Source organism: Enterobacter cloacae complex sp. IR5450, from assembly GCF_049238665.1.
GTDB classification, from domain to species: Bacteria; Pseudomonadota; Gammaproteobacteria; order Enterobacterales; family Enterobacteriaceae; genus Enterobacter; species Enterobacter hormaechei_C.
The window spans coordinates 1-56,286 of the sequence record NZ_JBMKIC010000024.1 but is presented as its reverse complement, the minus strand read 5'-3'; the positions used below and the strand labels follow the sequence as shown (position 1 = coordinate 56,286).

General features: G+C 50.8%; 55 protein-coding genes, 2 tRNA genes and 2 pseudogenes (1 of these 59 only partly in view). 20 read left to right on the top strand and 39 right to left on the bottom strand.

Annotation, left to right across the window (positions count from 1 at the left end; genetic code table 11):
• The 3 genes and pseudogenes from ACOTYB_RS17265 to ACOTYB_RS17255 all read left to right on the top strand — a co-directional run.
• A protein-coding gene (locus ACOTYB_RS17265) for a transposase (protein WP_071601456.1) crosses the window boundary here: on the top strand, nucleotides 1-120 show its 3' end. The gene continues 144 nt to the left of window position 1, outside the view; only the last 120 of its 264 coding nucleotides appear in the window; the start codon falls outside the window, past its left edge; it ends in the stop codon at nucleotides 118-120.
• Nucleotides 65-229 (top strand): annotated as a pseudogene (locus ACOTYB_RS17260) (transposase domain-containing protein); the annotation flags it as partial. The gene ACOTYB_RS17265 and the pseudogene ACOTYB_RS17260, both read left to right, overlap by 56 nt.
• A 217-nt stretch (nucleotides 230-446) precedes the next feature.
• Nucleotides 447-1,184: pseudogene (locus ACOTYB_RS17255) on the top strand (IS256 family transposase); the annotation flags it as partial.
• On the opposite strand, the gene ACOTYB_RS17250 reads toward ACOTYB_RS17255, so the two are convergent.
• Together ACOTYB_RS17250 and ACOTYB_RS17245 are read right to left on the bottom strand one after the other, a co-directional pair.
• Complete coding sequence (locus tag ACOTYB_RS17250) at nucleotides 1,168-1,413, bottom strand: hypothetical protein (protein ID WP_220153598.1); 246 nt, start codon at nucleotides 1,411-1,413, stop codon at nucleotides 1,168-1,170. The pseudogene ACOTYB_RS17255 and the gene ACOTYB_RS17250 sit on opposite strands and share 17 nt — an antisense overlap.
• Nucleotides 1,406-3,793, bottom strand: a complete 2,388-nt coding sequence (locus ACOTYB_RS17245; RefSeq protein ID WP_409248961.1) for an ABC-three component system protein — start codon at nucleotides 3,791-3,793, stop codon at nucleotides 1,406-1,408. Before ACOTYB_RS17245 ends, ACOTYB_RS17250 begins: the two co-directional genes overlap by 8 nt.
• An 888-nt stretch (nucleotides 3,794-4,681) precedes the next feature.
• On the opposite strand from ACOTYB_RS17245, the gene ACOTYB_RS17240 reads away from it, so the two are divergent.
• Nucleotides 4,682-4,909, top strand: coding sequence for a hypothetical protein (locus ACOTYB_RS17240; protein ID WP_032977009.1), 228 nt, complete (start codon nucleotides 4,682-4,684; stop codon nucleotides 4,907-4,909).
• A gap of 315 nt (nucleotides 4,910-5,224) precedes the next feature.
• Here the strand turns inward: ACOTYB_RS17240 and ACOTYB_RS17235 are convergent, their stop codons facing one another.
• Both ACOTYB_RS17235 and ACOTYB_RS17230 read right to left on the bottom strand, forming a co-directional pair.
• Complete coding sequence (locus ACOTYB_RS17235) at nucleotides 5,225-7,042, bottom strand: ATP-dependent helicase (protein ID WP_007791095.1); 1,818 nt, start codon at nucleotides 7,040-7,042, stop codon at nucleotides 5,225-5,227.
• Nucleotides 7,029-8,813, bottom strand: coding sequence for an ATP-dependent nuclease (locus ACOTYB_RS17230; protein WP_007791092.1), 1,785 nt, complete (start codon nucleotides 8,811-8,813; stop codon nucleotides 7,029-7,031). The genes ACOTYB_RS17235 and ACOTYB_RS17230 overlap by 14 nt, the downstream gene beginning before the upstream one ends.
• A 553-nt stretch (nucleotides 8,814-9,366) precedes the next feature.
• On the opposite strand from ACOTYB_RS17230, the gene ACOTYB_RS17225 reads away from it, so the two are divergent.
• The 7 genes from ACOTYB_RS17225 to ACOTYB_RS17195 all read left to right on the top strand — a co-directional run bounded on the left by ACOTYB_RS17225 (nucleotide 9,367) and on the right by ACOTYB_RS17195 (nucleotide 13,645).
• Nucleotides 9,367-10,260 carry a GTPase family protein gene (locus ACOTYB_RS17225; protein ID WP_032977003.1) on the top strand — a complete coding sequence of 298 codons (894 nt, stop codon included), beginning with the start codon at nucleotides 9,367-9,369 and terminating at the stop codon, nucleotides 10,258-10,260.
• A gap of 286 nt (nucleotides 10,261-10,546) precedes the next feature.
• On the top strand, nucleotides 10,547-11,224 hold the full coding sequence (locus ACOTYB_RS17220; protein WP_058690953.1) for a hypothetical protein: 678 nt from the start codon (nucleotides 10,547-10,549) through the stop codon (nucleotides 11,222-11,224).
• Nucleotides 11,225-11,323: 99 nt separating this feature from the next.
• Nucleotides 11,324-12,142: a DUF932 domain-containing protein gene (locus ACOTYB_RS17215; protein WP_058690954.1), complete on the top strand. Its 819-nt coding sequence runs from the start codon at nucleotides 11,324-11,326 to the stop codon at nucleotides 12,140-12,142.
• 29 nt (nucleotides 12,143-12,171) lie between these two features.
• On the top strand, nucleotides 12,172-12,672 hold the full coding sequence (gene radC, locus ACOTYB_RS17210) for a RadC family protein (RefSeq protein WP_050555520.1): 501 nt from the start codon (nucleotides 12,172-12,174) through the stop codon (nucleotides 12,670-12,672).
• On the top strand, nucleotides 12,669-12,890 hold the full coding sequence (locus ACOTYB_RS17205) for a DUF987 family protein (protein ID WP_007791078.1): 222 nt from the start codon (nucleotides 12,669-12,671) through the stop codon (nucleotides 12,888-12,890). The genes radC and ACOTYB_RS17205 overlap by 4 nt, the downstream gene beginning before the upstream one ends.
• Before the next feature lie 15 nt (nucleotides 12,891-12,905).
• The gene (locus ACOTYB_RS17200; RefSeq protein WP_409248962.1) at nucleotides 12,906-13,244 is read left to right on the top strand and encodes a type IV toxin-antitoxin system YeeU family antitoxin; all 339 of its coding nucleotides are present in this window, start codon (nucleotides 12,906-12,908) and stop codon (nucleotides 13,242-13,244) included.
• Between the two features lie 35 nt (nucleotides 13,245-13,279).
• Nucleotides 13,280-13,645, top strand: coding sequence for a TA system toxin CbtA family protein (locus tag ACOTYB_RS17195; RefSeq protein WP_007791075.1), 366 nt, complete (start codon nucleotides 13,280-13,282; stop codon nucleotides 13,643-13,645).
• 686 nt (nucleotides 13,646-14,331) lie between these two features.
• On the opposite strand, the gene kwaB is transcribed toward ACOTYB_RS17195, so the two are convergent.
• The 15 genes from kwaB to proB all read right to left on the bottom strand — a co-directional run bounded on the left by kwaB (nucleotide 14,332) and on the right by proB (nucleotide 27,973).
• Nucleotides 14,332-15,288 (bottom strand): anti-phage protein KwaB, encoded by a 957-nt coding sequence (gene kwaB, locus ACOTYB_RS17190; protein WP_050597351.1) that lies wholly within the window; start codon nucleotides 15,286-15,288, stop codon nucleotides 14,332-14,334.
• 9 nt (nucleotides 15,289-15,297) lie between these two features.
• Complete coding sequence (gene kwaA, locus ACOTYB_RS17185; RefSeq protein ID WP_032634077.1) at nucleotides 15,298-15,900, bottom strand: anti-phage protein KwaA; 603 nt, start codon at nucleotides 15,898-15,900, stop codon at nucleotides 15,298-15,300.
• A 609-nt stretch (nucleotides 15,901-16,509) separates the two neighbouring features.
• Entirely contained in the window at nucleotides 16,510-16,782 is a 273-nt protein-coding gene (locus ACOTYB_RS17180) for an ogr/Delta-like zinc finger family protein (protein WP_023325787.1), read from the bottom strand.
• A 277-nt stretch (nucleotides 16,783-17,059) separates the two neighbouring features.
• Complete coding sequence (locus ACOTYB_RS17175; protein WP_032634078.1) at nucleotides 17,060-19,747, bottom strand: DUF927 domain-containing protein; 2,688 nt, start codon at nucleotides 19,745-19,747, stop codon at nucleotides 17,060-17,062.
• Nucleotides 19,744-20,154, bottom strand: coding sequence for a hypothetical protein (locus ACOTYB_RS17170; RefSeq protein ID WP_032634079.1), 411 nt, complete (start codon nucleotides 20,152-20,154; stop codon nucleotides 19,744-19,746). Before ACOTYB_RS17170 ends, ACOTYB_RS17175 begins: the two co-directional genes overlap by 4 nt.
• Complete coding sequence (locus ACOTYB_RS17165) at nucleotides 20,144-20,383, bottom strand: hypothetical protein (protein ID WP_421765850.1); 240 nt, start codon at nucleotides 20,381-20,383, stop codon at nucleotides 20,144-20,146. The genes ACOTYB_RS17170 and ACOTYB_RS17165 overlap by 11 nt, the downstream gene beginning before the upstream one ends.
• Nucleotides 20,380-20,952 (bottom strand): host cell division inhibitor Icd-like protein, encoded by a 573-nt coding sequence (locus tag ACOTYB_RS17160; RefSeq protein ID WP_122146087.1) that lies wholly within the window; start codon nucleotides 20,950-20,952, stop codon nucleotides 20,380-20,382. Before ACOTYB_RS17160 ends, ACOTYB_RS17165 begins: the two co-directional genes overlap by 4 nt.
• A gap of 89 nt (nucleotides 20,953-21,041) precedes the next feature.
• Nucleotides 21,042-22,046, bottom strand: coding sequence for a P2 family phage major capsid protein (locus ACOTYB_RS17155; protein WP_047642330.1), 1,005 nt, complete (start codon nucleotides 22,044-22,046; stop codon nucleotides 21,042-21,044).
• 14 nt (nucleotides 22,047-22,060) lie between these two features.
• Nucleotides 22,061-22,945, bottom strand: coding sequence for a hypothetical protein (locus tag ACOTYB_RS17150; protein WP_226874308.1), 885 nt, complete (start codon nucleotides 22,943-22,945; stop codon nucleotides 22,061-22,063).
• Nucleotides 22,946-22,967: 22 nt separating this feature from the next.
• Complete coding sequence (locus tag ACOTYB_RS17145) at nucleotides 22,968-23,168, bottom strand: helix-turn-helix transcriptional regulator (protein ID WP_045324665.1); 201 nt, start codon at nucleotides 23,166-23,168, stop codon at nucleotides 22,968-22,970.
• A gap of 107 nt (nucleotides 23,169-23,275) precedes the next feature.
• Nucleotides 23,276-24,073 carry a hypothetical protein gene (locus ACOTYB_RS17140; RefSeq protein WP_047642329.1) on the bottom strand — a complete coding sequence of 266 codons (798 nt, stop codon included), beginning with the start codon at nucleotides 24,071-24,073 and terminating at the stop codon, nucleotides 23,276-23,278.
• Nucleotides 24,063-25,253, bottom strand: coding sequence for a tyrosine-type recombinase/integrase (locus ACOTYB_RS17135; protein WP_421765849.1), 1,191 nt, complete (start codon nucleotides 25,251-25,253; stop codon nucleotides 24,063-24,065). Before ACOTYB_RS17135 ends, ACOTYB_RS17140 begins: the two co-directional genes overlap by 11 nt.
• A 164-nt stretch (nucleotides 25,254-25,417) precedes the next feature.
• Nucleotides 25,418-25,493, bottom strand: a tRNA-Thr gene (locus tag ACOTYB_RS17130).
• 111 nt (nucleotides 25,494-25,604) lie between these two features.
• Nucleotides 25,605-26,858, bottom strand: a complete 1,254-nt coding sequence (gene proA, locus ACOTYB_RS17125) for a glutamate-5-semialdehyde dehydrogenase (protein WP_023315480.1) — start codon at nucleotides 26,856-26,858, stop codon at nucleotides 25,605-25,607.
• 11 nt (nucleotides 26,859-26,869) lie between these two features.
• The gene (gene proB / locus ACOTYB_RS17120) at nucleotides 26,870-27,973 is read right to left on the bottom strand and encodes a glutamate 5-kinase (protein ID WP_015571369.1); all 1,104 of its coding nucleotides are present in this window, start codon (nucleotides 27,971-27,973) and stop codon (nucleotides 26,870-26,872) included.
• A 305-nt stretch (nucleotides 27,974-28,278) separates the two neighbouring features.
• Between proB and phoE the strand changes: the two genes are divergently transcribed.
• Nucleotides 28,279-29,331 (top strand): phosphoporin PhoE, encoded by a 1,053-nt coding sequence (gene phoE, locus ACOTYB_RS17115; protein WP_003863199.1) that lies wholly within the window; start codon nucleotides 28,279-28,281, stop codon nucleotides 29,329-29,331.
• A 132-nt stretch (nucleotides 29,332-29,463) separates the two neighbouring features.
• Here the strand turns inward: phoE and crl are convergent, their stop codons facing one another.
• The 3 genes from crl to gpt form a co-directional block, all read right to left on the bottom strand.
• A complete protein-coding gene (gene crl, locus ACOTYB_RS17110) occupies nucleotides 29,464-29,865 on the bottom strand; it encodes a sigma factor-binding protein Crl (protein WP_220153595.1) in 402 nt (133 codons plus the stop codon).
• A gap of 56 nt (nucleotides 29,866-29,921) precedes the next feature.
• Nucleotides 29,922-31,166, bottom strand: a complete 1,245-nt coding sequence (frsA, locus tag ACOTYB_RS17105) for an esterase FrsA (protein WP_023295967.1) — start codon at nucleotides 31,164-31,166, stop codon at nucleotides 29,922-29,924.
• 104 nt (nucleotides 31,167-31,270) lie between these two features.
• Nucleotides 31,271-31,729: a xanthine phosphoribosyltransferase gene (gene gpt / locus ACOTYB_RS17100; RefSeq protein ID WP_003863205.1), complete on the bottom strand. Its 459-nt coding sequence runs from the start codon at nucleotides 31,727-31,729 to the stop codon at nucleotides 31,271-31,273.
• 260 nt (nucleotides 31,730-31,989) lie between these two features.
• Between gpt and pepD the strand changes: the two genes are divergently transcribed.
• Complete coding sequence (gene pepD, locus ACOTYB_RS17095) at nucleotides 31,990-33,447, top strand: cytosol nonspecific dipeptidase (protein WP_045343875.1); 1,458 nt, start codon at nucleotides 31,990-31,992, stop codon at nucleotides 33,445-33,447.
• Between the two features lie 55 nt (nucleotides 33,448-33,502).
• Here the strand turns inward: pepD and dinB are convergent, their stop codons facing one another.
• The 8 genes from dinB to ACOTYB_RS17055 all read right to left on the bottom strand — a co-directional run bounded on the left by dinB (nucleotide 33,503) and on the right by ACOTYB_RS17055 (nucleotide 40,708).
• Nucleotides 33,503-34,561 carry a DNA polymerase IV gene (gene dinB / locus ACOTYB_RS17090; protein WP_003863209.1) on the bottom strand — a complete coding sequence of 353 codons (1,059 nt, stop codon included), beginning with the start codon at nucleotides 34,559-34,561 and terminating at the stop codon, nucleotides 33,503-33,505.
• A gap of 107 nt (nucleotides 34,562-34,668) precedes the next feature.
• Nucleotides 34,669-34,869, bottom strand: coding sequence for a (Na+)-NQR maturation NqrM (gene nqrM / locus ACOTYB_RS17085; RefSeq protein WP_045343877.1), 201 nt, complete (start codon nucleotides 34,867-34,869; stop codon nucleotides 34,669-34,671).
• 2 nt (nucleotides 34,870-34,871) lie between these two features.
• Nucleotides 34,872-36,095: an NADH:ubiquinone reductase (Na(+)-transporting) subunit F gene (gene nqrF, locus ACOTYB_RS17080; protein WP_023315477.1), complete on the bottom strand. Its 1,224-nt coding sequence runs from the start codon at nucleotides 36,093-36,095 to the stop codon at nucleotides 34,872-34,874.
• Between the two features lie 10 nt (nucleotides 36,096-36,105).
• On the bottom strand, nucleotides 36,106-36,702 hold the full coding sequence (gene nqrE / locus ACOTYB_RS17075; protein ID WP_003863217.1) for an NADH:ubiquinone reductase (Na(+)-transporting) subunit E: 597 nt from the start codon (nucleotides 36,700-36,702) through the stop codon (nucleotides 36,106-36,108).
• A gap of 6 nt (nucleotides 36,703-36,708) precedes the next feature.
• Nucleotides 36,709-37,347: an NADH:ubiquinone reductase (Na(+)-transporting) subunit D gene (locus ACOTYB_RS17070; RefSeq protein ID WP_003863219.1), complete on the bottom strand. Its 639-nt coding sequence runs from the start codon at nucleotides 37,345-37,347 to the stop codon at nucleotides 36,709-36,711.
• Nucleotides 37,340-38,134: a Na(+)-translocating NADH-quinone reductase subunit C gene (locus ACOTYB_RS17065; RefSeq protein ID WP_003863221.1), complete on the bottom strand. Its 795-nt coding sequence runs from the start codon at nucleotides 38,132-38,134 to the stop codon at nucleotides 37,340-37,342. Before ACOTYB_RS17065 ends, ACOTYB_RS17070 begins: the two co-directional genes overlap by 8 nt.
• Entirely contained in the window at nucleotides 38,127-39,362 is a 1,236-nt protein-coding gene (locus ACOTYB_RS17060; protein WP_022647143.1) for an NADH:ubiquinone reductase (Na(+)-transporting) subunit B, read from the bottom strand. Before ACOTYB_RS17060 ends, ACOTYB_RS17065 begins: the two co-directional genes overlap by 8 nt.
• Before the next feature lie 2 nt (nucleotides 39,363-39,364).
• The gene (locus ACOTYB_RS17055; protein WP_032608602.1) at nucleotides 39,365-40,708 is read right to left on the bottom strand and encodes a Na(+)-translocating NADH-quinone reductase subunit A; all 1,344 of its coding nucleotides are present in this window, start codon (nucleotides 40,706-40,708) and stop codon (nucleotides 39,365-39,367) included.
• 300 nt (nucleotides 40,709-41,008) lie between these two features.
• Between ACOTYB_RS17055 and dpaA the strand changes: the two genes are divergently transcribed.
• The gene (gene dpaA / locus ACOTYB_RS17050) at nucleotides 41,009-41,749 is read left to right on the top strand and encodes a peptidoglycan meso-diaminopimelic acid protein amidase (RefSeq protein WP_023315473.1); all 741 of its coding nucleotides are present in this window, start codon (nucleotides 41,009-41,011) and stop codon (nucleotides 41,747-41,749) included.
• Here the strand turns inward: dpaA and ACOTYB_RS17045 are convergent.
• Together ACOTYB_RS17045 and lpcA are read right to left on the bottom strand one after the other, a co-directional pair.
• Nucleotides 41,720-42,487, bottom strand: coding sequence for a class II glutamine amidotransferase (locus ACOTYB_RS17045; protein ID WP_003863229.1), 768 nt, complete (start codon nucleotides 42,485-42,487; stop codon nucleotides 41,720-41,722). The genes dpaA and ACOTYB_RS17045 overlap by 30 nt on opposite strands.
• Nucleotides 42,488-42,535: 48 nt before the next feature.
• A complete protein-coding gene (lpcA, locus tag ACOTYB_RS17040; protein WP_003863232.1) occupies nucleotides 42,536-43,114 on the bottom strand; it encodes a D-sedoheptulose 7-phosphate isomerase in 579 nt (192 codons plus the stop codon).
• 239 nt (nucleotides 43,115-43,353) lie between these two features.
• On the opposite strand from lpcA, the gene fadE reads away from it, so the two are divergent.
• Both fadE and ACOTYB_RS17030 read left to right on the top strand, forming a co-directional pair.
• A complete protein-coding gene (gene fadE, locus ACOTYB_RS17035; protein ID WP_220153592.1) occupies nucleotides 43,354-45,798 on the top strand; it encodes an acyl-CoA dehydrogenase FadE in 2,445 nt (814 codons plus the stop codon).
• Between the two features lie 108 nt (nucleotides 45,799-45,906).
• Nucleotides 45,907-46,677: an amidohydrolase gene (locus ACOTYB_RS17030; protein ID WP_045337373.1), complete on the top strand. Its 771-nt coding sequence runs from the start codon at nucleotides 45,907-45,909 to the stop codon at nucleotides 46,675-46,677.
• 100 nt (nucleotides 46,678-46,777) lie between these two features.
• Here ACOTYB_RS17030 and ACOTYB_RS17025 read toward each other — a convergent pair.
• Nucleotides 46,778-46,854, bottom strand: a tRNA-Asp gene (locus tag ACOTYB_RS17025).
• Between the two features lie 132 nt (nucleotides 46,855-46,986).
• Nucleotides 46,987-47,718 carry a DNA polymerase III subunit epsilon gene (gene dnaQ, locus ACOTYB_RS17020; RefSeq protein ID WP_003863237.1) on the bottom strand — a complete coding sequence of 244 codons (732 nt, stop codon included), beginning with the start codon at nucleotides 47,716-47,718 and terminating at the stop codon, nucleotides 46,987-46,989.
• On the opposite strand from dnaQ, the gene rnhA reads away from it, so the two are divergent.
• Nucleotides 47,672-48,250 carry a ribonuclease HI gene (rnhA, locus tag ACOTYB_RS17015; RefSeq protein ID WP_160840538.1) on the top strand — a complete coding sequence of 193 codons (579 nt, stop codon included), beginning with the start codon at nucleotides 47,672-47,674 and terminating at the stop codon, nucleotides 48,248-48,250. The two genes, dnaQ and rnhA, sit on opposite strands and share 47 nt — an antisense overlap.
• On the opposite strand, the gene ACOTYB_RS17010 is transcribed toward rnhA, so the two are convergent.
• On the bottom strand, nucleotides 48,251-48,967 hold the full coding sequence (locus tag ACOTYB_RS17010; protein WP_017383714.1) for a class I SAM-dependent methyltransferase: 717 nt from the start codon (nucleotides 48,965-48,967) through the stop codon (nucleotides 48,251-48,253). It lies immediately after the preceding gene.
• Nucleotides 48,968-48,999: 32 nt separating this feature from the next.
• On the opposite strand from ACOTYB_RS17010, the gene gloB reads away from it, so the two are divergent.
• Nucleotides 49,000-49,758 carry a hydroxyacylglutathione hydrolase gene (gloB, locus tag ACOTYB_RS17005; protein WP_022650425.1) on the top strand — a complete coding sequence of 253 codons (759 nt, stop codon included), beginning with the start codon at nucleotides 49,000-49,002 and terminating at the stop codon, nucleotides 49,756-49,758.
• Nucleotides 49,759-49,826: 68 nt separating this feature from the next.
• Nucleotides 49,827-51,191, top strand: a complete 1,365-nt coding sequence (gene mltD, locus ACOTYB_RS17000; RefSeq protein ID WP_022650424.1) for a murein transglycosylase D — start codon at nucleotides 49,827-49,829, stop codon at nucleotides 51,189-51,191.
• A 52-nt stretch (nucleotides 51,192-51,243) separates the two neighbouring features.
• On the opposite strand, the gene ACOTYB_RS16995 is transcribed toward mltD, so the two are convergent.
• The 3 genes from ACOTYB_RS16995 to ACOTYB_RS16985 all read right to left on the bottom strand — a co-directional run bounded on the left by ACOTYB_RS16995 (nucleotide 51,244) and on the right by ACOTYB_RS16985 (nucleotide 54,208).
• Nucleotides 51,244-52,017, bottom strand: coding sequence for a class I SAM-dependent methyltransferase (locus tag ACOTYB_RS16995; protein ID WP_003863245.1), 774 nt, complete (start codon nucleotides 52,015-52,017; stop codon nucleotides 51,244-51,246).
• Between the two features lie 77 nt (nucleotides 52,018-52,094).
• Nucleotides 52,095-52,895, bottom strand: coding sequence for an endonuclease/exonuclease/phosphatase family protein (locus ACOTYB_RS16990; protein ID WP_421765848.1), 801 nt, complete (start codon nucleotides 52,893-52,895; stop codon nucleotides 52,095-52,097).
• A 137-nt stretch (nucleotides 52,896-53,032) separates the two neighbouring features.
• Nucleotides 53,033-54,208 (bottom strand): MFS transporter, encoded by a 1,176-nt coding sequence (locus ACOTYB_RS16985; protein WP_126525269.1) that lies wholly within the window; start codon nucleotides 54,206-54,208, stop codon nucleotides 53,033-53,035.
• A gap of 103 nt (nucleotides 54,209-54,311) precedes the next feature.
• On the opposite strand from ACOTYB_RS16985, the gene yafC reads away from it, so the two are divergent.
• Complete coding sequence (yafC, locus tag ACOTYB_RS16980) at nucleotides 54,312-55,217, top strand: DNA-binding transcriptional regulator YafC (protein WP_421765847.1); 906 nt, start codon at nucleotides 54,312-54,314, stop codon at nucleotides 55,215-55,217.
• Between the two features lie 30 nt (nucleotides 55,218-55,247).
• Here yafC and dkgB read toward each other — a convergent pair whose 3' ends face one another.
• The gene (dkgB, locus tag ACOTYB_RS16975; RefSeq protein ID WP_023315437.1) at nucleotides 55,248-56,051 is read right to left on the bottom strand and encodes a 2,5-didehydrogluconate reductase DkgB; all 804 of its coding nucleotides are present in this window, start codon (nucleotides 56,049-56,051) and stop codon (nucleotides 55,248-55,250) included.
• Nucleotides 56,052-56,286: the final 235 nt, after the last annotated feature.

The window sequence follows — 56,286 nt, the reverse complement described above, 5'->3', positions numbered from 1 at the left end:
ACCCAGAAAACCACGGCTATCCAGCCAGCGTTCATCCCGTTGCCTTCTCAAATGCTCGGCGCGGGTTCGCATGCTCAAGCGCGCTGTTCCGATCATGAGTTTGATCCAGTCGGCCCGTAATAATGGGCACGATCCGTATGCCTATCTCAAGGATGTGCTGAGACGGTTGCCGACGCAGCGAGCTAGTGAGATTGCAGAGCTGCTGCCGCATAGGTGGCATCCGGCATAGTCGCGCAAGACGGTTTGCCCGCATGCTTACGTTCAACAGCTCAAGCACCGTCCGCCCTTCGCGGGATCGTTGCCGCCAGAGCCACACGCCGAACTTTTCCACCTTGTCGTCGCCGGCCTGCGGTCAGTCAGGCAAGCCCAGGTGCGAGCCTGTACATAGATTTGTGTAATTGCCTGATTTTGATATGTTCAATTCAACATCAAATGAAGGTTAAATTATGGACGACAAACAATTGCAGGCTCTGGCTAACGAACTGGCCAAAAATCTCAAAACCCCTGAAGATCTCAGTCAGTTCGATCGCCTGCTCAAGAAAATCAGTGTTGAGGCTGCTCTCAACGCTGAACTGACTCACCATCTGGGACATGAAAAAAATCAGCCCAAATCGGGAACCAACTCCCGTAATGGCTATTCCACGAAAACCGTCACCACTACCGACGGGCCGATGGAATTACGTACTCCACGTGATCGTGATGGTTCCTTCGAACCACAACTGGTGAAGAAAAATCAGACCCGCATTACCGGCATGGACAACCAGATCCTGGCGCTGTATGCCAGAGGGATGACTACCCGCGAAATTACCTCAGTCTTCAAAGAAATGTACGATGCAGACGTCTCTCCGGCGCTGATATCGAAAGTCACCGATGCCGCAATCGACCAGGTTGTAGAATGGCAAAACCGTCCTCTGGATGCGATTTATCCCATTGTTTATCTTGACTGTATTGTCCTGAAAGTACGGCAGGACAGCCGGGTTATCAACAGAGCGGTGTTCCTGGCTCTGGGTATTAACCTTGATGGTCAGAAAGAGCTGCCAGGTATGTGGCTGGCCGAAAATGAAGGTGCAAAGTTCTGGCTGAATGTACTGACGGAACTGAAAAATCGCGGGCTGAACGATATCCTTATCGCCTGTGTGGACGGCCTGAAAGGCTTCCCGGAAGCGATTAATGCCGTCTACCCGTGCCTTCACGAGCCCGGGCCATAGCGTCCGCAATCCTTTCGCTGACGATCAATTCTCTTTCCATCTGGTCAGGCTTCGTGTTTAAAGGCCACAGCAGCATGCATGCATATTCGGATTCCCAGTAAAGACTGCCTTCAGAAAAACTCTCAAGGTATTCCTCTGGCAGTGTTTTCCTGAAGAATCCGGCGAAGGCAGCTTTTGTTTCAAATTCAGCAATCAGACTATCCATTTTTTACCGTCCATAAATTGCTCAGATAGCGCTCAAGCTCAGCCGGATCGTCATTTCGCGTCCGGCTGAGCAGAGGATTAAGGGGGAAAAGCCAGGCTCTACGCGTAGAACGTGGCACTGCGAAAGAGTCCGCCTCCGCCGCGGGTTCAGCAATATTGGCACGGGTCAGGTCCTGTCGGATTGAACGACCGTGTGAAGGCAGGTCATCTTCCACATCAGCAAACACGCTCAGGTCGCAATGCTGGCCCCCATCCTGTATCCACCGGGTCAGTATGGCGTCAACCTGCGTGTCACTCATTTCATCAGGCAACCATCCCATCACTGACTCAGGTATCCCCTCACCGTTCCATAAAAGATGACCAGTCACGGCATGATTACCATTCCAACTGACGCTGGGGTGCATGGAAAGGTAGCTGAGCGCTCTGATCACTTTACGCATACCCCGGCGCTGCTGAAGGAATGTGTTCACCTGCGGATAGACATAGGACCTGGGCCCACTCAATGCATAATGAACAAAATAGCTGGCATAAGGGGGGTTACAGGTAACCAGCGCGTGGCGAAATGCATTCACCCCCTCTTGCACAAGCCATTGAGGGGGATCGGTAAACGGATCCAGTAGCACCCGCTGAAGCTCAAGCTGTATACCATCCTCTACCTCGTAAAAACACCCATTGTGCCATTGCCACAGGTAACAAAATGTCGCGACAAATTCATCGTCCGCCGAATTAAGCCGAAGGCAGAACATCGCACAGGTGACGCCCTTGTCCCGGATTAACAGGGCCGGTATCGGCCCGTTATCGGCATGCAAAAGATCACAACTTGCACTGGCAGGATAAATGCCGGAGGCATGACGTATGCCATCCGTAATCTCCACCAAGGACTGATGGCAGAAAATGACCCCCAGAAAACGCTTCTGACGCAGGCTCTCAAAACGACGGATTTGTGCATTAAAACGCTCCTGCGTCAGCGCACAGGATGATGAGACCAGAAGAACATTGGGCCGCCGGTGACCGTCATCAGCAATGCTCAGAGATAGACGGTCATCCAGTACCGTGCCGGAAGAACCGGCCGGGGTGTAATAATCTGTGTTCAGAACGGGCCAGAGATTGACATCATTAAACGCTAGGCGAAGCGCGCGCCCTGCATATCTCAGCGTGTCATCGCAGTCGCAGGTTTCCAGTAAAATAAAGCGATGAATATCGCCCGCACCAGACCTTATCCAGCACCAACCAGCCTGATACTGAGCCCTTTCCGGGAAAAGCTCCACGCTGTCAGCACAAAGCCAGCCGTCGTTTTTCCAGGTGTTTAGCACGGTACCGGGCACGATGCCGCAGCCTGCCTGTAAGATAACAGTGCCCTGACAGTCACTGATAAGCGCATCAATGGAGCCCTGGTCAGCAGGGTCAAAAGCATTCGCGGGACAGAGCAGCATAATCGGGTAGTTTCCAGCCACCTCGGGCATTTTCTCTTTTAGGAAATCCCCCAGCATACGCACAGGAAGTTTTTCGCCCGCCGGAAAAATAAATGCGTTCAGCCGCCCTGCGGATAACAGGTTTTCATTTCCGTAATGGGTATAAACGTTTTCCGCATGTATTGCTCGTACATCCGACGCGATAGCTCCCCCTGGATACACCTCCCGGAAAAAATCCAGAACGCTCTTTTGAGAAAAATACACTTCACGGCGAAAATAGATGCCCATGAGGTTGTCGGACGCACGCACAAGTGGCGAGAGCGATTCACGGGTGTAAAGCTCAATTTTCAGTCGCTCAAACTGCGGATGCACCATGTCATATAATTCCTCTCCGGTTTTTTTCTTAAGCTGCGAGGAGTTTTTGAGCAACGCATATTTGTTCCGGACGGCAACTAGTGCTTTAACGTAATCCGTTTTCCGGTTGATAAAATCGGCCAGCGCAGTACTATTTCGCTTGAAATACTGTTGTGTTTCGCCGTTGACGTTATCAGAAACCACCAAAATATAGCGAAATGGGAGACCGTCAGGAGGAAGCAAATCACTTAAGATCAGGCTGCGCAGGCAGATTTTTATCCACTCATCGCGAACTTCTGGCATGGTAAACGCTTTCGAACTGTATCGTTTACATTGCACGATGCCCGCAATCACTTGGTCTTTCATCAGTTGAACGTCGATACCGTTATCGGATCCATCGTTTATCCGAAAGGCCGTGTCATACCAGTCCCAGTTCGCCTCAACCTTTTTCTCATCAAATAAATCTCGGACAATTAATTCGAATGCTCTGGGGTCAAGCGTACCAAAAGGCAACTGTCCGCAGTCATGAGCATAAATATCCCGGGCATTGTTGTGAGCCAGCGCTCTTTCCCGATCATCGTCTTCATCGCTGTAAATACGAATACTGGCGTCCATTTACCATCCCTCAGACAACGTAGTCACTATTTTTTGTGTCATTTTAAGATACTTTACTCCCAATTAAGCCGGGTACAAAGCCTGAAATGCTCAGAATTTCATCGCCTTCAGTAACGGGGTATTTACCGCACGCCATGTTTTAATGCCTGGCAGGTCCTTGCGAGATTAGAAGTTGCCAATGCTAAATCAATACGTTGGAGCGCATTCGGGTTAAAACCTGTGACGGCCCGGGCAGCGCGACTAACCTTTCAGCTTCTCCCTACAGTCAAATAAAGCTGGCGAGAACGACTCACTAATCCATCTCAATGCGTAATAAGTCATGAGGAATCGTTAATTTACTATTGCACCCTCTTTTATCAGCAAAGACGTTCGTTTAAATTTAGAGCCTGAAAACGTATTTAGTCAGCATGCATTGAATCGCCATTATGATTACCAATCAATTATTAATTGCAAATAGCAATACTTAAGCAAAAAAATGATGACAGGAGAGTGCGCAATGACGGATTAAAAACATCAAAGAATTAGCTTTAGATAATATTAATTTCTTTGAATTTCTAAACATTGATTGTCACTTACAAAAAACCCACATTGCGATAGAATAACACCACTCTTTTTTCTTAATCAGTCACAAAAAATACTTTTTATTTTCCCTGCTTAACCAGATTACCTCTAAACAGGGCATAATCAGTATAGTCTGGAACGATAATTATCCGCGTATCCGCGACAATAATCACCACTAACTGGTATATAAACTACGGGCGATGCTAGAACGTCACAATTTGTCCGCCAGACACATCTTTACGATCCCGAATCATAGGCTCAAACTCAATGAACCCCTGTTGCACTCCCTTGCAGGGGTCGAAACCGTTATCACGACGACGCGAATAAATGACGCCGGAAGACCCGCGATTACCCGATGCACAGATCAGTGCCCTGTTTTTCAGCGTCAAAGGGATCCTATATGAGAGTCAGAACACAAAACGTCTGACCATCCTTGCATCCCGCGCCGCGCAGTTTATCGTTGCCGAAGGCGATGGACTTCTGTACAACGAGGAGAATGTCATCCGTATTTTCTCTGACCTCGTGATCATTATAAGCAGGGGCGTTACAAATTGACCTGCTCCCTGTTAATCAACGCTAAGTGCCTGTTAGCTACTTCCGCTTTTGGTATATAGCGGATCTTCAACCCAGTGAGCTCGCCCATTCTGTTCAAGTAGTGGACAATGAAAGAAAAGATAGCGGGTCAGACTAACCTTACGAAGGCTATCTAAATCTTTGTACGAACATCTCTTCAAGCATCTGAGGCCCTCAGCTCGCACCTTGAATTAATTTTGATGCATTTTTCCTTAGCTGGAGCATTGGAAAGTGGCGCGATTACCGGCGTTTTGTTTTACTGGCTGTACACAGATTCGATAACGCATTTATTCTCGACTATCGTAAACCTGCCCCTCGCATTCGCGCCTCCAGTTCATCCAGAAATGGGGAACGCCCCAGACGCATAGGGCCATAGCGACCGTCAACAAAACCGGAATACAGCATATGCACTTCGTCCCGTGCGCGGGTCAGCCCCACATAGAAAAGACGACGGCTTTCACGCAGCTTCTCTGGCGTCTCATTACGCCACGGCAAATTCCCCAGATCTAAGCCGACCATGATGACCACGTCATATTCGCAACCTTTGGCTGAGTGAAGTGTCAGCAAATTGAGGTGCTCGGGTGAACCGTCACGACCACCTAGGCTCGTGATATCCAGCATCGCTAACGCACCGCCTTCGGCAAGTGCAGCAGTCATGCGATCTATTTGCTCACCCTGATCAGAAAGCGTCGGTTCAGTTGCCAGCAGGGAATCAACGAGACCATTGCGCAACGACGCGACAAAATCGCACGCAGGATATTGGTCGGCACGAAGTACCCAAAGCAGCCTGGTTAACTCCTGCCCTTTACGCCGGGCGCACGCATCATCCAGCCTTGCCCGATGAAATGCCAGATAACGGTCTATCAATCCGCGCAGTTGAGGGCGCCCGATACGCCAACCGCCAGCACACCATGCCGCGCAATCCTCTACCCAGTTCGTCAAGGCAACCTTGCGATAAGGTGCTGCGGTGTCCACACGAATGTAATCAAAACCGCCAGCGGTCACAGCATCGGCTACCACATCGCCTGCACGGTAGTCCTTGTACAGAATGGCGATGTCACCCAGCGTTCGACCCGGCTTAGCAGCCAACGCAGCAGGAATAATTTGCGCGACAGCATGGACAGCCTGATCCACCAAACCATCCGGGCACAGCTGGAACGCAATGGTTGTCTGGCGGTTCGGGTCGTTTGCTCGATAACCACGAACCTCACCCAACACCATCTCCGATGCATTGACGATGCCCGCCCCTGATCTATAGTTCAACTGGAGCCGAACTGTTTCAACGTCTCCCCTGCCTGCCAGTTCTAGGAGTAACGCACCATCGGCACCAGTGAAACCGTAAATCGATTGGTCTGCATCACCCACAGCAAATAAGCGTACGCCTCCCTCGAAAGCCAGGCGTTTAACCATACGGTGAAGCGCCACGCCCAAATCCTGATATTCATCCACCGCAAGGATCGGAAATTTCGCCTGTACTAGGGGCAGAACCCAATCATGCTCAATGATCAGACGCTGGCCGAATATCACCATATCGTCGTAGTCTATTAGTCCTTGCTGCCGCAATGCCGCTTCGTAGGCCTCGGCCCATGCAGCGAGTTCCTCCTCTGCACGCCAAGCAACGCTGTTGCGATTCAACACCGAACGGCGATGCCGTCCGAGATCCATAGCCTTATAGGGATGGTTTGCACCAAAGAGACGGTCACCAGATTGTCTAAGTAACCGTTCGCTCTCGCGCTGAGACGCTACTGACAGCGGAAATGGGATTGGCAGATCGGCCAGTCGTCCATAGGGCATCAACAGATGGCGCAAGCAGAACCCATGAACGGTTCCAATAAAGAGATTCGGTGCCTCTCTGAGCCCCAGCGCTTCGAGACGACGGGTTAGCTCGCGTGCGCATTCTTGGCTATATGTGATACATGCCGCACCACGTGGAGCTTGAACATCCTCAGCCAGGATTCGGGCCAGCTTCAGCACAAGCGTCTTTGTCTTACCACTCCCAGGCCCCGCGAGCACCACGCAGTGTCCCTGGGAGTGATACGCGGCTAACTGGCCCGGATTCCCAACCAGCTCGGCAGCCTGAGCTAAGTAGGCTGCACTGACACTACGTGACGGCATCGCAGATATACTCCAGTGCTTCACGAATGTAATCCGGGCATACATCCTCCGACACCAAAGGTGCCAGCGCCTGGGCGAACCGCCCTTTGCCAATTCGCTCAATTAGTTCCAACAACCGGACATTATCAAGCTGGTTCGAGTCATCCACCCAAGTCTGTATCCTGTTCAGAGTAGCTCGTCTAGGAGACAATTCCTGCTCGATCACCGACTTCATGGCTTCGCCCAGTCCACCGGTAAACAGCTCTGGCTCCAGAGTGGTCTCATTGACGAAGCATCCATACTCCCCGGCAAGCTCAATCACCTCATCATCATCCATACCATCATGCTCAACATCCTCCTCAAGCACCTCGAGAATATTGATGAACCGCCTACGAACTAGTGGAGGGCCGTTCTCCATAGGATCGCGGTCTGTCAGAATCACGTGCGGAATATTAAGCCCCCGTGGCCCCAAGAGCTTCACATACGGAGTGAAATTTGTTCCACCGATCGAACACACTGTGATCCCAAGCATATCGAGGGGAATATTAAGAGCATCGGCGAATGCCGGGACAAGAAAGCGTTCGGCATCTCCTTCCACCAGGATCACACCACGTGAAAAAAATATTTCGCCGCGGGTGACGTCGATATAGCGCTGCAGATCATTTTCGTCCCGCGGAGTAAACGGTGCGTTTGCCGTTGAAACCGCAATCGTCTTCCCTTCCTCCGGATCATGGCGCAGCAAGACGATGGATCTGATTGGTGTGACGCTGGCAATATGTGGGGAATGGGTGGTCAGGATCGTTGTCAGCGGCGTCCCTTCATCACCATTCTCCCCGTCAGTACCCAGGAAATAACGGTAGACCAGACGCTGTACGTGCGGATGCAAGTGTGCTTCCGGCTCCTCGACGACGAAAAACGTATGGTCTCGTTCTCCATTATCAACAAGACGATCAAGTTCGAGGCTTTTCAGGGCCAGAAAAATCAGATTCGCCGTCCCCAGACTGGCATCGCCAATGCCACGAATGCCACTATCAAGCAGCAAACGCAGGCTACGTAGCAGCACATCAACGCGAGTCGGTGCAAGTCCGAGCGATACCGGAACGGCATGTTGCTCACCTGCGATAGCAATCAACCTTTGGCTAATTCGTTCGGCTGTCGCTGCCACCTCATCATGATCAGCCAGTTCCCGTTGAGCCTCATCAACCTGAGTTTGAATCTCCTCACGAGTCTCGTCGTCCAGAGATGCGGACAGTTCTTCAATAAGCGGTCTTAAGGGTGAATTACGCCAGCTTGAAAGATCCTTCTCGGCATCACGCAACGCGCCTTGAACATCGATGGGCAACATACGGCGAAACGCACCACCAATATGCATGTCAGGATCAGCACCACCAAAGATCACATACTCATAATCTTTTAACGATTCAGGAGCTCGATTTAACTCGGCTTTGGGCTGAAAGCGGTAGGTAAGACGGGCCACCATCGGAGGTCCCGGATTTAGGACACAGTCATTCAGATGAGCCATCAATCGGGGATCGTCAGTGAAATCAGTAAGATCCAATGAAATTTCGATGGTCTCCCCCAATTTGTCTTCGCCCAATCCATCCCAAAAATGTTCAAAACCCAGTTGACGGTCACGCTCAGACAACCCTGGGTCAAGAATCAGCTGCAGGCCGCGAATAAAATTGCTCTTGCCAACCTTGTTTTCACCAACAATAACAATACTCTCACCCGTTTCAACATCAACATCGGAGAAGTTGGCGAAATTAATTAACCGGATTCGGGAAATCCGCATTACTGCCTTCCTATCTTTTTGATTATCTTCCAAAAATAAGAGTAGCACTCAAACCGCAAGAGCCTGCCTGGCACGACCAAATCTGCTGAGGGATACGGTAGCGATCAAAACGGTTATTGGTCATGGCACATTTTTGCTGTTCAAATCTATGCGTCCAACGAAGGTAACGGCTCATCGTAACAGAGAGCTAAACCATGCCTATGATCCATCTCACAAAGTGGCTGTTTGTCGTCACTGTCTTGCTCAGAGACTGCGCGACCTGATGTTGCAGGTAATCGACGTGGCATTGCCGGAAGATTCCCACGCACCAGCGATACGGCACGATTTCAACAGACATTGACCGGCCTACTACTAAAAGTAATACAGTACAGACTTAACACCGTCTCTGACCAAGGTCTCATGAGGAGGAGTATGAACAAGCACTATCATGGTCAGTCCGTAATCTAAACACTTGTTGCTTTTTTAAAAGATTCCAGAAAATTTCATGCCCTCATTACCCCTGTGAATAGTCGGAATATCTGATCCCGGCGCTATCATTTCACAGGAGTAAACTATGTCCGATTCCCCCGACACGCAGTCCGCCAGCGATGCCCTACGATCCTCGCTTTCATTCTTATCCCAACACGCTTGCGATCGAATTCTTTCCAGACTCCAGCACGCAATTCATTACGAACCCGTAATCGGCATCATGGGTAAAACTGGTGCCGGTAAATCTTCACTCTGTAATGCTCTATTCCAGCAACCGGTATGTCTTACCAGTGATCTCATGGCCTGCACCCACGAACCTCAGCGGCTGGTGCTGACTGTTGGTGCACGCAGCATGACGCTGGTTGATTTGCCTGGAGTGGGAGAGACTCCAGAAAAGGATGAAGCCTATCTCTCAATGTATCAGCAACTACTCGCTGAACTGGATTTGATTATCTGGGTCATCAGAGCCGACGACCGTGCACGGGCAACGGATATCGCCACACATCGGGCTCTGCTGAACGCCAGTGCCGACCCATCGAGATTTCTATTTGTGCTGTCCCAAGCTGACCGTGTACCACCAGTACCCGATGGAAAAGAATGGCAGGTGCTCCCCGATGCAGAGCAGTGCCTGTCTCTGGCCGCTATCAGCTCACTGGTTGCCGTACAGCTCCCCTCCTCTTTTCCTGTAATGCCTGTATCCGCACATACCGGCTACAACCTGTCAGCTCTGGTGGAGCTGATGGTACATGCCTTGCCTACGCGGGCCAGTAGCGCAGTCTATCGGCAGCTGAAATCTGACCATAAAAGCGCTGAAAGCGACTCTGCCGTGCGGCAGCGATTTGGTGAATTAGCTGGTAGCGCTTTTGATTCCGTGATGGACCAAAACTCGCTGCCGTCATGCTGGCGGGCTTTGCTATGCCGGTTACGTGAAAAATTGGTGCAGTTAGCTACTGGCCTCTGGGACAAACTCTTCGGCTGAATGCGGTATTCAGGGCCAAAAATTGACTGTTAAAAACTAGTTTATTGATCTGTAAAAACGTTCGATAATTAAATATCGATCGTTTTTATCTATTAAAAAATCGATAAATCATCCCTCTATTGATCGCTTTTACCTATCAAAAACAAGGGTATTTTCCTCACAGAAGTCTTCAGGAGTCTGGCAGGTAGGGAGACAGGAATAACGACATGGACATTAATCACACATCAGCGTTTTATCCGCTTGTTATCCCCTCGTGACTACTCCTGATCAACCCACAAGGTGATATATGAAAATTCAGACAGCCATTGCAATTGTGTTATCTGCCGCTTCCGTATCGGCTCAGGCTGGTAATTGGGCTGTGAAAAACGGCTGGTGTCAGACCATGACTGATAATGGTCAAGCGCTGGTGATGCTGAAAAATGACACTATTGGCATATTCGGACAGCTTCAAGGTTGCCCTAATGGTCCTCAGGAATTAATGGGGAGCCGCATTAGTGTCAACGGCAATATGGTTCCCACTTCCCAGATGTGCAACCAGCAAACAGGATTTAAAGCAGTTGAAGTCGAAGGGGGGCAGGCTACTACGGCAGCTAAAAAGGCAATTGTCTCCATTGCCAGCCAGGAGGTTTCAACCCTGCAAGTTTTTGGCGGACAGATGACTTTCACCCGTGGCGACATGATGAGCGTCTGCCCGAAATACGTCTCTGCTCTTCCCACCAGCGCCGGGAGCAGTTCACCAGAGATAAATAAAGGTTCAGTCATGAAAGCAGCCAAACAGGCGTATACAAAAGAGTATGACAGCGAAACCGCTGAGGCCGCTGATTTTGGCAGCTATGAAGTGAAGGGAAATACAGTGGTATTTGAAGTCTACAATGCTGGATATCGAACCTACGACAAGGTAGTGGTCACTGTAGGCAATGATGGCAAGGCCACCAGTGCAAAAGTAGAATATATGGGTCGTTAACATATTCGAATAACGCCGTTAGCAGTATCAGAGGTCATGTTCTTTCGGGAGCATGGCCTTTTTCATTTTATGCCGATGAATTCAGAAAAGGAGTTATCTATGCGCTTAGCTTCCCGCTTTGGCAGGGTCAATCTTATCCGTCGCGACCGTCCATTAACGCACGATGAAATGATGAACCACGTTCCCAGTGTATTCAGCGCTGAAAAGCATGAATCCCGTAGTGAACGATATACCTGCATTCCAACTATTACTCTACTTGAAAGCCTGCAACGGGAAGGTTTTCAGCCGTTCTTCGCCTGTCAGGCCCGTGTTCGCGATCCCGGTAAACGTGAGCACACTAAACACATGCTTCGTCTGCGTCGGGAAGGCCAAATCACGGGTAAGCAGGTGCCAGAAATCATCCTACTGAACAGCCACGATGGTTCAAGTTCTTACCAGATGCTGCCGGGATTATTTCGCGCGGTTTGCCAGAACGGGCTGATATGCGGTGAGAGTTTTGGCGAGGTGCGAGTACCGCATAAAGGAAACGTGGTAGAGAAAGTGATTGAAGGAGCTTATGAAGTGCTTGGGGTTTTTGACCGAATTGAAGAAAAGCGTGACTCAATGCAAAGCCTCATGCTTCCCCCTCCGGCTCAACAAGCATTTGCGAAAGCGGCGTTGACCTATCGTTTTGGAGAGGAGCATCAGCCAGTAACCGAAGAACAAATCCTTGCGCCACGTCGCTGGCAGGACGAATCCAGCGATCTGTGGACCGTGTTCAATCGGCTACAGGAAAACCTGATAAAAGGTGGTTTGAGCGCTCGTACTGCCCAAGGCAAGCGTAGCCATACCCGCGCAGTGAAAGGGATCGATGGCGATCTGAAGCTTAACCGTGCTTTGTGGGTGATGGCTGAGCAAATGCAGCAGGCGCTGGGCTGAAGAGACTGCCGACTGAAAAAGGAGGATAAATGAGCACTGTAATATCACTGATACCCGCATCCGCTCCCGCCGTACCACTAGCCTTAACGCCATATGCACAGCGAACAATTCAAAGGGCCTTGAACCTGCTGGATAAACACCTGCGACAGCCCGGCGTGTCATTCCTCTCCGCAACCGAAACCCGTGACTGGTTGCGGTTAAAGATGGCTGTGCTGGAGCGGGAAGAGTTTGTCGCTCTGTTTTTGGATAACCAGCATCAGTTGCTGGCCTGCGAAACTCTGTTCACCGGCACCATCAACCATACTGAGGTCCATCCTCGCGAAATCGTAAAGGCAGCTCTGCGGCATAACGCAGCAGCGGTGATCCTCGCGCATAACCATCCCTCCGGCATGGCAGAGCCCAGCAGGGCAGACCGACTGCTCACCAGCAACCTGCAAAACACGCTGTTACTGGTTGATGTGCGGGTTCTCGACCATCTCATCATCGGCCACCGAGAGATCGTCTCGTTTGCCGAGCGGGGATGGCTATGAAAATCATCAGCAAGCGCCAGGCGATGATGCTTTACCGCCAAACGCCCGGTTCACGTCTGGCAACGTACTGTAAAGGTCGTTACCGCTGGACCGGTAGCGTCTGCCATTACACCGGTCGCCACGTCCAGGATATCAGCGGCGTACTAGCCGTTTTTGCTGAACGTCGTCAGGACCGCGACGGCCCGTATGCCATCCTGCGTAGCGTGACGCTACGATAAGTCTGGAATATCACGATGACTAAAGAACCTGTTCAGGAACACGTTTGGGGTTTACACAGTCAAACCGTTCCATCATTCAGCGTCCGGTTAGTTCAGGAAGGTCGACGGCTGCATTTTCTGGCCGACCGTGCCACGCTTCTCGGCACATTCAGCCCGGAACAATCCACAGCGCTGGATGCGATCTTCCCGGCATTAACCCAGGATATGGAAACCGCTCTGCTTAGCGGCAAACTCGACCCACGTGAGGCTAAACAATACATCCATACCCGCAACGGTTTCGCCTGCGAGTCAGATACGTTGGGGAGTTGCGGTTACGTTTACATCGTAATTTATCCTCAATCAGAAACTAGCTAGAACCTCCTCAATACTCGTTTATCAGGACTCAACGCATGCAAATTTCAACTGCACCGACCACGGTGCCTGTTTCGTCACGCCTGTCGCCTATCGAGGTCTGGCAGATACTACTCAAACATCTTCTGGCACAACACTATGGTCTAACCCTTAATGACACTCCGTTCAGCGATGAAAGCACTATTCGTGAACATATCAATGCTGGTATCTCACTCAGCAACGCAGTGAATTTTATCGTCGAAAAATATGAGCTGGTACGTACTGACCGTAGTGGATTTACGATTATGGAGCAGTCTCCCTTCATCAGCAGTATCGACATTCTTCGTGCCCGCCGGGCCACTGGATTGATGAAACGTCAGGGTTATAAATCCATCAGCAATATCACTACTGGTCACCTTCTCTAGGAGAGACATTTACGATGATTATTCCAGCCCCACCCGAGAAATATGCATCTGTAGCCGATGTATAACACTTCATTCTCCTAATCCCACCACCCGCGCCAGCCTTTCTAACGCTGGCGTTTTTTTGTTTGCACATAAACACAGCTATAGCTATTCCCGCTACTAATAGCGGGAATAGCTATAACATGAATTTTATTCGTAAAAATCAGGGAGAAAATAGCCCAACGTTTGGCTGGCTACCTGAGGAAAACTAGATCGCTGAGAAGAATTTTGCGTTGATTAACGTAGATTAAATTCACTTACACCCGCCGTTACATTGATTAAGGCTGGTTTGTGAAAAGAAGGAGGATATTTACCTAACCACTTGATTTAAATGGTGCGATAATAGGAGCAAAACACAGCCTCAGTGCATTGTTTTATATAACAAAAAAAAATTAACAACGAAATAATGCCCCCTAAAATGCCCCCCCCACCTTGTTTGTGGCTACACCTTCATTGAGATTCATAGAGCATGTGTCAAAACAAAAAATACAAAGCTGTTATAGCTTATATAAAAAGATAGTTTATATTTTTCATGATTCACTATGATTAATGAAAATCCGCACATTATTCGTCAATACATGAGAATATTCAATTGTGGTGAAAATATCACCACAATATTTATCAGCTATTTTTTGCATTGTCTGCAGCTACTTTACCGCATCCTTTGCAAGGCTTTCATAATAGAACTGAGTCAGTTGCGAAGTTAAAAAGTCATCCATCAATATTTTAATAAACAGATCTTTTGAAACTTTAGTATCAAGGGCGATTTTTGTACCATCTTCGTTAAATCTTATTCTGTTGATTAATACAGGATAGGTCTTACAAAACTCAATAATTTTTTCATTTTCAATCTTGGCTAATATAACTGGAGAAGATTTTGCTATTCTAGTTAACTTTCGCGCATATTTTATATCATCTATTAACTCTTTTATCACCTCTATATCAGTGATAATATTCATCCCTTCAATGGCAGTCATGCCAAGAGTGGCTTCTTTTTTAATAACCTCATGAAAACCAAACATTTTTTCGATTAATTTAAGATCCACTACATATAAATCATTTTCTACTTTAATAATTTGGAAGTTATCACTTACCCTGAAGAAGTCATCCTTAATTTCTTCAAGTCTTGTAGCTGATTTTTTTAGAAAAAAACCAGTACGAGAGAAAATATTAACTGGAGCCATGGTTTTGTAGAGTACAATTTGCTGATCTGCATTACCAATGCAAACTAGCAATACTCTGATATCTTCTATTTGTTGTGTTTTGAAATCAAAAACGGCTTCACCTGGTTGTCCAAGCATATTTTGCATAGAGGTTAACTCATCAGGCCATCCTATATCATATTGATAAATAACATTATTTCTTTCATCCGCTGACGATAGAGGCAAAACACTAAGATCGCCATCATCAATGATATTATTCTTAATACTATCTAAAAATAACTCTTTTAAGCTATCCTGAGCGCTCGCTTCGATATCCATACGATATGCGTCAGGGCTGCTTTTAAGAATAGCGTAAATAATTACAGAAACATCATCTTTATTATTTATATAATAACTCAGATTGTCATCTAAGTCTTTCTTATCCATTTGCTGTGGTGACATACTTAATCCTTAATCTCCAGAATAGTAAACTCTTTCATCAAGCACAATATAACTTACCATGTCATTTTCTTTCAATTGTCGCCTAGTAATTAATATCAACCCTGTTTTATTAATACCTCCAGTTATACTAACGTCCAACTTATAAATATTAAACCCCAATAAAGCCAAGGAAGGATTGGCATAAAACAAATCCGTTTTAATATAAATCACCCCCATGATTATTAAGAGAACTGCCAGAACGATAACATATCTCTCTTTTTCAAAATCAAAGGTAATTAACGGAATAATATATGTAGCTAAGAAAGTTAGATGCTCGTAATTTATTTTCTCTATCTTTATTATTTTTAATGGGAGCTCTACAGTTTTATTAGTATCATATTTAAATCTACGGTAGGCAATCCAACAATAAATGAGCAACCCAAGACATACCAAGGGAACAACATTATTTTTCAATAACAAAGACCAGCCGATAAACTCACATTTAGCACCAAAACATACAGGGAATCTTAATGTAATAAAAATGAAAAAACAGAATAAAATAGCCAGCGATAGAATATATAAATCAATTTTACGCCTAACATACTCCTTTGTTTCTTTTGAATCATTTTTCATATTAACACCTTTATAACTAATACTTTTGTAAAAATATAAATACTAATAATATCTCCCAAAAAATAAAAATATAGAATACCAGTTCTATAGGCACATCAACACTATTCAATTGGAACACAAAAACAGTAATATTTCTCTAAATCGAGCATATACTCTTTCATATCACAATTCAAACATGTCTATCACATAATAGATGAAAAAATTAATAGTTGAAATTATGAATCATTGTTGACCAAAAAAACTTCATATGACCAAAATCGCACTACACCGCACCCGCCTGCGGTTTTCAGATCGCAAAAATTTTTCAGTTGGGATTTTTTACAAATGATAGCGCCAGACCGCGCCACAACTGGGGATTTACAGCGAGCAGAGAACTGAAAAGAATGAAAAGAATTTCAGCTTTTTTCAGTTTAGCTTTACTCCAAAATCGTAAGCACTTGAATTAAGCTATTGATAGTAAAGGGATATAAATTTTTAGGTGAGATTTTTCATGATAACTGACGGCACACTTAAAAGTTAACAAACTGATTCTTATAGACATTTTTTCTTAAGCTGCTGAAATTTAATGAACCGAAGCCGGGAAAATTTTAGTTACTCCCGGCGAACCGTTCAGTGACTCTCTTTGGCTGCCATCAGGAGTTCTAATGCTTTTTGTCGCTCGTCCGGTGGCAGGGCATCCATTAGCTCTTTAATCCGTCCCTGACCGCGCAAAGCGCTGGGACTAATCGTGTGTGAGAAGGAAACGTTCATCACAAACGTGTGCCCACACTCTACATTTGAGCAATAACAGTACACATCTGATAATTTGGGGTGCTTTCGGTTTGTTTTCCTCACCGTTGCCGCAGACATACACTCCGGGCAGTAAATTTTCATCACTCGCATAGCTAAACCTCTGTTGCCTGCCAGAAGAAGGGATTTTGGTTCCCTCCCTCTTGTTCTGAACGTGTAACACTGGTAACACGTGTAACATCGTTGATTTAATTGAAATTAATCTGTTACCAGTGAGCCAAATAAAGAGGTAACGCGTGGTAACACACTGATTTTTGTTACCACTGTTACCAGTGGCTATTTCTGACTGGTAACAGTGGCAAGCCTCGTCATTACTGCCTGTTACCTCTGTTACCAGTGTTACCTCATAAAAATAAGACTCACGCGATAACTATTCGGGATCGGCGCTACCCAGTACTTGCGTATTAAACTGGTAAACCCGCTTAAGCCCTATTTCTGGCAGGCGAACGCTGTTTTGCGTTCTCCCGTCTTCCCCGGCTTTCAGCCAGCCCGCCTCAACACACAATCTGGCTACCTTTCGCGAATCGAACCCTTTACAAATTTCTTTCCAGCCAGATGGCAATACGTAGAAGGTCACAGTGGATTCTGTCACGTTGTCGCCCTTGTCCACTTTCCTGAACCCCATCATCGACAGTGGACGGTTCTTGTCGTCGTGCCAGTCAGCAAAGCGGCTGAACTGGTTACGTGTCATATAATCCCTGACCTGCTCCAGTGCGGTTTTATCCTCCTGGTTCGCGGTATGCCCTCGATCAGCCATCCATGAGGCCAGGCAACACTCAGCAGCCCTGAACGCCTCACCTTCAGGCCATCCGGTTATCCCGGCTTGTGTGGCAAGTTCTCCAGCCATAGCAACCAGCGCAAAACGGGTAACGGCACGCCCAACTTGGTTTCCTGCATCCGCTGGGGTCAGCCTGCGGGTGTAGTCCTTCAGCAACGCTTTCGCCTGGCTGGTCAGTTCCTGGAGATCGGCTGTCAGACAATGCAGCCAGTCGCGGAAGGGTGAGCCATGATAATGAATAACGGCGTGTTCCAGATGCTCCGCCAGCGCTTTACCACCACTAAAGCCGTGCAGCTCCTCAAATACCCCATGCTTGCCCGAATCACTCGGGATCTGGATCATGCGTACTTCAACCCCGGCGTAGGTTCGCTCTCCGGCACTGGCGGCATGCTCGACCAGTGACAGCTCCCCCGTGGAAAGAAACAACAAATTCCAGCGGTTTGTTTCCCGTACCGAACCATCAGTTCGGGCGCGGGCTTTGCCCTGCCCGTTCGCCAGCATGTAGGCAATATTCCCCGCCTCTCTGCCATCCACCTCGCGGATTTCATCAAGCATCAGTGTGGCATCATTGCGGCGGCTGGCCGTTCCTTCCAGCGCGTTCCCGGTAGCACGCCATGTATGCCAGAAATCCGTACCACCACACACCGAAGCAGCCACTTTCATGGTCGTGGTTTTACCGTCTGTAGATTCACCTTTCAGGTGATAACCGCCGCCACCTATACCAACCAGCTTCAGAAGCGGCGCGGCGAATGCCAGGCTTACGGCAAAGGCCAGTCGGGCATTATTGACGCAATAGCGGCCTATATTTTCCCGCCATTCTTCCGTGGTGCCCGTAACACGAAAATCACGCCCCTGAACGCTGGAAGTCTGGAGGATGACAGACTGTGACTCTCTGCCGATCACTTCATCCTGAAGAACATAAACGCCGCCATGCCAGCCTGTTTTATTCACGCAGGTCACTTTTCTGTCGGGCTTGCACAGGGAGATGTATTCCATCAGGTGCGCTCTGGCCATCCCGTTGATATTGATATAAGAAAGCCCATTGACCAGCAGTACGCGCCGCAGTTCCTCTCCGCTACCACCCAGCATTTCCATCGGCATTGCCCATTTTCGGCTAATGCCGTTGGTGTCCTCCCATTCCAGCAGACGGCCATAATTACTGCCGTCAGCATCGCTGGTGATAGCAGTCACACGCAGCGGACTGCAAATCTTGATATTACGGATCTCAGTATCACCATCTGATTTATTCACCAGCTTGTCATACCACAAATATTCTTTCGTGAGCCTGAACCCCTGCGGTAATCTGGTTTGCCCTTTTCCGTGCAACGTCATTTCCTCCCGGAAGGCTTCACGCGCCCTTTCCTTCCCGGTTTCCTGACGATAATCATCCCAGTCGGCTTTATGACGTACCGGAGGAAGCGTTACCCAACCATCTACGGCTTTCGCGGCTTTTTCAGCCCATACCCGGCCAGTGTTCTCTTTCCCGTCAACAAGATCGTTATCTCCAGCCAGGATAATCCGGGTGTCCGGCCATCGAATCCGGATTTGCTCCGCAACCTTCACCAAATTTGTGGCCGCAATGGCAGCAACGATCCAACCGTCAGCCAGGAGGCTGACCGTCAACGCAGTGGCATATCCTTCAGTGATAATGACCTGTTCTGGAGCATCAGACGGAACATCAGCCACGGCAATAAACGCGCCTGACAGCTGACTGCCGGGTAAAAGACTTTTATCACCATCAGAGTTAATAAGCTGACCGCCTGTAACATTCCCGGTGATGTCAGTTAAAGGCAGCAGCAGCGACCCGGCTGGAAAAGTCATCCCCGCCAGATTTATGGCAGCAGTAAGAAGCGGTAAAGAGTAACCCTGCAATCCCTTTCCGGTCAGATAGGCTGATTCACCGTTTTGAGACAACTTTTTAAGTTTCTGATAGCGGTCTGCTCCGGTCTCTTTTCCCGCCACCTTTTTCCTGGCTGGCATAGCGGGTTTATCCTGTACTTCAGGTAATGCCAGAACCTCAGAGACCATTCCCGCGACCTCCTTCACTGAGCGCCCTGTCACCAGACGGACTAAATCAAGGCCATCGCCATTGCCGCACTGATTACAGAACCATGTTCCGCGCCCCTCTTTGTCATCAAGACGGAAGCGATCTTTTCCGCCGCAGGCCGGACAGGCACCGTGGCGTCGGGCGGAAGGAACATTAATCCCTAATGCGGAAAGGATGTGTGGCCATCGCCCGTTTGCTGCCCCCGAAACCGCAGATACAGACTGAACTTTCATAACAGTACCTCCCCGACTCCCGCAGTGGTAATGCTGAAACCAGGAGGTACTTCTCCATCGGGCGCACCGAAAACGATGTCCCGGTACACTTCGCGTAGCTCAGAAACACCAAATGCGGAAAGGCGAATATTTTCAGCCATGTAACCGGGTGACAGCATTCGCTCCAGAACGTCACACGCCAGGCGATGCCCCTCTTCCTGGCCGAATTCGTTAATCCAGGGTGCTTCAATGTGATAAAGAATATTCATGGCCACACTCTCAGGTGTCAGCTCGATACGCTCGCCATCCTCGATATACACAGCTTCCCCATTAATCCGCAGCATCAGGGAGATATAGGCGTCAGCAATGCAGGAACGCAGAAATGCCGCCCGAAATTCTGTTGAGTTGATCGCGATATTAGCGTGCATCGCTTTCTCCTTTCATGGTGCTGGTTTCCTTCACTACACCTTCCAGCTGTTCTGCAATACATGCCATTAGCGCTGCGGCACCTTCAGCTGAAATCGTTTTCGTTCCGCTCATTACAGGCATTGAAAGAATTTCGGCAAGAAAATCGCTGGCCTGAGCAACTCGTAAAAGACGGCTTTCGCCCGCTTCAGTCAAGGTGCAACCATGTTTAGTGATAGATAAATGGCTCATGCGTTCACCTCTCCGAAATTGTTCATCGGAATACGTGCGGCGAAGCTCAGTACAAAATCGGCAACGAGTTTCAGACGTGCATCACGCTCGCAGGTTGCAACAGTACGCACAGCGAATGGACGTGCGGCACAGTCAGAACGGCGAACAGCGAGAAATACAAAGGTAAATTGAGGGTGAGGCAAAGCAGGGATCGTAGCCATGGTGGCAGTCTCCGTTAGATAGCGGGTAACGCTACCACCGGAGTTTCCACGCTCACTGGTGGTAGCCCAGACGGGGGTGGAAATACCGGCTCTAACGGATACCGGCCTGACCGAAGTCAGCCCCACCTGGGCCACCATTACACTAAAGCTACAGCGGCATAGACACCACTGTACAAATAGCAGGTGCGCAAAGGCACGGACACAAAAAAAGACGCAAGGCGCGTCTGGTGTCGCCGTTAGATTACTCGGGTTTCCACGCCCGGTTGCCGATTTTGCGGCAACGGAGAGAATATAGCCCGAGCAATTAGCAAGGCGCAAGGAATTTATAACCGAATTTAGTTTATTGAAGATTCTTCTAAATCCTGACATGCTTAAACCTCAGTTTGAAGTTAAGTTTTTCGTTTTCCTTTGCTGTGAATCAGACCCGCTTGTTAGCGGGTCTTTTTATTTCATCAGCATCAGTCGGAAAAAGTTACAGCGCTCTCATCCACAGCGGCATAAAGCTCAGGCTCCCCCAGCGCATAGCCTTCATTGCGAAGATAAGAATTAACGTATTCACTTTTCTCATCATCAAACTCAGCCCGGAATGATCGGGTTCGGGACTGGGTATAAATGTGCAGATTATCCAGCGTAGTGACCGCAAGACGTTTTCCCGGCATGAACGGCGGGATAAAAGCAAACCGTCCGGCAACCGAACTGACTGCCATTTGCGCAGCATTCACATCAGCCGGGCGATCAGCCGCGTTGAAGAGCTTAAGTCGCTGTTTAGCAGCAAGCTCGGCACCCACAAGAACCACCAAGCGTGGATCTTCACGATAAGGTTCGGCAATCAGCTTTGTAATGAGGTGATTAGCAAGCAGGTCGAGATTCTTCCATTCCCCGGTATCTCCAAGGGTTACAGGAGTAGTTAAGACTTGTTGACCACCCTGATAATTTTTTGCCAGCGCATGCCACCCGATATTTACGTCTTCACCTTTTTTATTCATCTCTGGATCAGTCGTATCGGCAATTGACTCTCCATTAAAACCAACCCGCAACATATCAAGTGCATAAGCCTGACTAAAAAACGCACTGACCGATTTATCAAATTCGCCCTGAGCACCTGTATGATAAATATGTGACATATCTAAATAGCTGATTCGTGCACACGTGTCAGTTTCGGACAGAAAAAATTCAGTGCCATTTATCGCTAACATCTTACGGAATCTGCCACCGTGAACTCGTCCTGTATGTAACTCGCTGGCTCCAATATTAATGGCATTACCTGAAACAGCATTAACATCACGCAAAGTGATATTATTGATTAACCAACCAGACTCAAGAATTGAGCTTCGCAAAATATTTTCTGTTGGTTTGCTTAATGCAAATCTTCTGTTTGAAGATTCCTGGTAATTTGTGCCAGATACGAATTTACTGTGATAACGGCGTGCAGCGTCCGGCCTTTCGGCTTTGAATGCGTACATGATTTATCCTTTTATTATTTACGAAATATTTTTTTCTTGTATTCAGAGAGCTGATTATATTTAACAGCATGCTCTGCATATTCACGATCGCTTACTACGGAGCGAAGAATGGCATTTTCAGCGCGGTAGTACTCCCGATAGGCCATAGTTCGACTTATCCCACCTCTTTCCAGTTCGTAACGGTCATTTGGGTATGCACAACATTTAAGAATGTGCTCAACTGCATTATCCAGTGCACATAGAGCATCCAAGATAAATCTCACATCCCGAACTAAAGTCGCATCGTTTAAAACGTTAATAAACTCAGCGGGAGAAGTTAACGGTCTGGAAAACGAGTTAAGATATTTTTTACTAACGTTCTTCCCGATATGTTCAGCCTCTTCAAGTAACAAACTTCCGAATCCTCTGAAGAGACTTACCCGGGTTTGCTGCTCTTTCTGTCGTAAAAATGCAGAATTGTACTGTCGTTCATAGGCATCACGCGCCCCTTTCACGGCATTTTTGTTTTTTACTTCAGAAACTGTTCTGGAGTTAACATTCAACCCTGCATTTTTTAATGCGTACTCGGCAGAGCTAACATCCTTTTGTCGGAAGGATAACTCTTCTTCTTCACGCTGACATAGCACCTCAAGTCGACTCATTAAGAGATTGATTTCATCGGCAGTCGCTTCCGTATCGGGGATTGTTAGCCCTGTTAAAGAACGTAATTCCTCTCCTTTATGACGCAGTTTATTTAACATAAAGATCTCGATGATTCTTATTATACATGCAGAATCACCATATCCTTCATTGAAGATACTGACCTTATAAGTATCTAATACCGTAACTTGTTCGCATTTAAGAGAAGGATAAAAGGATTTACCCTCCATTGGGAGTTTAATAGATGTCATATTAGTCATATTGGTCCTATTCTTAACAATTTTAATTAGATGTGTGACTATCTCTCCAGGCATAATAATCACCAGCACGCCACCTTGACATTCGTCCTAACTTAATCGGCTTCGGGAATTTACCAAGAGAGATCAGCTTATAAATCCACTTATCAGTAAACAAGCAATCAGAGGTGATATACTTCATATCAATTAGTGAGTCTGCACTAGGGCGAGTATCAGTGAGCGCCATGATTCGTTCCTCTCAATTCATCTATTCGTGTCAACGGAGAGGATTAAAGCACTTGGTTTGGATGTAAAAAAGGCGAGTAAGTAAAAAAAACTTACTCGCCAATAATGTTAATTATTTGTAAAAACAGGTTTTTTGAAAATACTTGAAATCAACTTACTAATTACTGCGAAAGACAACGGAGGTTCTTTCTTATCAGGCCAAAATTCATCGGCTCGGGTGAAGATAAGCTCTGTTAATGCTGTAGCGTTTTCTTTTTTAACATTCGAATTTTCTTTATAAAGATAAATGGCCACACTCAAAACTTGATTTCTTTTTGCTGCATGTCGCTCTTGTTGAGCAATTGATAGCGTTTTATATACATCAGTAGACGATGACTCATTATTAATGATGTTATGAAGCTTTCGAACGTCCTCGCTTTCAAGATACCCATCATGCTCCAAAAAAAAGCCATCCGAATTTTTCCAGTCCATCTGGATAAATTTAACATTATTTGAAAACACTTTCCCAGCTGGAACGAGAAGTGAAGGGTAATCTGGAAATTGACCACTAAAAAAGATAAAGTCCTTTTGGACTTTTGGCGGATATTTAAAATAACCTTTGATACGTGCAATAACTAAATTTTTATCATTTTTTACTTCATATATTTTTATGAGACTATATTGGCTAATATAACTATAACCCTCATCGTCCTTATCCAATGAATCAATATGATTAATAAATTCATTTATATTTCTTACTCGATGCTTTGAGAAGTTACCCTCCCTGCCGACATAGGCTGAGAACAAAAAATCGTTCTCCCCGGCCAGATACAAAATATCTTCTTCTTCACAACTTAGTATCTTAGCAACTTCAGCCACTTTATAATGCGTGCGAAATAATTTTAAAGGAGTAAATTTATTTGCCATTAAGATTAATTCCCTCAATAAAATCTGCATACCATTGCATCATTTTCCTGCGCCCTTCTAAATATTGAGCATGGTTGTAAATCCCACGAATAGAATTTTTATCCAAATGTGCAAGCTGGGTCTCAATCCAAGCACTGTTAAAACCTTTCTCGTGTAGAATCGTACTCATCGTATGCCTGAATCCATGCCCCGTCACAAGACCAGCATATCCAATACGTTTAAAAACTTGGTTGATGCTGGCTTCACTCATGCACTTACTGGGATCGTTGCGTCCAGGAAACATGAGCGGATAGTTGCCTGTCAGTTCTTTCAATCGCCCGAGATGAGCTAATGCTTGTCTTGATAGCGGTACAATATGAGCCCTACGCATTTTCATGCGTTCTTTAGGGATTTCCCACAGTGCGTTCTCAAAATCCACCTCACGCCATTCCGCTGCTCGTAACTCTCCAGTTCTGAGACCTGTTAAGATGAGCAAATATGCACCCAGTAATACAATCGGACTTCCTGAATAAGCATTAAGAGCAGTAAAGAACTCCGGCAGCTCGTTAGCTTTCAGGAATGGATAGTGAACTGCTTCGTGCCCTTGCATTGCACTGGCAAGATCCGGTGCCGGGTTGTAGATCGCTCGACCTGTTACGATGGCATAGCGGAATACTTCACCGCATCGTTGACGGACTTTCTTCGCTTTTTCCATTGCTCCTCTGGCTTCTATTAATCTCAGAACTTCAAGCAGCTCTAGGGGCTTAATATCAGCAATGGGTCGATGGCCAATCTGCGGGAAGATGTCTTTCTCAAATGCCTCAATGATGTCTGAAGCGTAGCCTTCAGACCATTTAGGTGACTTCATTTTGTGCCACTCTAACGCCACTTCTTTGAATGGATTGAGTATCTCTGTAGCAGCGGTTAAAGCATGTTTTTTGGCTTTCTTCACTTCGCCAGGGTCTTCACCGGCTGCGAGCAATTTCTTTGCGTCTTCACGCTTTTGCCTGGCATCAGCCAAAGAAACCGTTGGATAGACACCAAAAGATAAACGCTTCTCTTTGCCAGCAAAACGGTACTTCATACGCCAGTAACGCGAGCCATTGGGTTCTACTTGAAGATACAGACCACCTCCATCAGACAGCTTGTAGCTCTTCTCTTTTCCTTTCGCGGCTTCAACCTTTCGGGCATTCAGCATCATTGGGGGCACATTTCCTAGACCGAACAGAATATGCCCCTGATTGTGCCCCCAAAGGCATGTTGATTTCAATAGATAGAGGTTGACGTCAAATGACTGAAAACAACGTAAAACCTATGTTTTAAAAGGAATTTGTTGATGTGAGTTGACTTGAAAAAACTAGGGGATGGTGCCGATAATAGGAGTCGAACCTACGACCTTCGCATTACGAATGCGCTGCTCTACCAACTGAGCTATATCGGCCCTGAAAGGCCGGTTACGAGCGTAACCACGGGGCAAAAGAGTAGATCTAACCGGGTGATGCGTCAATGCCCTTTTGAATCAAACGGCTATTTTTGCATCACCCGCGATTATTTACGCACGAATGGTATCATCACCAAAGCCGATCCACTTGTAGGTGGTCAGCGCTTCCAGCCCCATCGGACCGCGGGCGTGCAGCTTCTGTGTGCTCACCGCCACCTCCGCGCCCAGACCAAACTGGCCGCCATCGGTAAAGCGCGTCGAGGCATTGACGTAAACCGCAGACGAATCCACTTCATTCACAAACCGATCGGCATTGCGCAGGGTGCGCGTCAGGATCGCGTCAGAATGCTGGGTTCCGTGTTCACGAATGTGCGCAATAGCGTCATCGAGATCCGCAACTACCTTCACGTTCAGATCCAGCGACAAATACTCATCGTCGTACTGCTCCGCGTTAACCGGAACGACCTTCGCCGGACCGTCTTTCAGCAGGGCGAAAGCCTTCTCGTCCGCATGCAGCGTGACGCCACTTTCCGCCATCTGCTTGCTCAGCGCTGGCAGGAAGGTACTGGCGATGCCCTGATGCACCAACAGCGTTTCTACCGTATTACAGGTGCTTGGACGCTGGGTTTTAGCGTTGACGATAATCTTCAGCGCAGGTTCTACCTCCGCGGTGTCATCCACCACGATATGGCATACGCCAATACCACCGGTGATCACCGGAATGGTAGATTGCTCGCGGCACAGCTTGTGCAGGCCCGCACCGCCGCGTGGGATGAGCATGTCGATGTATTTGTCCATGCGCAGCATCTCGTTAACCAGAGCACGGTCGGGGCTTTCAATCGCCTGCACGGCACCCGCCGGTAAACCACACTCCTCCAGCGCCTGCTGAATGACATTTACCGTCGCGGCGTTGGTGCGCCAGGTCTCTTTCCCGCCACGCAGGATCGCGGCGTTACCGGTCTTCAGGCACAGGGAGGCGACATCCACCGTCACGTTTGGACGCGCTTCGTAAATCACCCCAATGACGCCAAGCGGCACGCGACGACGTTCAAGGCGTAACCCGCTGTCGAGCACCCCACCGTCAATCACCTGCCCTACCGGGTCGGCGAGGTTGCACACCTGACGGACGTCGTCGGCAATACCTTTCAAACGCGCCGGGGTCAGCGCCAGACGGTCGAGCATCGCTTCGCTCAAGCCGTTGCGACGCGCTTCCAGCAGATCCTGCTCGTTGGCGAGCAAAATTTCCTGCGACTGAGATTCCAGATAATCAGCGATTTTTTCCAGCACGCGGTTTTTCTCGCGGCTGGAAAGGAGCGCCAGTTTATACGAGGCGGCTTTCGCGGCTGCGCCCATTTGTTCCAGCATGTTCTGGCTCCTTAACGAATAATCATGTCGTCACGATGCACGGCAACCGGGCCATATTCATAGCCCAGGATGGCGTCGATCTGCTGGGAATGGTGACCAGCAATCCGACGCAGCGCGTCGCTGTTATAACGACTTACGCCATGAGCGATGTCGCGACCTTCAAGGTTACGGATTCGGATCACTTCACCACGCGAGAAGTTGCCTGTCACGCTTTTAATTCCTTTTGGAAGTAACGAGCTTCCTCTTTCCAGAATAGCGGCGGTCGCGCCTTCATCCACGGTCAGTTCGCCAGCCGGGGGCGCGCCAAAGATCCAGCGTTTGCGGTTTTCCAGCGGGGACGCCTGGGCGTGGAAGCGAGTGCCTACAGAGATGCCTTCCATCACATCACCTATCACGCCCGGACGGCTGCCCGCGGCGATGATGGTGTCGATGCCGGCCCGGCACGCCACGTCCGCGGCCTGGAGCTTGGTGCCCATACCGCCGGTCCCCAGACCAGAAACGCTGTCACCCGCGATGGCGCGCAGCGCATCGTCAATGCCGTGAACGTCTTTGATCAGTTCAGCCTGTGGATTAGAGCGCGGATCAGCGGTAAACAGCCCCTGCTGATCGGTCAGAAGCAGCAGCTTATCGGCCCCTGCCAGGATCGCCGCCAGCGCAGAGAGGTTATCGTTGTCGCCCACTTTGATTTCAGCGGTGGCAACAGCGTCGTTTTCGTTAATGACCGGAACGATATGGTTATCCAGCAGCGCGCGCAGCGTATCGCGGGCATTCAGGAAACGTTCTCTGTCTTCCATATCCGCACGCGTCAGCAGCATCTGCCCGACGTGAATGCCGTAGATGGAGAACAGTTGTTCCCAGAGCTGTATGAGTCGGCTTTGTCCCACGGCGGCCAGCAGCTGTTTGGAAGCGATCGTCGCGGGGAGTTCGGGGTAGCCCAGGTGTTCACGCCCGGCGGCAATCGCCCCGGATGTCACAATTACAATACGATGCCCTGCGGCATGCAACTGAGCGCACTGACGTACAAGCTCAACGATATGGGCACGATTCAGGCGGCGCGATCCGCCTGTTAACACACTGGTACCGAGTTTTACCACCAGCGTCTGGCTGTCACTCATGATTCTCTGCCGTTCAACAATAAGGGAAAATGATGTCAGTCAGACGTTTTAACAGGTGTCAGCCCCGTTGCCAACTGCCTTAGCGCATGACCCGTCACTTTGTTGCGCGGGATCAGGAAGCGTAGCGGCAGATTTTGACAATTTTATTACCGAAAAATTAAAACATACTTTTTTAGACATATTCTTACTTTGTCATAAAACTTTCACCCACGAACGATAAAACCCTTCCTGTTTTTCACGGGGTAATAAGCCGAATCTTATTACTCAGCGAATATTAGCGCGTTTTTATAAAATCAGGATTGAAAATGAAAAAGAGCACTCTGGCATTAGTGGTAATGGGCGTAGTTGCTTCCGCATCTGTTCAGGCAGCAGAAGTTTATAATAAAAACGGGAATAAACTGGACGTGTACGGCAAAGTAAAAGCAATGCACTACATCAGTGATGATGACGCTAAGGATGGTGACCAGACTTATGTTCGTTTCGGCTTTAAGGGTGAAACGCAGATTAACGATCAGCTGACGGGCTACGGACGTTGGGAAGCTGAGTTCGCGGGTAACAAAGCTGAAAGCGACTCTTCTCAAAAAACACGTCTGGCATTTGCCGGGCTGAAACTGAAAGACTTCGGCTCACTGGATTATGGCCGTAACCTGGGCGCGCTGTATGACGTCGCCGCATACACCGATATGTTCCCGGAGTTCGGCGGTGACGGCCTGGCACAGACCGATAACTTCATGACGAAACGCGCCTCCGGTCTGGCCACATACCGTAATACCGATTTCTTTGGCCTGGTTGACGGCCTGAATATGACCCTGCAATACCAGGGCAAAAATGAAAACCGCGACGTGAAGAAGCAAAACGGTGACGGCTTCGGTACCTCCCTGAGCTATGACTTCGGCGGCAGCGATTTTTCTGTGATTGGTGCGTATGCCAGCTCCGACCGCACCAACGAGCAAAACCTTCAGGCACGCGGCGAAGGTAAAAAAGCAGAAGGCTGGGCAACCGGTTTGAAATATGATGCCAATGATATTTATCTGGCCACTATCTATTCCGAAACCCGCAATATGGCCCCTATTTCCGGTGGCTTTGCAAATAAAGCGCAAAACTTCGAAGTGGTCGCGCAATATCAGTTTGACTTTGGTCTGCGTCCATCTCTGGGTTACGTGCAGTCTAAAGGCAAAGATATCGAAGGTATCGGCGATGAAGATATCGTGAAATACATCGACGTAGGTGCGACATATTATTTCAACAAAAATATGTCTGCGTTTGTTGATTATAAAATCAACCAGATCGATGACGATAATAAACTGGGCGTAAGCAGCGATGATATCGTTGCGCTGGGCATGACCTACCAGTTCTGATGTTGTGGTAATAAAAAAACCGGCGCTGAGCCGGTTTTTTTGTGCCCGGTGACGCTGTGCTTACCGGGCGTACGGGATAGTACATTTTTCAGACCGGGTAAGGCGTAGCCGCCACCCGGCGCTGGGACATCATCAGGCTCTCAGTTTCACCGCTTCGCTGGAAAAATCGTCCGCAGGCTCCAGCTTCAGATCCAATGTTGCCAGCAGGTCGCGAGCTCTGCCGTGAAATTCTTTTAGCGTATGCTCCAGGCGATCGATCACTTCCTGATCTTTGATGCTCGTCGCCTGCCAGTGCCCGTCTTTATTAAACAGGCCAAACTGATAGGTATAGGTAAAACGGTTTTCCTGCGCTTCCATTTCTATCCACCAGCCCCAGAACTCACGTTTTTCGGGTGCAGGCTTCACGTTGACGCAAACAGCCAGGCAGTCGAAAAAAAAGCGATTCTCTTCACACTGCTCTTCTCGAATATACGGGCCAAGAGCCATGAACTTCTTAATCAGTCTACTTTTCGGGTGTCCACTCGGTAACGTCATTGCGATCTCCTTTTGTGAAGCACTGTTTTACCAAACCAACGAAATTTAGCAAACTATTAACACAATCTCTGCGTGATCCAGCGTGTGATCTCTTTCAGCGCTTTGTCAAAATTCTGGTACACCGGGCTGAAGGGCACCTCCAGCAATTTACCATCAGAAGATGACGACGTGATTAAGCGTGACTCCTCTTCCGGGCTAAACGGATCGTTCTTCCAGAAACCGGACATCATCGGGGTTGGGCAGCGGCGGCCGAGTAAGCCCTGCGTTTTTAATGAATAACGATTAAGTTCAATGCGCAACGCTTCGTCTGAAGCATCATGCATGCCAAGTCGGCTCGCCAGTACGTCCAGATACATCTCAGGAACGCTACCCTGACGCGCAGGATCGCTTAACAGAGCATGCACCACCGGACCAAGACAGGCGACGGCCTTCAGGCGTGAAGATTCAAGGTAGGCAAGCCGTACCGCGACGTTAGCGCCAAAGCGGAAGCCAAACGCGCCAACCCGGGTGTGATCAACCCAGGGGATATTCTCCAGCGCTTTTAAAGCATGCTGATGCAGCAGGCTGGAGTCTTGCGTAAGTTTCCATTTGGATGAAAAACCAATGGAAGGCATATCAAGCGTGAGCATGGCGATTCCGTTTGGGGCAAAGTAGCGCTCATACAGGCTGTAATAGTCAATTTGTAACGAGTCCAGTCCACCGCACATCAGAACCGTCGGGAACGGCCCTTCCCCCTCCGGCATATGCAGGAATCCGGTCACCGGGCTGCCGCCGGGAATGGCGAACTCAATTTCACGCATCCGGCCAGGCAACCGCTGCGCAGCCTCTTCATAAGCCCGGTTTGCCAGCGCCTGCGCCTGCTCTGCCAGTTCGTCGCCTTTAAGATGCGGATATGCAGCGATGCTGTAAAGGTTTGCCGCATGCAGCCAGTGCTTGCCGCTGAGAGTGGCATCTTCTTCCTGGCTCGCTTTTTGCTGCCAGAGCATGGCCTGCTTTGACCATTCGTAGATCCAGTTTCCACCACGGTAGCCCACCACCGTATCGTAGAGATCGCTGTCGGTACGCTCGGACTCGCTCATCACGATACGCGCCTGCACGTCGAGGATTTCACGCGGATCGATGCCGCGCCAGATCCACATCAGGCGGTTAATCATTCGATACCAGTGGGGCACGTTTTTACCGTCTAACGCTGACTGAACGGCAGGCATTGTCCCCGGATTAAACCGACGCACCAGCGTCGACGTTTCAGGGTGCTTGAAACGGGGTTTGAAGAGAGTTTCGGTGAGATTCGCCTGCGTCATTGCGTTGCCTCCATGGATACGTCATATGAAGACCATTGTAACGCGTGGCAGGGTAAAAAGAACAACGCCCGGCATAACCGGGCGTGTAAAGTTACGTACTGAAATTAACGGCCAGAGATAGGCGGTACGAAGACCACGCCCATATCCCATGGCTGTTCAATCCAGGTATCCTGCGGGATATCAATGACGTAATCATCAACCAGTGGGCGACCCGCTGGTTTCGCGAAGATAGTGACGAAGTGCGCTTTTGGATACATTTCGCGGATAGCCACCGCAGTACCGCCGGTATCCACCAGATCGTCGATAACGATAAAGCCTTCACCGTCGCCTTCCGCGCGTTTTAGCACTTTCAGTTCGCGCTGGTTGTCGTGATCGTAGCTGGAGATACATACGGTATCGACATGACGAATACCCAGCTCACGTGCCAGCAGCGCCCCCGGTACCAGACCGCCACGGCTGACGGCAATAATGCCTTTCCACTGTTCGGAAGGCATCAGACGCGCAGCCAGTTTGCGTGCGTGAATCTGCAACATGTCCCAGGTGACGACGTATTTTTCGCTCATGTGAAGTGTCCCAGCCTGTTTATATACGGCTTAAAAAAAATGAGGGTGAACCAGGTTGCGCGAGATTATAGAGATCTGACGCACTAAAAACCAGTGTTACGCGCCATGAGCCTGAGTTTTTACATGCTTAATGCTACCAGCCACGGGAGAAAGTGGTATTCTCAGTTGCATCTCGCAAGCCTGACTTGTGGTAACGATTAACCTGCTAACCCTGTGACCTGCAACATTGTTTTGCAGCGCAACGACAAGGAGACCTTATCGTGTCTGAACTGTCTCAATTATCTCCACAGCCGCTGTGGGATATTTTTGCCAAAATCTGCTCCATTCCGCACCCTTCCTATCACGAAGAACAGCTTGCCGAACATATTATGGGCTGGGCAAAGGAAAAAGGTCTGCACGCTGAACGCGACCAGGTTGGCAATATTCTTATCCGCAAACCTGCCACCGCAGGTATGGAAAACCGTAAGCCAGTGGTATTGCAGGCGCACCTGGACATGGTTCCGCAGAAAAACAACGACACCGTTCACGACTTCACAAAAGACCCGATTCAGCCGTACATCGACGGCGAGTGGGTGAAGGCGCGCGGCACGACCCTGGGCGCAGATAACGGTATTGGTATGGCTTCCGCGCTGGCCGTGCTGGCTGACGACAGCGTTGAACACGGTCCGCTGGAAGTGCTGCTGACCATGACTGAAGAAGCGGGCATGGATGGCGCGTTCGGTCTCCAGGCAAACTGGCTGCAAGCGGACATTCTGATCAACACCGACTCCGAAGAAGAAGGTGAGATCTACATGGGCTGCGCGGGCGGGATCGATTTCATCTCTACCCTGCCGCTGTCCCGCGAAGCGATCCCTGCTGGATTCGAGACCTTTAAGCTGACGCTGAAAGGGCTGAAAGGCGGTCACTCCGGCGGTGATATTCACCTGGGCCTGGGCAACGCCAACAAACTGCTGGCGCGTTTCCTGGCGGGCCATGCCGCTGAACTGGATCTGCGTCTGGTGGACTTCAACGGCGGTACTCTGCGTAACGCGATCCCTCGCGAAGCCTTCGCTACCTTGGCAGTGCCTGCGTCGAAAGCGGACGAACTGAAAAAACTCTCCAGCGTGTATCTGGAGATCCTGAAAAACGAACTGTCTGCAAAAGAGAAAAACCTGACGGTGGTGCTGGAGTCCGTTACGACGGATAAAGCCGCGCTGACCGCACAGTCTCGTGACACGTTCGTCCAGCTGCTGAACGCAACGCCAAACGGCGTTATTCGCAACTCTGACGTGGCGAAAGGCGTGGTGGAAACCTCCCTGAACGTGGGCGTGGTGACCATGGGTGACGACAGCGCAGAGATCATATGCCTGATCCGTTCCCTGATCGACAGCGGTAAAGAGTACGTTGTGAGCATGCTGGAATCTCTGGGTACCCTGGCGGGCGCGAAAACGTCTGCAAAAGGCAGCTACCCGGGCTGGCAGCCGGATGCAAGTTCTCCGGTCATGGCACTGGTGCGTGAAACTTATCAGCGACTGTTCAACAGCACCCCGAACATTCAGGTTATTCACGCGGGTCTGGAGTGTGGTCTGTTCAAGAAACCATATCCGGATATGGACATGGTCTCCATCGGGCCAACCATCACCGGGCCACACTCCCCGGATGAGCAGGTTCACATTGAAAGCGTCGGTCACTACTGGACGCTGCTGACTGAGCTGCTGAAAGCAATTCCTGTTAAGTAATTAGCCGTTTGATGCCCGGTGGCGCTACGCTTACCGGGCCTACAATTAGCGTAATCTACAGCCCCAACACCAGCTGACGCTCCAGCTGCGGATCCAGCAAGGTGACGTGCAGCCCCACCAGCCTCACCCCTCGCCCACCCCGCCGTTCTTCCCATGCCTTTTTTGCCGTCGCGATAAGATCCTCTTTGTTGAGGCGTGGCCAGACGTGTTCCTGCGTCGTCTGCTGAAAATCGTTAAATTTCAATTTGATGCCCTGCCGGGCAATAAGCAGATCCGGTTTGACCTTCAGTAAGCGTCGTTCAAGTTCAGGATAGAGTTGTTCCGTAATAATGGTTTCACATTCGGTCCAGTCATGGATATCTTCGCTCAGCGTGCGTTCAACGCCGACCGATTTACGCAGCCGTTCGTTGTTCACATCCCGGTCATCAATGCCCTGACTGCGTTCCCACAGTACGCGGCCAAACTTGCCAAAACGCTTAAGCAGCAGCGCCAGATCGCTGCGCTGAACGTCTTCGCAGGTGCGTAGCCCCATACTTTCCAGCTTCGCGGCGGAGACTTTGCCCACTCCGGGGATTTTGCTGAGCGGCAGCGTCTTTAAAAACGCCGAAACCTCTTCCGGAGTGATAACGTACTGGCCGTTGGGCTTATTTAAATCGGAGGCGATTTTGGCGAGAAATTTGACCGGCGCGACACCCGCCGATGCCGTCAGGTTCAGCTCGTTAAAAATAGTCTGGCGGATCTCCTGCGCCATCAGGGTGGCGGAGCCGTGGCAGTGCACGCTGTGGGTGACATCAAGATAGGCTTCATCCAGCGATAACGGTTCGATAAGTGAGGTGTAGCGGGAAAAGATCTCCCGAATGTGGCTCGATGCTTCTTTATAGGCATCAAAACGTCCGGGCAAAAGAGTGAGATGCGGGCACAGTTTCAGCGCCATCGCTGTCGGCATGGCGCTGCGCACGCCGTATTTGCGAGCAGGATAGTTGGCGGTGCTGATGACACCGCGCTGTACCCGGCTGCCGCCAATGGCAATGGGAATATCCCGCAGCGCCGGGTTGTCACGCATCTCCACTGCGGCAAAAAAGCAGTCCATATCGACATGGATTATTTTGCGCATAGTAAGCCCTCACTCGTTACTGGATAAGTATACAGTAAACAAATGAGGGTTGAGAAGTGTGCATGGGAATTGTCGGGTGGCGGCGTTGCCTTACCCGACCAGGAAGACTAAATAATGCGTTGCTGCTCGCGAGCCATCCGCTTTTTCCGCGCATCGCACGGTTCCGGACAATCGCACACTTTTTCCATTCCGATGGAAGAGATGCCTCCGCAACTGCCCTGAATGCTTTTACGCTTGATGATCCAGCCTAAGGACATGCCGGAGATCACCAACACAAACACCGCAAAGGTCGCCAGAAAGGTCAGCATAATCAGCCTCCGAAATCATCGAGCATGATGTTCTCATCTTCCACGCCAAGATCTTTTAGCATCTTAATCACGGCCGCGTTCATCATTGGTGGACCACACATATAGAACTCGCAGTCTTCCGGTGCCGGGTGCTGTTTGAGGTAATTTTCATACAGCACGTTGTGGATGAAGCCCGTATAGCCTGTCCAGTTATCTTCCGGCTGCGGATCGGATAACGCCACATGGAAGGTAAAGTTAGGGTTATCACGTGCCAGTTGTTCAAACTCATCGTCATAGAACATTTCGCGCAGTGAACGCGCTCCGTACCAGAAGCTGATCTTGCGCTTGCTGCCAAGTCGTTTGAGCTGGTCAAAGATATGCGAACGCATCGGCGCCATACCCGCTCCGCCGCCGATAAAGACCATCTCCGCGTCAGTATCTTTGGCAAAGAATTCGCCGAACGGGCCGGAAATCGTCACTTTGTCGCCAGGCTTGAGGGACCAGATATAGGATGACATGACGCCAGGGGGGGCATCAGGCACATTCGGTGGCGGCGTGGCGATACGCACGTTGAGCATAATAATGCCCTTCTCTTCCGGGTAGTTAGCCATGGAATAGGCGCGGAGCGCGGGCTCTTTTACCTCGGAAACAAAGCGGAAGAGGTTAAATTTATCCCAGTCGGCCCGGTACTCTTCGGGCACGTCGAAGTCAGCATACGCGACGGTGTGTGCCGGACATTCAATCTGGATATACCCACCCGCACGGAACGGGACGCTCTCCCCTTCAGGGACACGCAGCTTGAGCTCTTTAATGAACGTGGCTTTGTTATCGTTAGAGATAACTTCGCACTCCCATTTTTTCACGCCGAAGATCTCCTCCGGCAGCTCAATTTTCATATTCTGGCGCACAGCGACCTGACACGCCAGACGGCATCCCTCTTTCGCTTCACGCTTCGTAATATGCGACAGTTCCGTTGGTAGAATATCACCGCCGCCCTCTTTCACCGTCACACGGCACTGGCCACAGGAGCCACCGCCGCCACAGGCAGACGAGACAAAAATCCCGTTGCCGGAGAGCGTGTTAAGCAGCTTATCCCCTGCCGGGGTACGGATCTGATTCTGCGGATCGTCATTGATATCAATGATCACATCCCCGGAATTGACCAGCTTCGCACGCGCCGCCAGGATCAGCCCTGACAGCACCAGTACTATCAGCGTGAACATCACCACGCCAAGAATAATTTCCATTTGTTAGCCCTTATAGCTGCACACCGGAGAAGGACATAAAGCCCAACGCCATCAGGCCGGTGGTGATAAAGGTGATCCCTAAGCCACGAAGCCCCGCAGGTACGTTGGCATATTTCATTTTTTCACGGATCCCCGCCATGGTAACAATCGCCAGCATCCAGCCGATACCGGAACCGAAGCCATACACAACCGATTCACTGAAGTTGTAATCACGCTGAACCATAAAGGAAACACCGCCAAAAATGGCGCAGTTCACGGCGATCAGCGGCAGGAAGATCCCCAGCGCGTTGTACAGCGACGGGAAGTATTTATCGAGGATCATCTCCAGGATCTGAACAAGCGCCGCAATCACTCCGATAAAGGTGATGAAGTTCAGGAAGCTAAGATCAACCCCCTCCACCAGCGCGCCATCGCGCAGCACGAAGTTGAATACCAGGTTGTTAATCGGAACGGAAAGCCCCAGCACAACGGTAACTGCCACGCCCAGACCAAATGCCGTCGATACCTTTTTAGAAACGGCAAGGAACGTACACATGCCCAGGAAGAAAGCGAGCGCCATGTTTTCAACAAACACCGCGCGCACAAATAAACTCAGGTAATGAGCCATTGTCGGTTACTCCTTTTCCTGCTGTTCAGGCTTCAACGTACGAATCAGCCAGATCAGCAAACCGATAATGAAAAATGCGCTTGGGGCCAGCAGGAACAGGCCGTTCGGCAGATACCAGCCGCCGTTCTGTACCGTATCCAACACCGGAATGCCAAACAGCTTGCCGCTGCCAATAAGTTCGCGCAGGAAACCAACCGTCAACAGGATTACGCCGTAACCCAGGCCGTTGCCGATACCGTCCATAAAGCTCGCCAGCGGCGGCATTTTCATCGCATAGGCTTCAGCACGCCCCATCACGATACAGTTGGTGATAATCAGGCCGACAAACACCGAAAGCTGCTTCGAGGTTTCATAGGCGAAGGCGCGCAGGAGCTGATCGACCACGATCACCAGCGAGGCGATGATCGCCATCTGCACGATGATCCTTACGCTGTTGGGTATGTGGTGGCGGATCATTGAGATAAACATGCTGGAAAACGCTGTCACCAGCGTTACCGCCAGCGTCATGACCACCGCCGTTTCCAGCTTGGTGGTGACCGCCAGCGCCGAGCACACCCCCAGCACCTGAAGCGTTATCGGGTTATTGGCTAACAGCGGGCCAATCAGCACCTTTTTAACTTCTTTCAGTTCACCCGTATCAGCCATTATTCAGCGCTCCTTCACGTACATTCTTCAGGAAGGGACCAAAGCCCAGTTCACCCATCCAGAAATCAAAGCTGTGCTGCACACCGTTTGAGGTGAGCGTGGCGCCGGAAAGGCCATCAACGGCAAATTCATCGCCGGGACGCGCGCCCCCTTTTACCACCTTCAGCGCAGGCTGGCCGTTGTCGTCGAGCACTTTTTTACCAACAAACTGTGCCCGCCAGTTAGGGTTCTCAACTTCGCCCCCCAGCCCCGGCGTTTCGCCCTGATCGTAATAAGTAATGCCTTTAACCGTACGGCCGTCGGTATCCAGCGCCACAAAGGCGTACATCATTGACCATAAACCGTTGCCATAGATGGGCAACACGATTTTCTGAATGCGTTTTTGCTCGTCACGGACGAGGTAAATCTCCGCGACATTGCTGCGGCGCTTAATGCCTGCCGGATCCTGCGAGGCGTCAAGCGTGGTGCTCATTTGCGGATCTTTTAGCGCCAGCGCCTGGTTGTATTTCGCCGGGTCTTTATCCATTAACTCCCCGGTTTTTAAATCCACCAGCCGTGCGGTAATACGTTCGGCAAACACCGCTGCGACGTCATCCTTCGTCATGCCTTCCTGCATCAGCCCGGCAACGGCCAGGATGTTACGCTGTTTATCCAGCGCACGTTGCTCCTGCTGTAGCGGTTTCAACCCTACGGCAGAACCGGCCACGACAATGGAACAAACCAGACACAGTACCAGCACCACCAGCAGCGTTTTGCTGATGCTGTCGTTATTTTTGATCTCAGCCACGCGCCTTCCTCCGTTTAATGTTGGCGCGCACGACCAGGTAGTCGAACAGCGGCGCAAACAGATTGGCAAACAGAATGGCCAACATCATCCCTTCCGGATAAGCCGGGTTGACCACGCGAATCAGTACACACATCACCCCAATGAGCGCGCCGTAACACCATTTACCTCTGTCGGTAAACGAAGCCGAGACGGGATCGGTGGCCATGAACATCATGCCAAACGCAAAGCCTCCCAGCACGAGGTGCCAGTACCACGGCATGGAGAACATCGGGTTTGTGTCTGAACCAATGAAGTTGAAAAGCGTGGCGGTGAGTACCATCCCGAGCATGACGCCAGCGACAATGCGCCAGGACGCCACGCGGCCAAAGAGGATGATGGCTCCGCCGATCAAAATCATCAGGGTAGACACTTCACCGATGGAGCCTGGAATATTGCCGATAAACGCATCAAACCAGGTGACAGGCTGTCCGGTTGCATTATTGACCAGCGTTTCGCCGCCGCCAGCCGCCCACTGTGAAAGTGGCGTCGCGCCGGAGAATCCGTCTGCTGCCGTCCACACCAGGTCGCCCGAGATTTGCGCCGGATAAGCAAAGAACAGGAACGCGCGTCCTGCCAGCGCCGGGTTGAGGAAGTTGCGTCCGGTCCCGCCGAAGATCTCCTTGGCAATCACCACGCCAAAGCTGATCCCCATCGCCGCCTGCCAGAGCGGCAGCGTTGGCGGAACAATCAGCGCAAACAGAATAGAGGTAACAAAGAAGCCCTCGTTGATCTCATGTTTGCGAATAATGGCGAACAGCACCTCCCAGAAACCGCCCACGATAAAGACAGTCATATAGATGGGGAGGAAGAAGACAGCGCCCAGCGTCATCATGCTGATCCAGCCGGCATCTGCCGCAAAGCTCACCCCCAGCGACTGTGCCAGACGATAGTGCCAGTCAGACTGAATCACCTGCGCCAGCTGCTCTGCATCATACATATGGTGCAGCGCCGGAATAGTTTGCAACCCAACGTTATACATCCCCCAGAACATGGCCGGGAAGACCGCAAACCAGACCAGAATCATCATTCGCTTGAGGTCGATGGCGTCGCGAACGTGCGCCGCGCCTTTCGTTACCAGACCCGGCGTGTAGAAAATGGTCGTTGTCGCTTCATACAGCGGGTAGTACTTTTTGAGCTTCCCTTCGGTAAAGTGCGGCTCAATTTTTTCAAAGAGGTGTTTTAAGCCCATGTTTATCCTTCCTGCTCAATGCGGGTTAACACCTCGCGCAATACGGGTCCATATTCGTATTTACCTGGACACACATAGGTACACAGCGCCAGATCTTCTTCGTCCAGCTCCAGACAGCCCAGCGCCTGGGCACCGTCGGTATCACCGGCCAGGAGATCCCGCAGCAGCACGGTGGGCAGAATATCCAGCGGCATCACGCGTTCGTAGTTGCCAATCGGAACCATGGCGCGCTCACCGCCGTTGGTGCTGGTGGAGAAGTTAAACAGCTTATGACGCAGGAAGTGGCCGAGCGTGGTGCGGGTTACCGAGTATTTTTCTGCGCCAGGCAGTACCCAGCCGAACAGCTCTTTCTCGCGTCCTTCAAGCACCACACTCACCTGAAGATGGAAACGACCCAGCCAGGCCATCGGGCCTGTCGCGTGCCTGCCGCTCAGCACCGAACCGGAAATAATACGGTTTTCACCCTCTTTCGTTTCGCCAGCCAACAGCGCCGTCAGGTCAGCCCCAAGCAGCGTGCGAACCAGACGCGGTTGGGTTGCCTGAGGGCCGCCGATGGCAATAATGCGTTCTGCGCACAGCTCACCCGTGGTGAACAGCTTACCGATAGCGATCACGTCCTGATAATTAAGATGCCAGACCTGTTTCGTCAGGCTTACCGGCTCCAGGAAATGAATATGCGTTCCCACCAGTCCCGCCGGATGCGGGCCGGCAAATTCATTAAAGGCCACCTGCCCTTGCGGATGACCGCCCAGCTTACCGCCGCTGGCCTGGCAGACATGCACTTTGCCCGGCGTCAGGCGTGTTAACACGGTGAGGCCGGCATCGAAAGCTTTTCGTTCCGCCAGGATAAGAGGCTGCGGATCTGCGCTGAGCGGGTTGGTGTCGATGGCCGTAACGAAGATAGCGGCCGGCACAGTGCCTGGCACGGGCGTTTTGCTATAGGGCCGCGTGCGAAGCGCCGTCCACAGTCCCGACTCCAGCAGTTGCGTCTGCACCACGTCGTGGCTGAGGGTGGCGAGATCGGCGGCGTCAAAACGCGCAAATTCGCGTTTCTCATCACCTTCAATTTGAATAACAACCGATTGCAGGACGCGACGCTCACCACGATGGATGGCAACAACGGTGCCGCTGGCTGGGGCTGTAAACATAACGCCAGGATTTTTTTTATCCTCGAAGAGTGCCTGGCCTTTTATTACGCGATCGCCTTCCTGTACCAGCATCGCAGGACGCATGCCCACGTAATCATCACCTACAATGGCGACATGATGAATACTGGCGCCGGTGGTAACGTGCTGTTCAGGCACGCCAGAGATTGGCAGATCGAGTCCTTTTCTGATTCTAAACATGTGGTTAGCAGGTATCCATGAACAACAATCCAGAGAGGCCGGAGTGTACCATTTTCGGCCATGCCAGGGGCAGCAAATCCGCCGTCTGGCGCGCCGAAATGCGAGCTATTGCGCAAAGTTCCTGGAGTCAGGACAATGTGAATGGGTTATAAAGTAAAACTAATTTGTAAACGCAAAGGTTGGCTCTTGCGAAAATCTCCATCGGTGCTAATGTGAGCGCTCCTGTCCAGATTAGTCTGATTTCGGGTGTCTTTTGCCGTTCTGGCAAGTTGGTCATTGTTTTATCAAGGAACCAGTAGTATGCGTAAAATCGCATTGTTCATTGCGATGCTTCTGATACCGTGCATGTCGTTTGCCGGGCTGCTTGGCAGTAATAGTTCAACGACGCCGATCAGTAAAGAGTATAAACAGCAGTTGATGGGATCCCCGGTTTATATTCAAATCTTCAAGGAAGAGCGCACACTCGATCTGTTTGTCAAAATGGGCGAGACTTATCAGCTGCTCGATAGCTACAAAATCTGTAACTATTCTGGCGGGCTGGGGCCGAAACAGCGGCAGGGTGACTTCAAAAGTCCGGAAGGGTTTTACAACGTTCAGCGTAACCAGCTAAAACCGGACAGCCGCTTCTATAAAGCGATTAACATCGGTTTCCCCAATGCCTTCGACCGTGCGCACGGTTACGAAGGGAAATACCTGATGATCCACGGCGCCTGCGTGTCTGTCGGCTGTTATGCGATGACGGATTCCGGCATTGATGAAATCTTCCAGTTTGTCACGGGCGCACTGGTCTTCGGTCAGCCGAATGTTCAGGTCAGCATCTATCCGTTCCGTATGACGGATGCGAACATGGCACGCCATAAGTACTCTGTTTACACAGATTTCTGGAAACAGCTAAAACCGGGCTATGACTACTTCGAGCAGACCCATAAGCCGCCGGTGGTGTCCATCGTCAATGGCCGTTACGTGGTGAGTAAACCGCTCAGCCATGAAGTGGTTCAGCCGCAGCTGGCGTCAAATTACGCGGTCCCCGAGACAAAATAGCGCCCACTCGCCTGGCATGATCTTTTGCCAGGTTTCGTTGCCCGTCAGTGGCTGCGTTGCAATGACAGTGACCACATCGTTCGGTGTGGTCTCCTTCTGAAAATCAATTTCCACATCCTGATCGAGCAGCGTGGCGACGCCAAACGGCGCACGTCGGGTGATCCAGAACAGATTTGTCGAGCAGAACGCCATCACGTAGCGCCCGTCAGACAGCAGCATATTAAAGACGCCCTTCGCGCGTAACTCAGACGCCAGTGACGCTATGTACTTAAAAACGGCGGTCATGTTGCCGGGCGTACGGGGATAGCGCTCGGTCAGCTTGTGCAGCAGCCAGCAAAATGCTTTTTCGCTGTCCGTTTCACCGACAGGACGAAAATTGCCGGTTTCCAGTGATTTATAGCCCGAGAGCTGCCCGTTGTGCGCGTAGGTCCAGTTACGGCCCCACAGTTCACGGGTAAACGGATGGGTATTTTCCAGCGCCACTTCGCCGCGATTGGCCTGGCGAATATGCGCGATCACCGAACAGGATTTAATAGGATAGTCCTGCACCAGTCTGGCAATGGGTGAGTTAAAGCTGGGCTGTGGATCTTTAAACGTGCGGCATCCTTTGCCTTCGTAGAAGGTAATGCCCCAGCCGTCTTTATGCGGCCCGGTTCCTCCACCGCGCTGAACCAGCCCGGTAAAACTAAAGCAGATATCGGTTGGCACATTGGCGCTCATCCCGAGCAGTTCGCACATATATCACCTCCACAACAGCGGGGGGCACCGGCGCCCCCCAGCGAAGTCTTACTTAACCATCTCTTTTTCGATCAATTGGATCAGGATGTGGATCACTTTGATGTGAATTTCCTGAACGCGATCGGCATAACCGAAGTGTGGAACGCGGATTTCAATGTCCGCTGTACCGTCCATCTTACCGCCATCTTTCCCGGTCAGGGTGATCACTTTCATGCCCTTCTCACGCGCGGCGGCGATCGCTTTGATCACGTTAGCGGAGTTACCGGACGTGGAGATACCCAGCAGCACGTCGCCTTCACGGCCTACGGCTTCAACGTAGCGGGAAAAGATGTGGTCGTAACCGAAGTCGTTGCCTACACAGGAGATGTGGCTCACGTCGGAAATCGCAATCGCCGGGTAGCCCGGACGGTTTTCGCGATAGCGTCCGGTCAGCTCCTCGGCGAAGTGCATGGCGTCACAGTGGGAACCGCCGTTACCGCAGGAGAGCACTTTACCGCCGGCTTTGAAGCTGTCGGCAAGCAGGACCGCCGCGCGCTGAATAGCGTGAATATTGGCATCATCTTTCAGAAAGTTCGCCAGCGTTTCCGCCGCTTCGTTCAGTTCGTTACGAATAAGATCCTGGTACATGAGGATAATCCTTCAGTATTGATGAAATAACACAGTGGAGTGTACCGGATAGCAGTAAAAGCGAGAAGCTAAAGCCATGCGAATCGTCCGGCGTTTTGATTTTTTGTGCCGGCTAAAACGCGAACAATGTGAACCAGGTTGTAATTATTTTGTAAACACATTGCTAAAGGAAATGACATCAACTACAACCATATCATCACAAGTGGTCGGACCTCCTACAAGCAAGGGAGCTTTTCTTTATGATGATTTTGAGCATTCTCGCAACCGTTGTACTGCTCGGTGTGTTGTTCTATCACCGTGTCAGTTTATTCCTGAGTAGCCTGATTCTTCTGGCCTGGACGGCTGCACTTGGCGTCGCTGGCCTGTGGAATATCTGGGTTCTTGTTCCCCTGGCCATCATTTTACTACCGTTTAACCTGACGCCGATGCGTAAGTCGATGATCTCTGTGCCGGTGTTCAGGGGATTGCGTAAAGTGATGCCGCCGATGTCGCGTACAGAGAAAGAAGCGATTGACGCCGGTACGACCTGGTGGGAAGGCGATCTGTTCCAGGGCAACCCGGACTGGAAAAAGCTTCACAACTATCCACAGCCGCGTCTGACCGCCGAAGAACAGGCCTTTATTGATGGTCCGGTAGAAGAAGCGTGCCGCATGGCAAACGACTTTGCCATCACTCACGAAATGGCCGACCTGCCGCCTGAGCTGTGGGCATACCTGAAAGAGCATCGCTTCTTCGCGATGATCATTAAGAAAGAGTATGGCGGTCTGGAATTCTCCGCTTACGCTCAGGCTCGCGTGCTGCAAAAACTGGCGGGTGTCTCCGGGATCCTGGCGATTACCGTTGGCGTGCCAAACTCCTTAGGCCCGGGCGAGCTGTTACAGCATTACGGTACAGAAGAGCAGAAAGATCACTACCTGCCGCGTCTGGCGCGTGGCCAGGAAATTCCGTGCTTCGCGCTGACCAGCCCGGAGGCGGGCTCTGATGCCGGCGCGATCCCCGATACCGGCGTGGTTTGCATGGGCGAGTGGCAGGGCCAGCAGGTGCTGGGCATGCGCCTGACCTGGAACAAACGTTATATCACCCTCGCGCCTATCGCCACGGTGCTGGGCCTGGCGTTCAAACTCTCTGACCCGGAAAAACTGCTGGGCGGTGAAGAAGATCTGGGCATTACCTGTGCGCTGATCCCAACCTCGACCCCAGGTGTTGAGATTGGTCGCCGTCACTTCCCGCTGAACGTACCGTTCCAGAACGGTCCTACCCGCGGTCAGGATATCTTTGTCCCGATTGATTACATCATCGGTGGCCCGAAAATGGCCGGTCAGGGCTGGCGTATGCTGGTAGAATGTCTGTCTGTGGGCCGCGGCATTACCCTGCCGTCGAACTCAACCGGCGGTCTGAAATCGGTGGCGATGGGGATTGGGGCTTACGCGCATATCCGCCGTCAGTTCAAAATCTCCATCGGCAAGATGGAAGGTATCGAAGAGCCGCTGGCGCGTATTGCGGGCAATGCCTACGTGATGGACGCCGCAGCCTCGCTGATTACCTACGGAATTATGCTGGGCGAAAAACCCGCCGTGCTGTCGGCAATTGTGAAATACCACTGTACCCACCGTGCACAGCAGTCAATTATTGATGCAATGGATATCGCAGGCGGTAAAGGGATCATGCTCGGTGAAGGCAACTTCCTGGCACGCAGCTATCAGGGCGCTCCGATTGCCATCACCGTGGAAGGGGCAAACATCCTGACCCGCAGCATGATGATCTTCGGTCAGGGCGCCATTCGCTGCCATCCGTACGTGCTGGAAGAGATGGCTGCCGCTCAGAATAATGATGTGGATGCCTTCGACAAGCTGCTGTTCAAACATATCGGTCACGTCGGCAGTAACAAGGTGCGCAGCTTCTGGCTGGGCCTGACGCGCGGGCTGACCAGCGCGACGCCGACCAGCGATGCGACTAAACGTTATTACCAGCACCTGAACCGCCTGAGCGCTAACCTGGCCCTGCTGTCTGACGTCTCGATGGCCGTTCTTGGCGGAAGCCTGAAGCGTCGCGAGCGCATCTCTGCCCGTCTGGGCGACGTGCTGAGCCAGATCTTCCTGGCCTCTGCGGTTCTAAAACGTTACGACGATGAAGGCCGTCAGGAAGCGGATCTGCCGCTGGTGCACTGGGGCGTGCAGGATGCGATGTATCAGGCCGAACAGGCAATTGACGATCTGCTGGCGAACTTCCCGAACCGCTTCGTGGCAGGTGCCCTGCGCGTCGTGATCTTCCCGACCGGTCGTCATCACCTGGCGCCGTCCGACAAGCTGGATCACAAGGTAGCGAAGATCCTTCAGGTTCCGAGCGCAACCCGCTCTCGTATTGGTCGGGGTCAATATCTGGCACCTACCCCGCATAACCCGGTAGGTTTGCTGGAAGAGGCGCTGCTTGACGTGATGGCCGCCGACCCGATTCACCAGAAGATCTGCAAACAGCTGGGCAAAAACCTGCCGTTTACACGACTGGATGAGCTGGCAAAACAGGCGCTGGCGGGTGGCATCATCGTCAACAGCGAAGCTGCAATTCTGGTGAAAGCCGAAGAGAGCCGTCTGCGCAGTATTAACGTGGATGATTTCGAACCAGAAGAGCTGGCGACACAGCCGGTAAAGCTGCCGGAGAAGCACCGCAAACCTGAAGCCGCATAAGACGTTCAGCGTCCATCAACCCCGCTCCGTGCGGGGTTTTTTAATGCCACATTTTCTCGTAATGACGTGCTACAGTGTCAAAAAGCGATCTTTTAAGGAGTCGGTATCGTGCCTGGTTTGAAGATTTCTGTTTTGCAGCAGCCTTTAGTTTGGATGGACGGCCCCGCCAACCTTCGCCATTTCGATCGCCAGCTCGAAGAGATTAGCGGTCGCGATGTGATTGTCCTGCCGGAGATGTTCACCACGGGTTTTGCGATGGAGGCTGCAAAACAGTCGATGCCGCAGGACGAGGTTGTGGCCTGGATGCACGCCAAAGCGCAGGAGACAAACGCGCTGGTTGCCGGTAGCGTCGCCCTCCAGACCGAACGCGGGCCGGTTAACCGCTTCCTGCTGGTCGAGCCAGAGGGAAAGGTGCATTTCTACGATAAGCGCCACCTGTTCCGCATGGCGGATGAACATCAACATTATGAAGCCGGAAGCGAACGCGTGGTATTTGAATGGCGTGGCTGGCGTATTCTGCCGCTGGTCTGCTATGACCTGCGCTTCCCGGTGTGGTCGCGCAACCGCAACGATTATGACCTGGCGTTGTACGTCGCCAACTGGCCCGCCCCACGCTCCCTGCACTGGCAGGCTTTACTGACCGCGCGCGCGATTGAAAATCAGGCTTATGTCGTTGGCTGTAACCGCGTAGGAACGGACGGCAACGGGCATCACTATCGCGGTGACAGCCGGGTGATCAGTCCGCAGGGTGAGATTATTGCTACCGCCGAGCCGCATCAGGCAACACGAATTGACGCTGAGATCTCGTTAACGGCGTTAAAGGAGTATCGGGAGAAGTTTCCGGCCTGGCAGGATGCAGATCAGTTTACGATCGGATAAACGCAACCCGCGATGTTACCCTGGCTTATCGCCTTGCGTAACATCAGGGAAAAGCAGAAATGAAAAAGGCCCACGTTATAAATAACGTGGGCCTGAATAGTGGCGGAACGGACGGGACTCGAACCCGCGACCCCCTGCGTGACAGGCAGGTATTCTAACCGACTGAACTACCGCTCCACTGTTCCCGTGTGGGGAACGAGGCGAATATTACGGTTTGACTCTGAACTCGTCAACGCTTTTTCTTAACTTTTGAATCGTTTGCTGCAAAATTCACCCAAACGGTGATTTAACAAACGTTTCGGCACATTTTCACGTGCGCCACAAACAGCTTCCGCCCTTCTTCTGCACTAAATCGAGACGAGATTCATGGTTCATCAGTTCTTCATCACTGGCTAAAACAACCCGCAGGCGATTCGCCTGACGCACAATGCGCTGAATTCCCCCTTCATCCCGCGTTTGCTGGGATTCATTTTCCATACTGAATTTCATCGACGTTTGCCCGCCGGTCATGGTCAGGTAGACATCGGCCAGGATCTGGGCATCGAGCAACGCGCCGTGCAGCGTTCGCTTGGTGTTGTCTATCTCATAGCGAGAGCACAGGGCATCAAGGCTGTTACGCTTGCCGGGGAACATCTTCCTTGCCAGCGCCAGGCTATCCGTGACTTTACAGAACGTATTCGTCTTCGGAATATCACGGTTGAGCTTGCTGAACTCATAGTCCATAAAGCCGATATCGAACGACGCGTTATGAATGACAAGTTCCGCACCTCTGATGTAGTCGAGAAATTCATCTGCGACGTCGGCAAAGGTGGGCTTATCCAGCAAAAACTCATCGGCAATTCCGTGAACGCCGAACGCTTCCGGGTCCACCAGCCGATCGGGTTTGAGGTAAACGTGGAAGTTGTTGCCCGTAAGGCGACGGTTCACCACTTCAACGGCACCAATCTCAATGATTTTATGCCCTTCGTAGTGGGCGCCAATCTGGTTCATACCGGTGGTTTCGGTATCGAGAACAATCTGGCGAGTAATTGCAGTGCTCATAGCGGTCATTTATGTCAGACTTATCGTTTTACTGAACGTTTCAAATACAGGAAGTCTACCAGAGATGCGTAAACAGGTAGAAATTTTCACCGATGGATCTTGTCTCGGTAACCCAGGGCCCGGCGGCTATGGTGCCATTATGCGCTATCGCCAGCATGAAAAAACCTTTAGTGAAGGCTATTTCCTGACCACCAACAACCGCATGGAGTTGATGGCGGCCATCGTGGCGCTGGAAGCGTTAAAAGAACATTGCGACGTGGTGCTGAGTACCGACAGCCAGTATGTCCGCCAGGGCATTACCCAATGGATCCACAACTGGAAAAAACGCGGCTGGAAAACGGCAGAGAAAAAACCGGTCAAGAATGTCGATCTCTGGAAGCGTCTTGATGCCGCCCTCGGTCAGCACGAAATCAAATGGGAGTGGGTAAAGGGGCACGCCGGTCATCCTGAAAACGAACGCTGTGACGAGCTGGCTCGCGCGGCGGCATCCAACCCAACCCATGAGGATGCAGGTTATCAACCTGAATCCTGATCACGGTTTTTTGTACTGCCGCGTGGCCCCCACGGTCTGGCGGATCCGCGTTTTTGATTTGCTTTGCTTCATTGGGTTGAGCGTAAGGGGGATCGTCCTCTTACGCGCGACAATAAATTGCATGCAGCCCAGCGCGGGTAAATGGGTGCTTAATAAAACCCCGCCTTTACGCGTCCAGGGGATGACCTGAAAACCCCCATAGCTCAGCACTTCGAAATTTAACAGTGAAAGCCAGTCCAGCTGGCGCATCATGGTAAACATCCTGCTGTTATAGGGCGGCGTGCGGCGCAGAACGGGCGTCAGTTTACGTAGCCCCATCAGACTCAGCGGATTAAAACCGCTCAGGATCAGCCAGCCGTCATCAATCAAAACGCGGTCGGCTTCCCGCAGCAGACGATGGGGATCGCTGCACCAGGGCAGCGTATGGGCGAGCAGACAGGCATCAATGGATTTTTCCGCAAACGGCAAATGCAGCGGATCCGCTTTCACCTGAACCGGGGAGCCATTAAGCGATACGCTAACCTGATGCGAGATAGCGCAGCTTTCGGTATTGATTTCTGCGCTCAGATTGCCAATCTTAAGCAGGTGAAAACCATACATTTTCGCGAGCCAGGGTTTAAGCTGAAGTTCTAAGGCCTCGCGATAATATTCACCCCAGGGCAACTCTGCCCAACGTTCCGGTGGTGCGACAGTCTGAGGTATCCTTGCCGGTTTCATCAAAACACCCGCCACGCTATAAGAGGTAATGCATGAATCTTATCAGTATTTCCGCCTTTCAGGACAATTACATCTGGGTTTTAGTCGACGACGATCGCAGATGCATCATTGTTGATCCAGGCGAATCCGCACCGATCCTGCACGCGATAAAAGAAAACGGCTGGCAGCCTGAAGCGATCCTACTTACCCATCACCATCACGATCATGTCGGCGGTGTTCCCGATCTCCTTGCGCGCTATCCTCATCTTCCCGTCTACGGACCGGCAGAGACACAGGATAAGGGTACGACGCAAGTTGTCGAAGAAGGCGAAAGTATCCTCATCCTCGGGTGGGAGTTTTCCGTATTTGCTACGCCAGGTCACACTTCCGGTCATCTCTGTTTCTACAGCAAACCTTATCTGTTTTGTGGCGACACGCTGTTTTCTGGCGGCTGTGGAAGGCTGTTTGAAGGCACGCCAGAACAGATGTATCAATCTTTACAAAAAATTAATGCGCTTCCAGCCGACACCGTAATTTGTTGCGCACATGAGTATACATTAGGGAATATGAAGTTTGCTGCAAGCGTGCTGCCTGAGGATCGGGCGATTCAGGATTATTACCTGAAAGTGAAGGAGTTACGTGCAAAAAACCAAAAAACACTCCCCGTAATTCTGAAAAATGAACGACAAATTAATTTATTTTTAAGAACTGATGATGTTGATTTAATTAATAAAATTAATCAAGAAACAAATTTGTTACAACCTGAAGCGCGATTTGCATGGTTAAGGTCAAAGAAAGATAACTTCAGATAATTGCGGGTTGCCTTTTCAAAATTTCGCCGTTATCATCGCTCGTCTTTTAAGCAACTATTGACACACACATGAAGGCAAAAGCGATATTACTCGCCTCTGTCCTGCTTGTAGGTTGCCAGTCACAAAACGGCAGCAACGTACAACAGCACGCACAGAGCCTTTCTGCGGCTGGTCAAGGGGAAGCAGGGAAGTTTACGAGTCAGGCGCGATGGTTGGACGATGGGACATCCTTCGCGCAGGAACAAGACTTGTGGGCCTCTATTGGCGACGAGCTAAAGATGGGAATTCCGGAAAACAGCCGGATTCGCGAACAGAAACAGAAGTATTTGAGAAATAAGAGCTATCTCCACGATGTAACATTACGGGCAGAGCCGTATATGTACTGGATAGCCGGGCAAGTTAAGAAACGTAACATGCCTATGGAACTGGTACTACTACCCATAGTGGAGAGCGCTTTTGACCCGCACGCGACGTCTGGCGCCAATGCAGCAGGCATCTGGCAGATCATTCCGAGCACAGGGCGAAATTATGGTTTAAAGCAGACCCGCAACTACGATGCGCGTCGTGATGTTGTCGCTTCAACGACAGCCGCTCTCGACATGATGCAACGTCTGAACAAGATGTTTGACGGCGACTGGTTATTGACTGTCGCGGCGTATAACAGTGGTGAAGGTCGTGTACTGAAGGCAATGAAAGCGAATAAAGCGCGTGGAAAATCCACAGACTTCTGGTCGCTCTCACTGCCACAGGAAACAAAGATTTACGTACCGAAAATGCTGGCACTGAGTGACATTCTCAAGAACAGCAAACGTTACGGTGTACAACTGCCAACACCAGACGAAAGTCGTGCACTGGCGCGTGTCCGCCTCAGCAGCCCGGTTGATATTCAACAGGTTGCCGATATGACGGGTATGTCGGTAAGTAAGCTTAAAACCTTTAATGCAGGTGTTAAAGGCTCCACGCTGGGTGCTAGTGGCCCACGCTATGTGATGGTTCCGCAGAAACATGCGGAACAGTTACGAGAGTCTTTAGCTTCGGGTGAAATCGCAGCCGTTCAGTCCACGCTGATCGCTGATACGTCGCCTGTAAGCAGCCGCAGCTATAAGGTGCGTTCAGGTGATACGCTTTCAGGTATTGCATCACGTCTTGGCGTGAATGCGAAAGATCTCCAGCAGTGGAATAATCTGCGCGGATCTGGTCTGAAAGTGGGTCAAACGCTGAACGTAGGTGCAGGTAGCAGCGCACAGCGTCTCGCTAAAAACAGCGATAGCATTACCTATCGCGTACGTAAAGGCGACTCGCTGTCCAGTATTGCTAAGCGTCACGGCGTAAACATCAAAGATGTGATGCGCTGGAACAACGATACTGACAACCTGCAACCTGGCGACCAGCTGACGTTGTTTGTGAAAAACAGCGCTACGCCAGATTCCTGATAGTACGTTCGCTTGTTAAAAAGGCACCGATTCCCCTCGGTGCCTTTTTTGTTTATCCTGCTTTTTGCGCTTCAGCCATAATGGTGTCGCTAGTAAACGAACCATCGTCATGCAGCTCAAAGTACGCCTTCACATCAGCAGAGGCGCTCTCCTGGTACAATCGGATCGCCTGAGTTAATGCCTCGGGGGTGCGCATCCGCGCAATCCATGACGCAAACTCCAGCGGCAAACGGTCGGTTATCAATGAGCGTGAAATCAAGCCGGCTTCGGTGATAAACGTAAGCCACTCTCCACTGGAGTAGTTTTGCACGTGCGAGGTATCACGCAGCGCTTCAACCGTCTGGAGCCAGATATTTCGTACCGGATGTCCGGGAGACATCACGTCCATGATGATGAAGATTCCGCCCGGTTTGAGTACGCGTTTCACTTCCCGTAATGCCTGCCCCACATCATGCCAGTGGTGTGCAGAGTAACGGCTAATCACAACCTCAAACGATGCATCCTCAAAGGGTAATGATTCAGCGTAGCCCTGGCGCGTCGTGACGTTATTCAGTCCTTTCGCTTTCGCCGCTTCAGCGACCACATCGAGCATCTGGCTCGATAAGTCATACGCCGTCACCTGAGCAACCTGCTCTGCGGCGGTAAAACTGGCATGCCCTGCCCCGCAGCCTAAGTCCAGCACGTGCGCGTCAGGAAACGCGGCGAGCCGCTCGCCGAGACGCACCAGGTCGCGGCCAGAGGCGTGCACGGCGCTGCTCAGGTAGGCACTTGCCTGCGAACCAAACTGTTTTTCGACGTTGTCATGATGGGAGTGTGTTGTTGTCATGTTGCTGTCCTTTTATGGGTTAAAAAATAAAGGGCAGCACCCGCACAGGCCTGCCCCACGGCAGACCTGACGCACCATTATTTATCAGGTTTGCCGGGACTGAATTCAACTAGTAGAGGATTATGATCGGAGGCGCGCGTCACCAGAACGGAGGCGTCGTGCACGCTTAAACCCCGATAGAAGACAAAATCGAGAGGATGACCAAACGCTTTCTTGCGCTGGTCATCGTTAAAACGAACTTCACGCAGCGACATTTCACGCGCGAAGCGGTACAACGCGTTCATACGCGGACGGCTCCAGGCATTGAAGTCCCCTGCCATAATGATCGGCCCACTGTGATGAGCAATCTGATCGCCAATGGGAAGTAACTGCTTACTGTACACATCAACACCGAGGCTGAAGTTCACCGCATGAATGTTTACCACCATCAGCAGACGGGTGTCGGGCAACGGATAGACTGTGACCAGCGCCGATTTTGCCAGACGCAGGATCGGCTCACGTTCACGCAGCGGGCAGCAATAGACCGGATGTGCGGCTGAAAGGGTCATCACCCCAGAAGGATGCTGTGGCAGAACAAAGGCAGGCACCTGATCGGCTGCAAGATAGTTTGTCGTTGCAAACCTGACCAGCTCAGGCGTGGTTTGCGCCTCCTGTAACAGAACCAGATGCGCATCTTTACCAAAATTTTGAAGTACGGATAACCACTCCGCACGCTGTTGTTTAAAGATGTTCCACACCAGTACGCGAATTTTTTCGTCACTGCTTAATGGCGTACCCGCTGGTAATGCCTGACCCAGGCTCGCAAACGACCCCGGAGGCAAGATCCTCTCCGCGGGCATTCCGGCAACATAACGCATGGCATAGGTATTTTTTCGCACTTTTGGAAACGGCCTCTGTAACATGAACCAGCCCGGAAAACGGACTGGTTCTAATGTTATAGGGATTTTAGGTCACACTTTCAACGCAATTACTGAGAAACCGCTTTCCAGTTTTGTAAGCAAGCACTTACTGATACTTACCCAAGCGCGACGCGAGCGGGTTTATCAAGCCGTCCACTCAGACCAATAAGGAGGAAAGCGACAAGCACAATTACCGCACCAATCCATGGCGTTTGGGTTAATCCAACGTGTTCAACCGTCTGCCCGCCGATAACCGATCCGAGTGCGATGCCGATATTGAATGCGGCGATATTCAGGCCGGATGCGACATCCACCGCATTGGGCGTATAGCGTTCGGCTTTCTGTACAACATAGACCTGCAATCCCGGTACGTTACCAAACGCGAATATTCCCATAACCAACACGGTTACCAGCGCGGCGTATTGTATCGACGCGGTGAACTGGAAAATCATCAGCAGGACAACCAGCGCGGCGAAAATGAATTTTAGCGCCGGTACCGCACCATGCTTATCTGCAAGCTTGCCGCCCCAGATATTGCCGATTGCGACGGAGATACCGTAGCCCAGTAAAATCCAGCTCACTGCGCCCGGAGAAAAACCAGCCAGCTCCTGCATCATCGGTGCAAGGAAGGTGAACGCAGTGAACACACCTCCATAACCCAGAGCCGTAACGGCATAGATCAGCAGCAGGCGCGGGTGTGTGAGAACCTTAACCTGATCGCTCAGGCTGGCGCTCGCGCGCCCCGGAATACTGGAGGGTACCAGCAGCAGGCTGGCTACCAGAGCAATCACGCCCAACAGCGATACCGCGAGGAAGGTTTCTCGCCAGCCAAAATGTTGCCCAATAAACGTTCCTAACGGCACGCCGGTGACCAGCGCAACGGTTAAGCCGCCAAACATAATCGCAATGGCTGACGCCGCTTTCTCTTTTGGCACCAGGCTGGTTGCAATCGTGGAACCGATGGAGAAGAAGACACCGTGCGCGAGGCCAGTCAGCAAACGGGCGATGACCAGAGTGCTGTAGTCCGGAGCCTGCCACGCCAGAATATTGCCGGCGGTGAAGAGCACCATCAGGGCAACTAACAGTTTTTTACGCGCAAAGCGCCCAGTCAGCGCGGTCAGCACAGGCGCCCCAACAGCGACGCCTAACGCGTAAATAGATACCAGCAGCCCGGCAGAAGGCAGCGAAATGGCGAGTTGTTCAGCAATGGTGGGAACAAGTCCTACAATAACAAATTCGGTCGTGCCAATTGCGAAGGCACTGATCGTCAGGGCAAGAAGCGCCAGTGGCATAAATACTCCGTCTCTTCAGGATTAAGATGACAGGCAGTATGCGACAGTGTTTAAATAACAAAAATGGTTAGAATCTCAATAGAATTTTGCGGATGATGCAATAATGAAAGCCACATCGGAAGAACTGACTATCTTTGTTGCCGTTGTTGAAAGCGGCAGCTTCAGCCGTGCGGCCGAACAGCTCGGGCAGGCGAACTCCGCCATTAGCCGCTCGGTGAAAAAGCTGGAGATGAAGCTCGGAGTGAGTCTGCTTAATAGGACAACGCGGCAGCTCAGCCTGACGGAAGAAGGTGAACGTTATTTTCGACGCGTGCAGTCCGTTTTGCAGGAGATGGCGGCGGCAGAAACGGAAATAATGGAATCGCGCAGCACCCCGCGCGGATTGCTGCGCATCGATGCGGCTACGTCGGTCGTGCTTCATTTTTTGATGCCGCTGATTAAGCCCTTTCGTGAGCGCTACCCGGAGATGACCCTGTCTCTGGTCTCCTCGGAAACGTTTATCAATCTTATTGAGCGTAAAGTGGATGTGGCGATCCGCACCGGAACCCTGACGGATTCAAGTTTACGCGCTCGCCCTCTGTTCACCAGCTATCGCAAAATTATCGCGTCACCGCAATATATTGCAGAGCATGGCAAACCGGAGACCGTTGAGGAGCTGAAGCAGCACCTGTGCCTGGGCTTTACGGAACCTGTCTCGCTGAACACCTGGCCCGTAGCCTGTCATGACGGACAACTTCATGAGATCACCTGCGGACTTTCGTCTAATAGCGGAGAAACGCTGAAACAGCTTTGTCTTGAAGGAAATGGGATCGCCTGTTTATCAGACTATATGATTGATAAGGAAATAGCTGCGGGTCAGCTTGTAGAACTGATGGCTGACAAACGCTTACCTGTAGAGATGCCTTTTAGCGCAGTGTATTACAGTGACAGAGCGGTAAGTACGCGCATACGCGCTTTTATCGACTTCCTTAGCGAACATATAAAAACAGCTCCCGGAGGAGCTGTGTGAGGGTTAAAGGGTACAGAGGGAGGGTTTTTATTAATCCCAGTCTGGTGCTAACCCTTCCGGGCTGACAAGACGATCGTTGCATTCCAGTGCAGCGATCGCGTTTTTATCTTCATCATCAAGCTGGAGATCCCGCGCTAACAGGTTACTTGCCAGGTTTTCACGTTTGGTTGAAGACGGGATCACGGCATAGCCCTCACCCATCGCCCATGCCAGGATCACCTGTGCGGCTGTCGCATTGTGTTTCTCAGCGATGCGCGCAATCACTTCATCTTTCAGCGCCTTACCATATGCCAGCGTCATGTACGAGGTGATGTGAATACTATGCTGTTTCGCCCAGTCCACGACTTTGCGGTTTTGCAGGTAAGGAGAGAGTTCAATTTGGTTGGTGGCAATATTCTCTTTACCCACTGCGGCGATGGCCCTTTCCATCAACGGGATGGTGAAGTTAGAGATGCCAATTTCACGCGTTAAGCCTTGCTCTTTTGCTTCCAGCAGCGCCTGCATAAACTCTTCCACAGAGACGGCATCATCAGGAGATGGCCAGTGGATCAGCGTCAGATCAACATAGTCAGTACGCAGCTTTTTCAGACTTTCCTTCAGGCTTGGGATCAGCTTGTCTTTGCTGAGATTCTCAATCCAGATTTTAGTGGTGACGAAAAGTTCGTCGCGCGGTACGCCACTCTCTTCGATGGCCTGGCCTACGGCAGCTTCGTTATCATAAATCTGCGCCGTATCAATAGCACGATAGCCCAACTCGAGTGCGGTTTTAACAGATGCAATAACAACATCGTCTTTCAGGCGAAAAGTGCCCAGACCCAGTGCAGGGATAGTCATATGATTCCTCAATCGTTATGTTCGTAAACTGAGGAAGATTATCGCTGTAGTTGTTATGACGAAAAAGATCGTAAAACGCAGAGGATTTTTGCTAATTTCGCAACAATCAAATGACAGATAAGAAAAAAGCCCTGAGCGTTAGCTCAGGGCTTTTAATAAGTGGCGGAACGGACGGGACTCGAACCCGCGACCCCCTGCGTGACAGGCAGGTATTCTAACCGACTGAACTACCGCT

Excerpts from the sequence above, each read along its gene's own strand:
- ACOTYB_RS17250 (WP_220153598.1), bottom strand. The coding sequence starts at position 1,413 with ATGGATAGTCTGATTGCTGAATTTGAAACAAAAGCTGCCTTCGCCGGA.
- ACOTYB_RS17245 (WP_409248961.1), bottom strand. The coding sequence starts at position 3,793 with ATGGACGCCAGTATTCGTATTTACAGCGATGAAGACGATGATCGGGAA.
- ACOTYB_RS17240 (WP_032977009.1), top strand. The coding sequence starts at position 4,682 with ATGACGCCGGAAGACCCGCGATTACCCGATGCACAGATCAGTGCCCTG.
- ACOTYB_RS17235 (WP_007791095.1), bottom strand. The coding sequence starts at position 7,042 with ATGCCGTCACGTAGTGTCAGTGCAGCCTACTTAGCTCAGGCTGCCGAG.
- ACOTYB_RS17230 (WP_007791092.1), bottom strand. The coding sequence starts at position 8,813 with ATGCGGATTTCCCGAATCCGGTTAATTAATTTCGCCAACTTCTCCGAT.
- ACOTYB_RS17225 (WP_032977003.1), top strand. The coding sequence starts at position 9,367 with ATGTCCGATTCCCCCGACACGCAGTCCGCCAGCGATGCCCTACGATCC.
- ACOTYB_RS17220 (WP_058690953.1), top strand. The coding sequence starts at position 10,547 with ATGAAAATTCAGACAGCCATTGCAATTGTGTTATCTGCCGCTTCCGTA.
- ACOTYB_RS17215 (WP_058690954.1), top strand. The coding sequence starts at position 11,324 with ATGCGCTTAGCTTCCCGCTTTGGCAGGGTCAATCTTATCCGTCGCGAC.
- radC (WP_050555520.1), top strand. The coding sequence starts at position 12,172 with ATGAGCACTGTAATATCACTGATACCCGCATCCGCTCCCGCCGTACCA.
- ACOTYB_RS17205 (WP_007791078.1), top strand. The coding sequence starts at position 12,669 with ATGAAAATCATCAGCAAGCGCCAGGCGATGATGCTTTACCGCCAAACG.
- ACOTYB_RS17200 (WP_409248962.1), top strand. The coding sequence starts at position 12,906 with ATGACTAAAGAACCTGTTCAGGAACACGTTTGGGGTTTACACAGTCAA.
- ACOTYB_RS17195 (WP_007791075.1), top strand. The coding sequence starts at position 13,280 with ATGCAAATTTCAACTGCACCGACCACGGTGCCTGTTTCGTCACGCCTG.
- kwaB (WP_050597351.1), bottom strand. The coding sequence starts at position 15,288 with ATGTCACCACAGCAAATGGATAAGAAAGACTTAGATGACAATCTGAGT.
- kwaA (WP_032634077.1), bottom strand. The coding sequence starts at position 15,900 with ATGAAAAATGATTCAAAAGAAACAAAGGAGTATGTTAGGCGTAAAATT.
- ACOTYB_RS17180 (WP_023325787.1), bottom strand. The coding sequence starts at position 16,782 with ATGCGAGTGATGAAAATTTACTGCCCGGAGTGTATGTCTGCGGCAACG.
- ACOTYB_RS17175 (WP_032634078.1), bottom strand. The coding sequence starts at position 19,747 with ATGAAAGTTCAGTCTGTATCTGCGGTTTCGGGGGCAGCAAACGGGCGA.
- ACOTYB_RS17170 (WP_032634079.1), bottom strand. The coding sequence starts at position 20,154 with ATGCACGCTAATATCGCGATCAACTCAACAGAATTTCGGGCGGCATTT.
- ACOTYB_RS17165 (WP_421765850.1), bottom strand. The coding sequence starts at position 20,383 with ATGAGCCATTTATCTATCACTAAACATGGTTGCACCTTGACTGAAGCG.
- ACOTYB_RS17160 (WP_122146087.1), bottom strand. The coding sequence starts at position 20,952 with ATGTCAGGATTTAGAAGAATCTTCAATAAACTAAATTCGGTTATAAAT.
- ACOTYB_RS17155 (WP_047642330.1), bottom strand. The coding sequence starts at position 22,046 with ATGTACGCATTCAAAGCCGAAAGGCCGGACGCTGCACGCCGTTATCAC.
- ACOTYB_RS17150 (WP_226874308.1), bottom strand. The coding sequence starts at position 22,945 with ATGACTAATATGACATCTATTAAACTCCCAATGGAGGGTAAATCCTTT.
- ACOTYB_RS17145 (WP_045324665.1), bottom strand. The coding sequence starts at position 23,168 with ATGGCGCTCACTGATACTCGCCCTAGTGCAGACTCACTAATTGATATG.
- ACOTYB_RS17140 (WP_047642329.1), bottom strand. The coding sequence starts at position 24,073 with ATGGCAAATAAATTTACTCCTTTAAAATTATTTCGCACGCATTATAAA.
- ACOTYB_RS17135 (WP_421765849.1), bottom strand. The coding sequence starts at position 25,253 with ATGATGCTGAATGCCCGAAAGGTTGAAGCCGCGAAAGGAAAAGAGAAG.
- proA (WP_023315480.1), bottom strand. The coding sequence starts at position 26,858 with ATGCTGGAACAAATGGGCGCAGCCGCGAAAGCCGCCTCGTATAAACTG.
- proB (WP_015571369.1), bottom strand. The coding sequence starts at position 27,973 with ATGAGTGACAGCCAGACGCTGGTGGTAAAACTCGGTACCAGTGTGTTA.
- phoE (WP_003863199.1), top strand. The coding sequence starts at position 28,279 with ATGAAAAAGAGCACTCTGGCATTAGTGGTAATGGGCGTAGTTGCTTCC.
- crl (WP_220153595.1), bottom strand. The coding sequence starts at position 29,865 with ATGACGTTACCGAGTGGACACCCGAAAAGTAGACTGATTAAGAAGTTC.
- frsA (WP_023295967.1), bottom strand. The coding sequence starts at position 31,166 with ATGACGCAGGCGAATCTCACCGAAACTCTCTTCAAACCCCGTTTCAAG.
- gpt (WP_003863205.1), bottom strand. The coding sequence starts at position 31,729 with ATGAGCGAAAAATACGTCGTCACCTGGGACATGTTGCAGATTCACGCA.
- dinB (WP_003863209.1), bottom strand. The coding sequence starts at position 34,561 with ATGCGCAAAATAATCCATGTCGATATGGACTGCTTTTTTGCCGCAGTG.
- nqrM (WP_045343877.1), bottom strand. The coding sequence starts at position 34,869 with ATGCTGACCTTTCTGGCGACCTTTGCGGTGTTTGTGTTGGTGATCTCC.
- nqrF (WP_023315477.1), bottom strand. The coding sequence starts at position 36,095 with ATGGAAATTATTCTTGGCGTGGTGATGTTCACGCTGATAGTACTGGTG.
- nqrE (WP_003863217.1), bottom strand. The coding sequence starts at position 36,702 with ATGGCTCATTACCTGAGTTTATTTGTGCGCGCGGTGTTTGTTGAAAAC.
- ACOTYB_RS17070 (WP_003863219.1), bottom strand. The coding sequence starts at position 37,347 with ATGGCTGATACGGGTGAACTGAAAGAAGTTAAAAAGGTGCTGATTGGC.
- ACOTYB_RS17060 (WP_022647143.1), bottom strand. The coding sequence starts at position 39,362 with ATGGGCTTAAAACACCTCTTTGAAAAAATTGAGCCGCACTTTACCGAA.
- ACOTYB_RS17055 (WP_032608602.1), bottom strand. The coding sequence starts at position 40,708 with ATGTTTAGAATCAGAAAAGGACTCGATCTGCCAATCTCTGGCGTGCCT.
- dpaA (WP_023315473.1), top strand. The coding sequence starts at position 41,009 with ATGCGTAAAATCGCATTGTTCATTGCGATGCTTCTGATACCGTGCATG.
- ACOTYB_RS17045 (WP_003863229.1), bottom strand. The coding sequence starts at position 42,487 with ATGTGCGAACTGCTCGGGATGAGCGCCAATGTGCCAACCGATATCTGC.
- lpcA (WP_003863232.1), bottom strand. The coding sequence starts at position 43,114 with ATGTACCAGGATCTTATTCGTAACGAACTGAACGAAGCGGCGGAAACG.
- fadE (WP_220153592.1), top strand. The coding sequence starts at position 43,354 with ATGATGATTTTGAGCATTCTCGCAACCGTTGTACTGCTCGGTGTGTTG.
- dnaQ (WP_003863237.1), bottom strand. The coding sequence starts at position 47,718 with ATGAGCACTGCAATTACTCGCCAGATTGTTCTCGATACCGAAACCACC.
- ACOTYB_RS17010 (WP_017383714.1), bottom strand. The coding sequence starts at position 48,967 with ATGAAACCGGCAAGGATACCTCAGACTGTCGCACCACCGGAACGTTGG.
- gloB (WP_022650425.1), top strand. The coding sequence starts at position 49,000 with ATGAATCTTATCAGTATTTCCGCCTTTCAGGACAATTACATCTGGGTT.
- mltD (WP_022650424.1), top strand. The coding sequence starts at position 49,827 with ATGAAGGCAAAAGCGATATTACTCGCCTCTGTCCTGCTTGTAGGTTGC.
- ACOTYB_RS16995 (WP_003863245.1), bottom strand. The coding sequence starts at position 52,017 with ATGACAACAACACACTCCCATCATGACAACGTCGAAAAACAGTTTGGT.
- ACOTYB_RS16985 (WP_126525269.1), bottom strand. The coding sequence starts at position 54,208 with ATGCCACTGGCGCTTCTTGCCCTGACGATCAGTGCCTTCGCAATTGGC.
- yafC (WP_421765847.1), top strand. The coding sequence starts at position 54,312 with ATGAAAGCCACATCGGAAGAACTGACTATCTTTGTTGCCGTTGTTGAA.
- dkgB (WP_023315437.1), bottom strand. The coding sequence starts at position 56,051 with ATGACTATCCCTGCACTGGGTCTGGGCACTTTTCGCCTGAAAGACGAT.